The 57,671-nt window shown below is 51.3% G+C and carries 46 protein-coding genes, 3 pseudogenes and 4 CRISPR repeat arrays; of the genes and pseudogenes, 4 read left to right on the top strand and 45 right to left on the bottom strand.

Annotated elements, in window-relative coordinates; genetic code table 11:
- Nucleotides 1–67 precede the first annotated feature (67 nt).
- From B9L19_RS09070 to B9L19_RS09030, 9 genes and pseudogenes are all read right to left on the bottom strand, one after another.
- Nucleotides 68–1,102, bottom strand: coding sequence for a nitronate monooxygenase (locus B9L19_RS09070; RefSeq protein WP_089113924.1), 1,035 nt, complete (start codon nt 1,100–1,102; stop codon nt 68–70).
- Nucleotides 1,103–1,366: 264 nt separating this feature from the next.
- Nucleotides 1,367–1,534, bottom strand: coding sequence for a hypothetical protein (locus B9L19_RS19355; protein ID WP_223810916.1), 168 nt, complete (start codon nt 1,532–1,534; stop codon nt 1,367–1,369).
- A gap of 12 nt (nt 1,535–1,546) precedes the next feature.
- Nucleotides 1,547–1,669 carry a hypothetical protein gene (locus B9L19_RS19560; RefSeq protein ID WP_279627597.1) on the bottom strand — a complete coding sequence of 41 codons (123 nt, stop codon included), beginning with the start codon at nt 1,667–1,669 and terminating at the stop codon, nt 1,547–1,549.
- 115 nt (nt 1,670–1,784) lie between these two features.
- The gene (gene xylB / locus B9L19_RS09060; RefSeq protein ID WP_089113923.1) at nt 1,785–3,284 is read right to left on the bottom strand and encodes a xylulokinase; all 1,500 of its coding nucleotides are present in this window, start codon (nt 3,282–3,284) and stop codon (nt 1,785–1,787) included.
- A 13-nt stretch (nt 3,285–3,297) separates the two neighbouring features.
- Nucleotides 3,298–3,492 (bottom strand): annotated as a pseudogene (locus B9L19_RS09055) (xylose isomerase); the annotation flags it as partial.
- Between the two features lie 10 nt (nt 3,493–3,502).
- A complete protein-coding gene (locus tag B9L19_RS09050; protein WP_089113922.1) occupies nt 3,503–4,549 on the bottom strand; it encodes an aldose epimerase family protein in 1,047 nt (348 codons plus the stop codon).
- A gap of 70 nt (nt 4,550–4,619) precedes the next feature.
- A pseudogene (locus B9L19_RS19670) lies at nt 4,620–4,721 on the bottom strand (Gfo/Idh/MocA family protein); the annotation flags it as partial.
- A 247-nt stretch (nt 4,722–4,968) separates the two neighbouring features.
- Nucleotides 4,969–5,550, bottom strand: a pseudogene (locus B9L19_RS09040) (transposase); the annotation flags it as partial.
- A gap of 519 nt (nt 5,551–6,069) precedes the next feature.
- Nucleotides 6,070–6,834, bottom strand: coding sequence for an enoyl-CoA hydratase (locus B9L19_RS09030; RefSeq protein ID WP_089113920.1), 765 nt, complete (start codon nt 6,832–6,834; stop codon nt 6,070–6,072).
- A gap of 183 nt (nt 6,835–7,017) precedes the next feature.
- Between B9L19_RS09030 and B9L19_RS09025 the strand changes: the two genes are divergently transcribed.
- Nucleotides 7,018–8,475 (top strand): ArnT family glycosyltransferase, encoded by a 1,458-nt coding sequence (locus tag B9L19_RS09025; RefSeq protein ID WP_089113919.1) that lies wholly within the window; start codon nt 7,018–7,020, stop codon nt 8,473–8,475.
- Between the two features lie 96 nt (nt 8,476–8,571).
- Here B9L19_RS09025 and B9L19_RS09020 read toward each other — a convergent pair whose 3' ends face one another.
- Complete coding sequence (locus B9L19_RS09020) at nt 8,572–10,008, bottom strand: aldehyde dehydrogenase family protein (RefSeq protein WP_089113918.1); 1,437 nt, start codon at nt 10,006–10,008, stop codon at nt 8,572–8,574.
- A 419-nt stretch (nt 10,009–10,427) separates the two neighbouring features.
- On the opposite strand from B9L19_RS09020, the gene B9L19_RS09015 reads away from it, so the two are divergent.
- Nucleotides 10,428–11,078 (top strand): cyclase family protein, encoded by a 651-nt coding sequence (locus B9L19_RS09015; protein WP_025950879.1) that lies wholly within the window; start codon nt 10,428–10,430, stop codon nt 11,076–11,078.
- 60 nt (nt 11,079–11,138) lie between these two features.
- Here the strand turns inward: B9L19_RS09015 and B9L19_RS09010 are convergent, their stop codons facing one another.
- Nucleotides 11,139–11,696 carry a sugar O-acetyltransferase gene (locus B9L19_RS09010; RefSeq protein WP_025950878.1) on the bottom strand — a complete coding sequence of 186 codons (558 nt, stop codon included), beginning with the start codon at nt 11,694–11,696 and terminating at the stop codon, nt 11,139–11,141.
- Between the two features lie 51 nt (nt 11,697–11,747).
- Nucleotides 11,748–13,127, bottom strand: coding sequence for a D-serine ammonia-lyase (gene dsdA, locus B9L19_RS09005; protein ID WP_025950877.1), 1,380 nt, complete (start codon nt 13,125–13,127; stop codon nt 11,748–11,750).
- Between the two features lie 282 nt (nt 13,128–13,409).
- Between dsdA and B9L19_RS09000 the strand changes: the two genes are divergently transcribed.
- Entirely contained in the window at nt 13,410–14,579 is a 1,170-nt protein-coding gene (locus B9L19_RS09000) for an MFS transporter (protein ID WP_244182584.1), read from the top strand.
- A gap of 111 nt (nt 14,580–14,690) precedes the next feature.
- Nucleotides 14,691–15,170 carry a GNAT family N-acetyltransferase gene (locus B9L19_RS08995; RefSeq protein WP_025950875.1) on the top strand — a complete coding sequence of 160 codons (480 nt, stop codon included), beginning with the start codon at nt 14,691–14,693 and terminating at the stop codon, nt 15,168–15,170.
- A 114-nt stretch (nt 15,171–15,284) separates the two neighbouring features.
- On the opposite strand, the gene B9L19_RS08990 is transcribed toward B9L19_RS08995, so the two are convergent.
- From B9L19_RS08990 to B9L19_RS08820, 33 genes are all read right to left on the bottom strand, one after another.
- Entirely contained in the window at nt 15,285–15,908 is a 624-nt protein-coding gene (locus B9L19_RS08990) for an urease accessory protein UreH (RefSeq protein ID WP_089113917.1), read from the bottom strand.
- Nucleotides 15,909–15,925: 17 nt separating this feature from the next.
- Nucleotides 15,926–16,741: an urease accessory protein UreD gene (locus tag B9L19_RS08985; RefSeq protein WP_089113916.1), complete on the bottom strand. Its 816-nt coding sequence runs from the start codon at nt 16,739–16,741 to the stop codon at nt 15,926–15,928.
- Nucleotides 16,738–17,352, bottom strand: coding sequence for an urease accessory protein UreG (gene ureG, locus B9L19_RS08980; RefSeq protein ID WP_025950872.1), 615 nt, complete (start codon nt 17,350–17,352; stop codon nt 16,738–16,740). Before ureG ends, B9L19_RS08985 begins: the two co-directional genes overlap by 4 nt.
- 49 nt (nt 17,353–17,401) lie before the next feature.
- Entirely contained in the window at nt 17,402–18,079 is a 678-nt protein-coding gene (locus B9L19_RS08975) for an urease accessory protein UreF (protein ID WP_089113915.1), read from the bottom strand.
- A complete protein-coding gene (ureE, locus tag B9L19_RS08970; protein WP_053915410.1) occupies nt 18,072–18,518 on the bottom strand; it encodes an urease accessory protein UreE in 447 nt (148 codons plus the stop codon). Before ureE ends, B9L19_RS08975 begins: the two co-directional genes overlap by 8 nt.
- Nucleotides 18,519–18,528: 10 nt before the next feature.
- Complete coding sequence (gene ureC / locus B9L19_RS08965; protein ID WP_053915408.1) at nt 18,529–20,238, bottom strand: urease subunit alpha; 1,710 nt, start codon at nt 20,236–20,238, stop codon at nt 18,529–18,531.
- Complete coding sequence (locus B9L19_RS08960; protein WP_089113914.1) at nt 20,235–20,570, bottom strand: urease subunit beta; 336 nt, start codon at nt 20,568–20,570, stop codon at nt 20,235–20,237. Before B9L19_RS08960 ends, ureC begins: the two co-directional genes overlap by 4 nt.
- Before the next feature lie 75 nt (nt 20,571–20,645).
- Nucleotides 20,646–20,951: an urease subunit gamma gene (gene ureA / locus B9L19_RS08955; protein WP_025950867.1), complete on the bottom strand. Its 306-nt coding sequence runs from the start codon at nt 20,949–20,951 to the stop codon at nt 20,646–20,648.
- Between the two features lie 194 nt (nt 20,952–21,145).
- On the bottom strand, nt 21,146–21,847 hold the full coding sequence (gene urtE / locus B9L19_RS08950) for an urea ABC transporter ATP-binding subunit UrtE (protein ID WP_025950866.1): 702 nt from the start codon (nt 21,845–21,847) through the stop codon (nt 21,146–21,148).
- The gene (gene urtD, locus B9L19_RS08945) at nt 21,826–22,590 is read right to left on the bottom strand and encodes an urea ABC transporter ATP-binding protein UrtD (protein ID WP_047753034.1); all 765 of its coding nucleotides are present in this window, start codon (nt 22,588–22,590) and stop codon (nt 21,826–21,828) included. The genes urtE and urtD overlap by 22 nt, the downstream gene beginning before the upstream one ends.
- Nucleotides 22,565–23,623 carry an urea ABC transporter permease subunit UrtC gene (gene urtC / locus B9L19_RS08940; protein ID WP_047753045.1) on the bottom strand — a complete coding sequence of 353 codons (1,059 nt, stop codon included), beginning with the start codon at nt 23,621–23,623 and terminating at the stop codon, nt 22,565–22,567. Before urtC ends, urtD begins: the two co-directional genes overlap by 26 nt.
- Before the next feature lie 11 nt (nt 23,624–23,634).
- The gene (gene urtB, locus B9L19_RS08935) at nt 23,635–24,528 is read right to left on the bottom strand and encodes an urea ABC transporter permease subunit UrtB (RefSeq protein WP_047753033.1); all 894 of its coding nucleotides are present in this window, start codon (nt 24,526–24,528) and stop codon (nt 23,635–23,637) included.
- 60 nt (nt 24,529–24,588) lie between these two features.
- Complete coding sequence (urtA, locus tag B9L19_RS08930) at nt 24,589–25,845, bottom strand: urea ABC transporter substrate-binding protein (protein WP_047753044.1); 1,257 nt, start codon at nt 25,843–25,845, stop codon at nt 24,589–24,591.
- A gap of 289 nt (nt 25,846–26,134) precedes the next feature.
- Nucleotides 26,135–26,668, bottom strand: coding sequence for a PDC sensor domain-containing protein (locus B9L19_RS08925; protein ID WP_241771981.1), 534 nt, complete (start codon nt 26,666–26,668; stop codon nt 26,135–26,137).
- A gap of 136 nt (nt 26,669–26,804) precedes the next feature.
- Nucleotides 26,805–27,665 carry a methyl-accepting chemotaxis protein gene (locus tag B9L19_RS08920; protein WP_244182583.1) on the bottom strand — a complete coding sequence of 287 codons (861 nt, stop codon included), beginning with the start codon at nt 27,663–27,665 and terminating at the stop codon, nt 26,805–26,807.
- 117 nt (nt 27,666–27,782) lie between these two features.
- Nucleotides 27,783–29,132, bottom strand: coding sequence for a GntP family permease (locus B9L19_RS08915; RefSeq protein WP_025950860.1), 1,350 nt, complete (start codon nt 29,130–29,132; stop codon nt 27,783–27,785).
- A 134-nt stretch (nt 29,133–29,266) separates the two neighbouring features.
- A complete protein-coding gene (gntK, locus tag B9L19_RS08910) occupies nt 29,267–30,811 on the bottom strand; it encodes a gluconokinase (protein ID WP_047753032.1) in 1,545 nt (514 codons plus the stop codon).
- Between the two features lie 17 nt (nt 30,812–30,828).
- Nucleotides 30,829–31,845 (bottom strand): LacI family DNA-binding transcriptional regulator, encoded by a 1,017-nt coding sequence (locus B9L19_RS08905; protein ID WP_047753031.1) that lies wholly within the window; start codon nt 31,843–31,845, stop codon nt 30,829–30,831.
- A 1,450-nt stretch (nt 31,846–33,295) separates the two neighbouring features.
- Nucleotides 33,296–34,198 (bottom strand): Rpn family recombination-promoting nuclease/putative transposase, encoded by a 903-nt coding sequence (locus B9L19_RS08895; protein ID WP_047753029.1) that lies wholly within the window; start codon nt 34,196–34,198, stop codon nt 33,296–33,298.
- Nucleotides 34,199–34,371: 173 nt separating this feature from the next.
- Nucleotides 34,372–34,991: direct repeats of the CRISPR family, unit length 30 nt; unit sequence GTTTCAATCCCTCATAGGTACGATAAAAAC.
- Nucleotides 34,992–35,089: 98 nt separating this feature from the next.
- Nucleotides 35,090–36,584: a CRISPR direct-repeat array (repeat unit 30 nt; unit sequence GTTTCAATCCCTCATAGGTACGATAAAAAC).
- A gap of 183 nt (nt 36,585–36,767) precedes the next feature.
- Complete coding sequence (locus tag B9L19_RS08890) at nt 36,768–37,703, bottom strand: AEC family transporter (RefSeq protein ID WP_047753028.1); 936 nt, start codon at nt 37,701–37,703, stop codon at nt 36,768–36,770.
- A gap of 59 nt (nt 37,704–37,762) precedes the next feature.
- Nucleotides 37,763–38,449, bottom strand: a complete 687-nt coding sequence (locus B9L19_RS08885; RefSeq protein ID WP_025950855.1) for a response regulator — start codon at nt 38,447–38,449, stop codon at nt 37,763–37,765.
- Nucleotides 38,450–38,498: 49 nt separating this feature from the next.
- The gene (locus B9L19_RS08880) at nt 38,499–40,097 is read right to left on the bottom strand and encodes an ATP-binding protein (protein ID WP_025950854.1); all 1,599 of its coding nucleotides are present in this window, start codon (nt 40,095–40,097) and stop codon (nt 38,499–38,501) included.
- Nucleotides 40,098–40,176: 79 nt separating this feature from the next.
- Nucleotides 40,177–41,703 (bottom strand): tripartite tricarboxylate transporter permease, encoded by a 1,527-nt coding sequence (locus B9L19_RS08875; RefSeq protein ID WP_047753027.1) that lies wholly within the window; start codon nt 41,701–41,703, stop codon nt 40,177–40,179.
- A 13-nt stretch (nt 41,704–41,716) separates the two neighbouring features.
- The gene (locus B9L19_RS08870; protein WP_047753026.1) at nt 41,717–42,172 is read right to left on the bottom strand and encodes a tripartite tricarboxylate transporter TctB family protein; all 456 of its coding nucleotides are present in this window, start codon (nt 42,170–42,172) and stop codon (nt 41,717–41,719) included.
- Between the two features lie 52 nt (nt 42,173–42,224).
- Entirely contained in the window at nt 42,225–43,265 is a 1,041-nt protein-coding gene (locus tag B9L19_RS08865; RefSeq protein ID WP_047753025.1) for a Bug family tripartite tricarboxylate transporter substrate binding protein, read from the bottom strand.
- A gap of 380 nt (nt 43,266–43,645) precedes the next feature.
- The gene (locus B9L19_RS08860) at nt 43,646–44,485 is read right to left on the bottom strand and encodes an RpnC/YadD family protein (protein WP_089113913.1); all 840 of its coding nucleotides are present in this window, start codon (nt 44,483–44,485) and stop codon (nt 43,646–43,648) included.
- Between the two features lie 169 nt (nt 44,486–44,654).
- Nucleotides 44,655–45,752: direct repeats of the CRISPR family, unit length 30 nt; unit sequence GTTTCAATCCCTCATAGGTACGATAAAAAC.
- Nucleotides 45,753–45,854: 102 nt separating this feature from the next.
- A CRISPR array of direct repeats spans nt 45,855–48,194; the repeat unit is 30 nt; unit sequence GTTTCAATCCCTCATAGGTACGATAAAAAC.
- A 180-nt stretch (nt 48,195–48,374) separates the two neighbouring features.
- Complete coding sequence (locus tag B9L19_RS08855; protein WP_047753023.1) at nt 48,375–49,535, bottom strand: mannitol-1-phosphate 5-dehydrogenase; 1,161 nt, start codon at nt 49,533–49,535, stop codon at nt 48,375–48,377.
- Nucleotides 49,535–49,978, bottom strand: a complete 444-nt coding sequence (locus B9L19_RS08850; protein WP_047753022.1) for a PTS mannitol transporter subunit IIA — start codon at nt 49,976–49,978, stop codon at nt 49,535–49,537. Before B9L19_RS08850 ends, B9L19_RS08855 begins: the two co-directional genes overlap by 1 nt.
- 5 nt (nt 49,979–49,983) lie before the next feature.
- On the bottom strand, nt 49,984–52,074 hold the full coding sequence (locus B9L19_RS08845) for a BglG family transcription antiterminator (RefSeq protein WP_047753021.1): 2,091 nt from the start codon (nt 52,072–52,074) through the stop codon (nt 49,984–49,986).
- A 268-nt stretch (nt 52,075–52,342) separates the two neighbouring features.
- Nucleotides 52,343–53,794: a PTS mannitol transporter subunit IIBC gene (locus B9L19_RS08835; protein ID WP_089113912.1), complete on the bottom strand. Its 1,452-nt coding sequence runs from the start codon at nt 53,792–53,794 to the stop codon at nt 52,343–52,345.
- 141 nt (nt 53,795–53,935) lie between these two features.
- A complete protein-coding gene (locus tag B9L19_RS08830) occupies nt 53,936–54,439 on the bottom strand; it encodes a PIN domain-containing protein (protein ID WP_025950845.1) in 504 nt (167 codons plus the stop codon).
- 190 nt (nt 54,440–54,629) lie between these two features.
- The gene (locus tag B9L19_RS08825) at nt 54,630–56,093 is read right to left on the bottom strand and encodes a CoA-acylating methylmalonate-semialdehyde dehydrogenase (RefSeq protein WP_047753019.1); all 1,464 of its coding nucleotides are present in this window, start codon (nt 56,091–56,093) and stop codon (nt 54,630–54,632) included.
- Nucleotides 56,094–56,251: 158 nt separating this feature from the next.
- On the bottom strand, nt 56,252–57,442 hold the full coding sequence (locus tag B9L19_RS08820) for an iron-containing alcohol dehydrogenase (RefSeq protein WP_047753030.1): 1,191 nt from the start codon (nt 57,440–57,442) through the stop codon (nt 56,252–56,254).
- Nucleotides 57,443–57,671: the final 229 nt, after the last annotated feature.

Here is a 57,671-nt window from a genome sequence, read left to right as displayed (position 1 = left end):
CTCCCCCTTATTCAGCATTTTTTCGGAAGAATGAACGCGTTTTCTTTCCATCCGCATAACGAAACTCCTATGCTTGCCAAGCTTCCTCGAGCTCCCGCTTCAGCTCTTCGACAAGCTCCGCCGCCGGAAGCTCCCGCGCCAGCCGATATCCCGTCCCGGCCCAAAGCGACATTCCCTCCGGGTCGCCTGCCTTGGCGGATGCGGCGCGCAACGGCTTCGTCATATGGTGCGCATGCGGATACGCCGCCGGCGCCAGGGCGCGATACTCCGCCATAAACCGGTTCACAAGCCCGCGCGCCGGCCGGCCGGTAAACGCCCTCGTCACGGCCGTTTCGGCAAAACGCGGATCGGCAAGCGCCTGTTTATGAAGCGGGTGCGCCCCGCTTTCCGGGCAGCGCAAAAACGCCGTCCCAAGCTGCACCGCGCTCGCCCCGGCTTTAAGCGTCGCCGCAATGCCGCGCCCATCCATGATCCCGCCCGCCGCCGCGAGCGGAATCCGGACCGCCGCCTGCACTCGGGCCAGCAGAGGAAACAACTCAAGCGCCTCATCCTGTTCCGGATCGTTGCCAAACGACGCCCGATGCCCTCCCGCTTCCGCCCCTTGCACACAAAGCGCATTCGTCCCAGCTTCGGCGGCCATTTCGGCTTCCTCCACCGCCGTGACCGTCACGATCACAAACGATCCCGCCTTTTGCAAGGCAGCGATCACTTCTTTGTCCGGGCAACCGAACGTAAAGCTCACAACCGGCACTCGCTCCCGAAGAAGCACATCAAGCTTCGCCTCCCAGTCGTCGTCCTCCCATTTCGGCTCGCCGACTGACGCCCCAAACCGCTCCGCCTCCGCCGCCAGTGCTACACGGTACCGTTCGACCGCCTCCTCATCCACTGTTTTGTCCCCCGGCACAAACACATTCACCCCAAACGGCCGGTCCGTCAACGTCCGCAGCTCATGAATTTCCTTCTTCATGGCCTCCGCCGTCTTGTACCCGCCGGCCAAAAATCCAAGCCCTCCGGCGTTCGACACCGCCGCGGCCAGTTCAGGCGTCGACACCCCGCCTGCCATCGGCGCTTGAATGATAAGGATGGGAAGTGTAGAGAACATGCGTATCTCCCTTCTTTCGGCTAAAACCGTTTTGCCCCTCTCCTATTTTTTCGCGCTTCGTGCAGGGATTTCCTGCCCCTTGGCACACGAATCTTTGCGTCTGACGATGCCAGCAGCTACCCGGCCAGCATAGTCCGTTTCACACCTCAAATACTATACAGATGTTATCTATCTCCCGTTCGATCAATAGACGACACGAACCATGTCCAATCGCTGTTCCCCCGGCGTCCAACAAACGGGCTGCTTGTTTGTGCATTGGTCGCTTTATTCAACATCTTTTAACAAACGGCTGGCCACTTCGATAAACATTTTGCCATCCTCAAACGAAAAATAGCGCATGCTGTTTTCATGGACAAGTTCTTCGATTTTTGCCCATGTCTCCGTATCGCTGCGATGATGGATGCGTTCGAGTTTCTCTACTTCCAACTTCAAGGCACGAACCACTCATTTCGGCTCATCCGCTAGAAATTGCAACAGCTGTTCTTCCAATTCAGCATTATAAAACGTCTGATTGTAATACGAGTCAAAGAAATATTGAAGATGTTCAAATTCTTTTCGAATGTCCATGTTTCGCTTCCCCCTGTTCAGTTCTTCTTTCAACAAGCATGGCGTGTTATCCTGCCCCGTGGCCTGATCAAACAAAAAACTCCCCAAACCATCCACTGGTTTAGGGAGTTTGTCGTCACGGCCGAAACGCCTTTAACCGTTTCGTCAGCTCTTTTGTATGCAGATAAATCTCTCGATAAATGGAAAACAGCTCTTTGTACTTGGCGACCGCATCCGGCCGCGGTTCGACGACGGATTCGACTTGTTTGAACGCATCCGCGCATTGCTTGAGCGAATCGAACCAGCCGACGCCGCAGGCCGCGATCATCGCGGCGCCGAGCCCCGGCCCCTGTTCGTTTTTCAGCTTCTCAACCGGCAGGCCGAAAATATCAGCTTGGATTTGCAGCCACTCGACGCTTTTTGCTCCGCCGCCGATCGAGACGACCGAGTCGATCGTTTTGCCGCTCGCTTTGATGATCTCCACCGACTCGTTGAGCGAGAACGTAATCCCTTCCATGACCGCGCGGGCGAAATCCCATTTCGTCTGCCGCGAGTCGATGCCGATAAACGACCCGCGAATATCGGCGTCCGCATGCGGCGTCCGCTCGCCGACCAAATACGGCGTAAACAACAAGCCGTTCGCACCGATCGGCGACTCGGCAGCGCGCTTGACGATCTCGGCAAACGGCACGTCTTCCGCAAACGTCCGCTTCCACCAATCAAAGCTGTAGCCCGCCGCCAGCGTCACACCCATCATATAGTAGGCGTTCGGTTCAGCGTGGTTGAAGTAGTGCACACGTCCAGCGAAGTCTTTTTCCCCGCTTTGTTCATAGGCAAGCACAACACCCGATGTGCCGATGCTTGACATCATGCGGCCTTCTGCCAAAATGCCCGCGCCAACCGCGCCGCACGCATTGTCCGCCCCGCCGGCGAACACTTTCACCGATGACGGCAGCCCGGTCTGCTCGGCCACCTCCGGGCGCAGCGTCCCGACGAACGCCGTCGCTTCGACAAGCGGCGGACAAAGCGAAAGATCGACGCCGACCGCCCGGGCGATCGCCTCGCTCCACGTTTTCGTTTGGATATCCAACAGCAGCGTCCCCGCCGCATCCGATACATCCATCGCCATGTGCCCGGTCAAGCGGAAGCGGACGTAATCTTTCGGCAACAAAAACACCCGCGCCCGCTCGTACAGTTTGGGTTCATGATTTTTCACCCACAGCAGTTTCGGCAACGTAAACCCTTCGAGCGCCTCATTTTTGGCAATGGAAAGCAGCTGGTCGCGGCCGACCTTCTCTTCAATTTCCCGACACTCTTCCGTCGTTCGCGTATCATTCCACAAAATCGCGTTGCGCACGACATTCCCATCGCCATCAAGCAGCACAAGCCCGTGCATCTGTCCGGAAAAACTAATCCCCGCGATCGACTCGGGGGAAACGCCCGCCGTCTCCCACACGCGGCGGAGCGCGACGATCGTTTTTTCCACCCAATCGTCCGGGCGCTGCTCGCTATAACCGGAATGCGGCTGGTAAAGGGGATAGGACTCGGTCCATTCCCCTTTCACCACGCCGTGTCGGTCGACAAGCAGCACTTTGACGGCACTCGTTCCTAAATCGACGCCAATGACGTATTCCATCCTCATCCCTCTTTCACGAACGGGATGCGCTCGGCACGCTGACTTCCAACAAGTATTGATTCAACAGCGTTTTCAAGCGCTCAAGACGGCCGGACGTATTGCGAATGTCGCCAAGCTGCAAGGCGTACTCCTCAAGCTTTTTGAAGTCCGCCGTCCCTTCGACGATCTCGCGGCCGATGCCTTCCGTATAGCTTTTGTACCGCTCTTCAAAGGAAACATCATCCAATATCAAACCGATGCTTTGTCACCGATACTCGTTCTTTTCCTCCTGGCAATATCCAAGACGGAAACTGCGGATGATGGATCGCATCCGGCAACCCTTGCGTTTCAAGGCAAACACCGAGATATTTCCGCGACGGCACGCCGCCTAGATCCAACCCTTCCGGCAGCTGGTTCGATGTATACACCACCACGCCGACTTCGTCCGTCTCCACCGTCAGCACCCGCCCGCTCTCCGGGTCGGAAAGCACAATTTCCTTGTCATAATGCCGATCGAGCCAAAACGGATGGTCATAACCCCCGCCGACGAGTTCAATTTGCGGATGCCCGGATTCGACCGCCTCCCGTATCGCCTTTCCTTGCCGCAAGTCAAACGGCGTGCCGGCGACATCCAAGATGCGGCCCGTCGGAATCAGCTCCTCATTCAATTCCAGCACACGCGAGCTTTGGATCGTCAACGTGTGATCCAATATATCACGCTTGCCGTTGCCGCTTAGGTTAAAATACGTATGGTTCGTCAAATTGACGAGCGTCGTTTTGTCCGAACGAGCTCGGTGTGTGACGATCCATTCGTTGTCATTGTTCAGCCAATATTCCACTTGAACATGAACCGTTCCCGGGTACCCTTCCTCCCCGTCCGGGCTTGTGTACGAAAAGACGACGCCGACCACATCGTCGCGTTGAACGGGCTCGGCCTGCCAAAGCACACGATGGAATCCGTTCGGTCCGCCGTGCAAGTGGTTGTTGTGTTCGTTTTTCGCCAACCGGTACGTGACGCCCTCAAGCTCAAAGCTCGCCCCGCGAATGCGCCCCGCCACCCGGCCGATCACCGCGCCAAAGTAAGGGGCGTTGGTCAAATACGGTTCAAACCGGCCAAACCCGAGCACGACGTTTTCGATGTTGCCGTTCCGGTCGGGAACGCGGAGGTCCGTCACGATGCAGCCGTAATTTGTCGCGGATAGTTCCATACCGCGGTCGTTTGTCAAGGTGAATAAGAACACGTCGTTTCCATTTAATTCGGACCACTTTTCGTATGTAATGTTCATCTCGATTCTCCTTCCTTCATAACCGTACAACCGCCCCCGTTTTCATCGATGTGCGGCAAGCATCGAGCGCCCGCGCTTGTTGGATCATGCACCGGACATCCTCTTCACATAAGGCAGCCGGCTTTTCACAAAGCACGTGCTTTTTCTTCTTCGACGCTTTGATCGTCCATTCGTGCTGATGATGCCAAAGTAGTCAAGGATTTGATTCAGGACTTGTTCCAGCAGCTTCGCTAATCCCTCATCTCTAGTGAATAACCCGTGCAAAAGTTCAGCATTTAGGGTAATATGATATTGAGCCATGGTTGCATCCCTCCCTCTAGAAATGTTGATCTATCAAGGCTTTTCGGCCTCTCAGGGGTGTCCAAAAAATATTTTTCGACAAAATCTCTTACATCCTCCTTTGTCACCACCGTCATCTTCCCGAAATCCACCTGCGCCTCGCCTGGCGGGTGCTCAAGTCGTTCATAGCGCTGTTCTTTCTCGAGTTTGAGCTGCGGTCTTCGTTTTTGCACGTACGCGCAAACGGTGCGATACGAGCCTTGAAATCCATGGTCACGGATGCATGGATCCACCACATAGGTCATCAGCCGGTCAAAGATTCCATGTTGGCGCCAGCGTTTCCGTGTTTTGACGAGCGTCGTTCGATCCGGCAGTGTGGGGTGATGAGGATCCGGATGGAGCACGGATTCAAAGTCGAGACCGCAAAACCACAAGTATCCGGCATGCATCGGGAGGATCTCATACAACTCCCGCTCGGAGTGGTCGAACCAATACGAGAGCAGCATCAGGCGAAGCAGCCGTCTCGGATCAGCCGCTGGACAACCCGTTTTTTCCGTGTATAGTGGGGTCACCCAATCGTGAATAACGGAAACGTCAACCGCTTCGTTGATTTGGCGCAGGATATGATGCGGGGGAACCAGGTCCTCCATGTCGATGACTTGAAACAGCCGAGGCTGAGTCGAAGGGTTTTTGGGGGCTTTCATAATCCGCTCACGCTCCATTCCAACGGTTTTTCTTCCTTTTTCGACATAAGCCCCTAAATCCCTGCCTCAGGGTGTACTTTTTTCACTGGCCTTCTAGGCTCACCGCCAAAATGACTGGCGCTTCTTCCTCCCTAGGCCCCCAGCAAAATGAACTGAGTGAGTTCCAAGTTGTTGTTGATAGTGAACTACCCACCACCTACGCTTCGCTTAGAGGTGGGGGCTTCAAGCGACTTGTGTGTGTTCGCCGAACGGTAAGCCACACACAAGAACCCTTTACGCTTCCCTTCGTTCCGAAGGTGTCCGTTCTAGCCATATTCTATCATACTCGTTGGCTAACGCCAACCGACATTCATCTCCCCCTTTCACTTCGTTTCGAAGTGGGAGACTTCTTTCGGAAAGATGTTAAAGTGCCCATCCCATACCCGTTGCAGCATGTTTTTCACCGACACAAGATGCATTGTCAGCCCCCCTTTTTTTCTTTGAACATATGGAAAAACCGGCTCTATTCAGCCGGTTTGGACAACGCTTTTATCGCTTCTACCTCCCCCGAAACACCGGCTTCCGTTTTTCTAAAAAGGCGCGGACGCCTTCGCGGTGGTCTTCGGTTTGCCGCATGCGTTGTTGGGCGTCGGTTTCAAGTTCGAGCACGCGAAGCAGCTCCTCTTTTGTTTGTTCGACATACAGCATTTTCGTGGCGATCATGGCTTGGAGCGGTTTTTCCTGCAAGGAAGCAATGAATGGTTCGGCCTGCTCCTCGTTCTCGACAACGAAATCAACGAGCCCAAGCTGCTGCGCTTCGTCGGCGCTCATCGGTTTTCCTTCCCAGATGATGTGTTTCGCTTTCGCCGTGCCGACCCGCTGCGCCAGGAAGAAATGCCCGCCGCCGTCTGGGATGAGGCCGATGCCGATGAAATTCATCGCCAAGCGCGCTTCTTTCGTGGCGATAAGATAATCGCTTGCCAAGGCGAAGCTGAATCCAAGGCCTGCCGCAGGGCCATGGATGAGCGAAACGGTGATTTTCGGCATCGTATACAAGAGCATGATCATCTCCCGAATCGTATTCATCACCGTCTGAAACTGGCTTGGATCATCGACAGCGAGCATCGTCTTAATATCGCCCCCAGCCGAAAATCCTCTTCCTCTGCCGCGGATGACGACAACGGAAGCGTCACTTTCCTTGATTTTCCGCAGCGCGTCGACGAGCTCCTCAAGCATTTGCACATCCATGGCATTTAACGCCTGCGGACGGTTCAGTTCCAATATCGCTTTGTTTTGGTCAAATGTCAGCACAACCGTTTCCATGGTTCTCCTCCTCTGAATGATGATTCATTTCTTTTCATTCGCCATGAAGATTGTTTTTTCCTTGTTGGCGGCAAAACTATCATGTTCTTCAACTCATCCATGCTTGACATCTTCATCTTGTAATAGCTTCTATGTCGGTGTTGCTTTTTTGAAGCACAGCGTGCCGATAAAGGAGTGGATCGCATGAGAAATCCAAGTGTACGAAACATCTCGTTTTATCTAACGGCGGCGTTGATCTTCTCGATGATGGTCTACAACGTCTTTTATCATCTAGGGACATTCCCGATTTCAAGCTGGGACGAAGCGCGTCATGGCGTCAATGCATACGAAATGCTGAGGCATGGAAATTTGATCGTCAACACATACCTTGGGCATCCTGATTACTGGAATTTAAAGCCTCCTGTCAGCTACTGGGCGATCATGATTGGCTACAAGCTGATCGGGCTGAACGCGCTTGGTTTGCGGCTGATGTCTGGCATTTGCGCTATCCTCACGGCCGTTGCCATTGCGCTGTTTGTGAAAAAACGATTTGGAAGCATGGCCGCAATCGTCTCATTGCTTGCCTTGTCTACTAGCACCCAATATCTTCTCAACCATTGCGCTCGCACAGGAGATGCGGATTCGCTCTTTGTCTTCTTCTTTACGTTATCCATCCTTTCTTTGCTGGCTGCTAGACGGCAGACGCGATGGTTGTATGCAGCGGGCCTTGCCTGTTCACTCGCGTTTTTAACGAAAAGTTGGCATGCGGGGAACATTCTGTTGATCATGGTCTTATATTTTCTCATCACTAGGCAGTGGGAGTCAGGCCGCTGGCGTATATGGTGGAGGGCAGTCGTCAGTTTCGCGGTTCCTGTGCTCGCTTGGGCTTTTGCCCGCTATCACTATGATGGATTCCACTTTTTTAAACAAATGATCGAATATGACTTGCTGCTGCGCTCCACTCGGCCCATTGAGGGTCATATCGGTGATGAAGCCTATTACGGCGTCATTCTTGTTCATTTCTTCTTTTGGTGGCTGGCGCTCTTGGTCGGAATCATGGTCATCAGTTACATGCAAGGCGTTCGTCTTTTAGCGTTTGAAGGAGCAGACCATCGACGGAAAGAAGATGTGATCGGGATTTTGCTTTGGATTTGCGTCCCGCTTCTCATGTTTACCATAGCGAAGACGAAAATCAGATGGTACATCCTCCCTGTCTATCCGCCGCTTTGCCTATTGATTGGCATTTGTGCAAGTCAATTATGGAGAAAAGGAACGAGGGGGGCGCGCGGGCTGCTGCTTGCCGGTCTGTTGTTCGTCGCATCGTTTTATGAAACGAATATTCAACATGATCTCCATCATCCGAAGCCAAATTTCGAACTGGCATTGCTTCAGCAGACCGCCCAAAGGCCTGTTCATGGATACGAACTGTTTATGTACCATCCGTTGCACGAGAAAGGCCGCTGGCCGCAAAATGCGGTCTTGACAGCAGAACTTGCGAATGACCTCAAACCTCGGCGCGGAGGGTTGAAAACATTCTTGCATACAAGCCGAAGCTTGCTTCTCGTGAAAAAAGCCTGGTTCAGCAAGCAGCTCGTGCATGAGTACCACCTGTCTGTTCTTGCCTCAAACCGTTGGGGATATATTTTGGAAAAGCACACTTAAACATACAGCCTTGGAGTGCCACTCTCTCCAAGGCTGCGCAACCATTCTTCTAGAATTTTAGGAATAAACTTTACTCCAATCTCTTCTCATCCCGCTTTAACTTTCGTTAAAAATAATCAACTTCAGCTCCGTCATTTCCTCGATCGCATAGCGAACTCCTTCGCGGCCAAACCCGCTTTCTTTCACGCCGCCGTACGGCATATGGTCGACGCGGAACGTCGGGATGTCGTTGATCAGCACCCCGCCGACGTGCAGTTGTTTCGCCGCTTTCCACGCGGTATGGACGTTGTCGGTGTAGATGCCCGCCTGCAAGCCGTAGCGCGAGTCATTGACCAATTCAATGGCTTCATCGATCGAACGGACGCGGTTGATCAAGACGATCGGGGCGAACACTTCTTGGCACGACACTTTCATCGTCGGTTCGGCGTCGACAATGACGGTCGGAAGCAGGATGTTGCCGTCGCGCTCGCCGCCAAGAACAACGTTGGCGCCGCCTTGTTTCGCCTCTTCGATCCAAGAGAGCGCCCGGTCGACGTCATTTGGCGTAATTAAGGCCGACACATCGGTATTCGGATCGAGCGGGTCACCCGTCTTCAATTGTTTGGCCGCCGTGACAAATTTCTCAACGAATTCGTCATAACAATTCTCATGCACGTAAATGCGCTGGAGTGAAATGCACACCTGTCCTTGGAACGTGAACGCGCCGAACACGCAGCGCGGGATGATACGGTCCAGATCGACCTGCTCGTCGACGATCACGGCCGAGTTCGAGCCGAGCTCGAGCGTCACCCGCTTTAAGCCAGCTTTATTGCGGATCGCGATGCCGACTTCCGGGCTGCCGGTGAAGGTGATCATGCTGATGCGCGGGTCGGTGACGATTTTGTCGCCGACCGTGCGGCCGCTTCCCGTGACGACGTTGAGCGCCCCTTTCGGCAAACCGGCTTTCTCGAACAGTTCGGCAATAAAGTAGGCGGACAGCGGCGTTTGGCTGGCTGGTTTTAACACAACGGTGTTGCCCGAGGCGATGGCCGGGCCAAGTTTATGGGCCACCAAGTTCATCGGGAAGTTAAACGGCGTAATCGCCCCGATGACGCCGATCGGCTCGCGGACCGTCAAGGCGATGCGGTTTTCCCCGCCCGGCGCGGCGTCAAGCGGCAGCGTTTCCCCGTGAATGCGCTTCGCTTCTTCGGCGGCGAATTTGTACGTTTGAATCGTGCGGGCGACTTCCCCTTTCGCCGTGGTGATCGGTTTGGCTGCTTCCAGTGCGATCAACTTCGCCGCTTCTTCCTGCCGCGCTTTCAGCTGCTCGACAACCCGCTCTAAAATGGCGGCCCGCTCATGAGCAGGCATAGCAGCCATCGTTTGCCGCGCGGCGTACGCCGCCGCGATCGCTTCGTCGACTTCTTGTTCGGTGGCCACAGGGATTTCGGCGATCGTCTCGCGTGAATACGGTGATTTCAGTTCAGTGTAAGACTTCCCTTCCCGCCATTCGCCGTTGATGTATAACTTCTTTTTCTGCACCGCGGTTGGCATCTTTTCACCCTTCCCTTCTTTTAGGCACGCGGCCGAAATTTTCCTCTTCAGTATATGTCCCGCATGCCCTGTTTATTTGTTTCATTCGACATCGCGCGTGAAAATCCTTCCACTTGTCCTTTGTTTACGAAAGCCGTCCGTTGCCATGCAGCGCCATCATTCGCCTCTCTCGTTACGGTGACGTTCCCCTCTCTATGATAACACTCCGTCGCTCGGTTTGCCGCCAAACTGCTTGCCCCTGTTCGTGGAAAGACAAGCAACATAGCCCTTGGTCACCGGCCGCCCAACGTCGGCGCAACATTTCCCCAGCTAACCGTCCAGCTCCGCAAGGCATGATGATTGCTTTCTAACTCCTCCTTCTCCTATGTTTTTGTTGTATGATAAAAGCAGCCAAAAATAGTGTAGAGGGAGATTTAGAAATGAACATCAAAACACTCATCGACCTCACCATGCCGATCACGGCCCAAACTCCGGTGTACCCGGGGGATCCGAAGCCTAAAATCGAACCGGCGGCGACGTTCGCCCAAGACGGCTATCACGTCAGCCGCCTTGTGCTTGGGTCGCACAGCGGCACGCATGTGGATGCGCCGTTTCACTTTTGCGAACACGGTTGGCGGCTCGATGACGTGCCGCTCACCTATTTCCTCGGCCGCGGCATCGTGATCGATGCCACCGGGAAAGCGGAAGGCGAAGCGGTGACGATGGCCGATGCCGCTCCGTATATCCCGAAGCTGTCGCCGGGAACCATTGTGTTGTTTCATACCGGCTGGTCGCAATACGCCGGAACAAAGCGGTATTTTTCCCATCCGTACGTCGCACCGGAGGTGATTGAAGCGATGCTGGAGCGAGGCGTGCGGACGTTTTTCATCGACGCGCTCAACATCGACCCGCCGGACGGCTCTTCGTTCCGCGCCCACGAACTTATTCTTGGCGCCAACGGGGTGATCGGGGAAAATTTCGTGAACTTCGAGCGAATCGATTTTGATGACCCGTATATTATTGCCCTCCCTCTTTCCTTGCCTGGCTGCGACGGTTCGCCTGTTCGGGCGGTGGCGGTGCAGTGGGCGTAACAAAGAAGGATGATGCAACCAAACGCCCCGCACATGCTTTGCGCAGGGCGCGGCCTTGGGCTATTTGAGCCATTTGATCACTTTCGCCGGGTTTCCGCCAACGACCGCGTTGGCGGGGACATCTTTTGTCACGACCGCCCCTGAGGCGATGACAGCGTTGTCGCCGATCGTGACGCCCGGGTTGATGACGGCCCGCCCGCCGATCCAGACGTTATGGCCGATCACAACCGGCTTTCCGTACTCCAACCCGGAATTTCGTTCGTGCGGATCGAGCGGGTGAGTCGCCGTATAAATGTGCACACCAGGACCAATAAAACAATGGTCGCCGATTCGCACTTCACATACATCCAAAATCACGCCATCAAAGTTCATAAAAAAGTTTTCACCGACGTGAATGTTGTAGCCGTAGTCGCAGCGGAAGTTCGGCTCGATAAACAGCCGTTCTCCCGTTGAACCGAACAGCTCCTTCAGCAGAGCGGTTCGCTTTTCATATTCCATCTCCAACGTTTCGTTATACAAGCGAACGAGCCACCGCGCCCGCTCTCGTTCCTTGACGAGCTCCAAATCGGCGGGGTTGTACAAGTGTCCCGCCAACATCTTTTCCTTTTCGGTTTTCATCCAATCCCTCCAACATCTCGCGTCTTCGCTGCAACACTCCATGGAATGATCTTATCGTCCTTCAGAAAAACCGTTCTCTGTCATCGTTTCGATGCGCACGCCTTCCCGATAATAGGCCTCCATCACATCCTTTGGCACCATGCTTCCGCCTGTCGCCCAGCCAATATGGGTGGCGTTTTTCATGTTTTCTTTCAAACCGTTTGCCTCTACGTACGTTTGCCCCGCCAAATCACGAAACAGCCGAACAGGCCCCGCCACCCCTGCCAATGCGGATGGCTCTAAACGGATATTCTCTGTATCGACCATGGCCGCAAGCAAACGGTAAAGCGTCGAATCGTCCACCGTATAGACGCCGCTGATGACGTTCTCAAGCATGTTTCCCACCAACCTCGACGGCCGCCCCACCGCCAGCCCATCCGCTTCGGTCTTGTTGTCGAGGCCAAACTCTTGCACCGACACGCGGTCGTGCTGTCCGGTCATCAGCCCCAGCAGCATGCAAGGCGAATGCGTCGGCTCAGCGAAAAAGCAATGGACATGATCGCCGTACACGAGCTTCAGCCCAAACGTCACCCCGCCCGGACCGCCGCCGACGCCGCAAGGAAGGTAGACAAAGAGCGGATGGTCGCCATCAACGGTGATGTGCATATCATCCAACTGCTTTTTCAGCCGCAACGCTGCCACTGCATATCCCAAGAACAAATGGATCGAGTTCTCATCATCGATAAAATACGACGTTGGATCCTCGGCCGACTGTCTTCGCGCCTCTTCTACCACCTGGTTGTAATCGGTGAGATGTTCCATGACGGTGACCCCTTTGCTTCGCAATAAGTCTTTTTTCCATTGTTTCGCATCGGCTGACATATGAACGGTGACGCGGAACCCAAGCTGCGCCCCGATGATGCCGATGCTCAAGCCTAAATTTCCTGTCGAACCGACGACAAGCGAATAGCGGGAAAAGAACTGCCGGAATTCTTCGCTGGCCATGACCGCATAGTCCTCTCCTATGGCGATCATACCGTTTGCGAGCGCAAGATCTTCCGCGTGTTTCAACACTTCGTAAATGCCCCCACGCGCCTTGATCGACCCGGAAATCGGGAGATGGCTGTCGCATTTTAGCAACAGCTCCCCCTCGATGTTGGTCTGAAACATCTTTTCTAAACGCTGTTTCATGTTCGGAATCCGGACTAAAGGGGATTCGATGATGCCATGGGCCGGCCGCGTCTCGGGAAAAACTTTCGCGATGTAGGGGGCGAAGCGGTGCAATCGTTCTTCCGCCTCCTTGACATCGCCTTCGCGTAAAGGAATCGTTCGAATAGCTTGCGCAAACGTGTGATATTTTGGATTGCGCCAAAACACCTCTTCGGCCGCCATGATCGTTTTAAGCAGCGGGAATTCCTTTATCCGCTTTTGGATTTCGTTTTTGGTCATCATGCACCATTCTCTCCCATGCATGTTTGTCATTTCTCATCCTTGTCGGATGCCGGTCGAAGGCCCGCTTCATTGTTTGTCAAACCGTTTACTTTCAGTCTCGCGAAAACCGCTTCCATTGTCAATGGGGACGGAAGGGAATGATGGTCGGGCGCCATTTAAGAGTGCTTCTCCAACAAAGCTGCAGTTCCCCGCCGAGCTGTCAAGCGAGGCGCAATCCGCTTTGAAAAATGCCTGTCTTTCCATTATGATGAAAGAGGCAAACCTATCGTGGAGATGATGAACATGGGCAATCGCCGCGATTTATCGCTTTTGTTTCTTGTGATGTTTTTGGTCATGGCCGGGTTTGGCATCATTATCCCTGTCCTTCCATTTTACGCAGAAAAAATCGGCGCTTCCCCGACACAACTCGGCTGGTTGATGGCCGTATATTCTTTCATGCAATTTTTATTTGCGCCGATGTGGGGGAATTTATCGGACCGCTATGGACGAAAGCCGATGCTGCTTGTCGGCATTTTCGGTTTGGCTCTTTCGTTTTTCTTGCTCGCCGTCGCGACAAAGCTTTGGATGTTGTTTGCCGCTCGCATCATTGGCGGATGTCTATCGGCGGCCACGATGCCGGCCGCTATGGCGTACGTCGCAGATGTGACAACGGAAGAAGACCGGGGCAAAGGAATGGGGATGATCGGAGCGGCCGTTGGGCTTGGATTCATTTTCGGACCGGGGATCGGCGGCGTGTTCTCGAAAGCGAGCTTAACCGCTCCGTTTTGGATGGCAGGCAGCTTGGCGCTCTTGACCGCTCTATTCGTTTTCGTTTTCTTGCATGAGTCGCTTCCGAGAGAAAAACGAATGAATATACGAACAAAGCGGCCATCGCTTGCGGCCGCCCTCCAAGGGCCTGTAGCGCGCCTATACCTACTGCAGCTGATCACAACGTTTTCCCTCGCCGGACTTGAGGCGACGTTCGCCTACTTTGCCGCTGAACGAGCGGGGCTTTCGTCGACGGAGCTCGGCTACGCGTTCATGATCATGGGGCTTGCAGGAGCCGTCGTTCAAGGAGGGCTGCTTGGAAAACTGATCCGCTCATTCGGGGAAGGAGCTGTCATTCGTGTCGGGCTGTTCTTGTCAGCAGTGGGCTTTTTTCTCATTTTATTCGTTCACAGCTTTTGGACAGCCGCGCTCTATTTAACGATTTTCGGCATTGGAAACGGCGTTATTCGCCCATGCGTCTCCGCGTTGTTGACGAAATATACGGCGGATGGCCAAGGAAGCGCAACAGGCGTCTTATCATCGTTCGATTCGCTCGGCCGCATCGGCGGTCCGGCGATCGCCGGCTGGTTGTTCACCTTAAAGTCCAGTTTGCCATATGCAGCAGGAATTGCGCTCACATTCATTTCCTTTGCCGTTTTTCAATCGTTTCAACGAGCCATGATGCAAAAAGACTCCGCCCTTTGACACAAGAGGAGGACGGATGTGGACATCCCCTGTTACCTCACGCACGGAAGTGAACGTCTTATGCATTGGGGTGATCAAAAATCTTCATCTGCACAAAGGAGGAGGAGCGCCTTGAACATCGTTCCAACCAAACAGTTGGACCGCGCCATCGTCAACCAATTTTTCAACGACCATTGGGGAAGTCCGCAAATGGTTGTTTCAACCGGCATCTATAACTGCAGCGAGCTGGATGGATTTGCGGCTGTTGAGAACGGTCAGCGGATCATCGGACTGATTACATTCATCATCCGTGGCAGCGAATGCGAGATCATCTCGCTAGACAGCATAATGGAAAACCGCGGCATCGGCAGCGCCCTTTTGCATGAGGCAGAGGCATGGGCGAGACAACAAAGGTGCACGGCTGTTCAACTGATCACTACCAACGACAACTTGCATGCCCTTCGTTTCTATCAAAAGCGCGGCTATCAAATTGTGAACGTCTTTCCCAACGCTGTCGACAAGGCGCGGCAAATCAAGCCAAGCATTCCGAAAACAAGTTCTGACGGCATTCCTATTCGAGATGAGTTGTTGCTTGTAAAACCACTGGCGTGACACGAAGTGGCGATGACGCCGCATCGAAAAAGAAGCACCGGCCTTCTCCCAAGACCGGTGCTTCTTTCGATGTTTTGAACACTCCTTCACCTATGACGCCAGCCGCGAGGAGCGTCAAATTTCGGCGGCGATATGATACATGTAATAGATCCCATAGGCGATGCTGATGAGGGAAACGGTTTTCACGATCCATTGATTCATGACTTGCTGTCTCGCTTTCATCCAAACAAACGGAATCCCGAGAAACGTCGTGAACAGCATCATGCCGATGACCGTTCCTAGGCCAAAAATCAAAATAAAAGCAAGCGCCATCCAAGTTCCTTTGACCGTCGTCATCGTCAACAATACCATCCCAGCACTGCCGGCCAAACCATGGACGATGCCGATCAATGTCGATTTAACATGTAAATGATGAATCTCGCCATGGCGATGATGATCCAGACTCATTGTCGAACGGAAACTAGCCATTCCTAGAATAACGATCATGATGCCGACGCCCATTTCAAGATAAGAAGCAATCTGTTCAGGAATTTGCCGCTCAAAGGCGATCATCGCCATCCCGACGACAAGCAGCGTCAACGTATGGCCGATTCCCCAAAACATGCCGGCCAGTGATGAAAGGGACAGTTTTTTCGTCCGGCTGGCAATGGTCGAAACGGCAATGACATGATCCGGTTCCGTCGCATGCTTCATTCCTAGCAACAATCCAAACAAGAGCACAGGCCACATCGTTCCCATCGTCCTTTCTCCTTTTATCAATATTTCCTCCAGAAAACGGGTTCTCTCTCTCCATATAACGGGCGAATAAACTGATGAATACGTTGAAACAATGTTTCAATGGCCATCGTATCATGGGCCAGCACCCGCACTGAAAATCCGGGAGCTGCTGTTTCGGAAAAGCCGCAGTAAATCCCATCCGACATCTGGTCCATCAAGAAACCAAATGATTCAAGAACGCCTTTGGTGATAAATGGAGAGAGAACAACCATTGATCCGACGTGCGTATAATGTCCGAGTTGCAACATGTCAGTAAGATGGTGCGATGGATGTAAATACAAGTGGTCAAACAACACGAGCGTCCCTTCTCGATGCACTTTTAATTTTGTACGAATCCAATCATAGCGGAACAGCTCGCCGCTTTCCGACCAGCCGGGCGTAATGATTTCCCCGTACACAAACGTGGAGCTCGGCGTGATGTACACCGTCGTTTCTTGAACAAACCGCGCATGCTCATAGGCGATCGTCGGGTCGGGAAAATATTCGAGCACGCTTTGCTCCCCAAGTGACAATCGTGTATACTGCCTTACAGGTGTTGAAGGAGTTTTGTAGATTTTCGCCGCCGACTGGGTCGTCACCATCAACCGGGCGCTGGGCTCGAGGAAGATTTCCATATCATATGAATCTCCGTCGACATACCCGCCGCCGATGTGGACAAGATATAACGTCGGATGAGCCGAGTCGAGGTAAACAGAACGCATCAGTTTCAGCGCCCCTTCGCCATAGCTGTCCAAAATGACGGTGCGGCCGTTTTTGAAGGCCGCTGTACATTGCAAACGCCCTGTCCAGCTCATTCTTCCAGCCCTGCCAGCAGCACCTGTTTTTCGATCCAATCCACAACGTCAAAAAGCCCGATTTCTTCTTTTAAGTTGGTGAAAATGACGGGTTTTGCCCCGCGTGCCGCTTTGGCATCCCGTTCCATCACTTCCAGACTGGCGCCGACGTAAGGGGCAAGGTCGATTTTGTTGATCACGAGCAAATCCGACTTCATCATCCCTTGCCCGCCTTTGCGCGGTATTTTTTCCCCTTGGGCGACGTCGATGACGTAAATGGAGAAATCGACCAACTCCGGGCTGAAGGTCGCCGCCAAGTTATCTCCGCCGCTCTCGATAAAAATGAGCTCCACATCCGGATGGCGCCGTTTCAGTTCATCAATGGCCGCAAAATTCATTGATGCATCTTCGCGAATGGCCGTATGCGGGCACCCGCCCGTTTCGACACCGATAATCCGGTCTTCCGGCAAGACGCTATGTTTGATTAAAAATTGGGCATCTTCTTTTGTATAAATATCATTCGTAATGACCGCGATGCTAAAGCGGCGATGCATCGCCCGTGTCAGCTTCTCGACGAGCATCGTTTTGCCGGCGCCGACCGGGCCGCCGATGCCGATTCGTACCGGTTCCATTTTCGATTCTCCCTTCTCTGCCCTTCTTTCGTTCCACGTCAAACAAGATTTACGACATAAACAATCGAACAGGAAGACGTTCATGCTGCATTTGCGCGATTTCCAAGCCGACGGCTGCCGCCCCGAACTCCTCTTCGTCGAGCGTCTCGATGATGCTCGCGGCATGAATCAAATATGGCTGCGCCATGACGAGCAGCTTTTGCCCGTCCGTCTGGCCGAGGGGAATGCCGCGAACCGCGTTTTGCACCATCGTTTGCACGGCGGTAAACAAATATGTCAACACAGTCGTTCGTTTCGACGCTTCGATTTTGCGGCCAACCGCCGCAAACACAATGGTCGGATGAATGGACCGCGTCGTTTGCACGATCTCATCCAATTCATCGACTCCGTAAATGTCGCGGCACAGTTTCCATAAGCGCTCGCCCATCATTCGTGTTCCTTCTCGCGTTTCTTTTGCCAGACAGAGGGCGAACAGCGTGTCGTTCAGCCGCTTCAGTCCTTCCATACGGTCGGCTTCCAACTGCTCATAGGCGATCCGGCACGCCAATCCGTCCGTATACGTCAGCTGGGTTTGGATATACACGACGAGCGCGTCGCCAAACGTTTTGGCATCACGAATTTGTTCATGGTACATATAAGTTTCAAACCCAAAGGAATGGGAAAACGCTCCTGATGGAAAATTGGAATCGGAGAGCTGCAGCAGCCACAGCAGCTGTTGGTCAGTCATGGCGATGCCCGATATGGCGGAACGCTTGTTTCACTTTTCGCTTTTCCCTCTTGTACGGGATGGCGAGCTGCTGAAGCAGCTCTTCGACTAAATAGTCGTATTGGACGAGCATTTCCCCTTCCTCAAATTGGGCTGGCAAGTGGCGGTTGCCGAGCTGATGAGCGATCTCCCCCATTTGTTTCATGGAAACCGGCTGTATGACAAGCAAATCATCCGGAAGAACGGACACCACAATCGCATTGTTGTCATCCATCCATAACACATCTCCGTCTACCAATTCTTTTGCTTCTTTCAAGCGAATGCCAATTTCCCGCCCGTGGTCGGTCACGACCCGCTGGATGCGTTTCACTAAATCGTCGCTTGGCATGTACACCCGTTCGATGTGCGGCGGGAGAGAAGAAAGAGTTCGAATGTTGCCGACAATCGTTTCAATAATCACCATCATCACCTCAAAAAAGAAAATATCGCTGCGCCATGGCCACGACTTCAGCCGGTTCGCACGTAATGAGCCGCCCGTCGACCTTCACTTCATACGTCTGCGGATCGACATCGATTTGAGGCATGGCGTTGTTGAACACCATATCGTGTTTCGTCAACGAGCGAATGTTTCCAACCGGTTTGACGATTTTGTGCAATCGCAGTTTGTCAGGAACGCCGCGCTCGAACGCCGCTTTAGACAAAAACGTAATGGACGTTTTCGCGACGGCGGCGCCATAGCTGGCGAACATCGGGCGGTACAGTGCGGGCTGCGGCGTTGGAATGCTGGCGTTCGGGTCGCCCATCACGCTGTAGGCGATCATCCCGCCTTTGATGACGAGCTCAGGCTTGACCCCGAAAAAAGCGGGATGCCAAACGACCAAATCCGCGAATTTTCCGACTTCGACTGACCCGACATACTCCGCGATGCCATGAGTGATAGCCGGGTTGATCGTATATTTGGCTACATACCGTTTGACGCGGACATTATCGCCTCGCCCCGTTTCCTCCGGCAAGCGGCCAAACTGTTTTTTCGTTTTGTCGGCCGTTTGCCACGTGCGCAAAATGACTTCACCGACCCGTCCCATCGCTTGCGAGTCGGAACTGATCATGCTGAAGGCGCCGATGTCGTGCAAAATGTCTTCTGCCGCGATCGTTTCTTTGCGGATGCGCGAATCAGCAAAGGCAATGTCTTCTGGAACGGACGGATCTAAATGATGGCACACCATTAACATATCTAAATGCTCATCGAGCGTGTTTTTCGTATACGGCCGCGTCGGGTTCGTGGAAGAAGGCAAAATGTTCGGGAAGCTGGCGACTTTCATAATATCGGGTGCATGTCCGCCTCCCGCCCCTTCCGTATGGTATGTATGGATGACACGTCCGTTAATGGCCTTCAGTGTATGCTCGACAAACCCACCTTCATTCAACGTATCGGTATGAATGGCGACTTGCACATCGTACTCATCAGCCACTTGCAAGCACGCATCAATCGCTGCCGCCGTCGTTCCCCAGTCTTCATGAAGCTTGAGTCCAACCGCTCCGGCGCGCACTTGCTCCGCGATCGGCTCTTTCGCCGACGCGTTGCCTTTTCCTAAAAACCCAAGATTCATCGGGAACGCTTCGGCGGCTTCAAGCATCCGGTAAATGTTCCACTCTCCCGGCGTGCACGTCGTGGCATTCGTTCCGGTCGCCGGTCCGGTCCCGCCGCCAATCATCGTCGTAATGCCGGATGACAGGGCGGTTTCGATTTGCTGCGGGCAAATGAAATGGATATGGGCATCCACTCCTCCAGCTGTCACGATTTTCCCTTCGGCCGCGATCACTTCTGTGGAAGGACCGATGACGATGTTGACGCCGTCCATTAACAGCGGATTCCCGGCCTTGCCGATGGCGGCGATGTTTCCATCTTTAATCCCGATATCGGCTTTGTAAATGCCGGTGTAATCAACAATGACGGCATTCGTCAACACTAAATCGACCGCTTCAGAGCGGGTGGCAAGCGGATGCTGCCCCATCCCGTCGCGAATCACCTTCCCGCCGCCGAATTTCACTTCATCGCCGTAAACGGTATAGTCATGCTCAATTTCAATCCATAAGTCCGTGTCCGCCAACCGGATGCAGTCCCCGGTCGTCGGCCCAAACATATCCGCGTATTGCCGTCTTGACATGGAAAAACTCATTCTCTTACTCCCTCCTTCCCGTTGTCATCAAGCGGACCGTTGACCATATTGTTTAATCCGTACACCCGGCGCTCGCCGGAGAACGGGACGAGCTCCACTTGCTTCGCATCCCCGGGTTCAAAACGGACCGCTGTCCCTGCAGGGATGTTCAAATGTTTTCCGTACGCCGCCTGTCGGTCAAATTCGAGAAACGAATTGACTTCAAAAAAGTGAAAATGGGAACCGACTTGCACCGGGCGGTCGCCGCGATTGACCACCGTCAGCTTCGTAACCGGCTTTTGCCGGTTGCACACAATCGGTTCGTCGCGCAATCGGTATTCTCCGGGAATCATGTTGGCACCTCTTTCCTCGTTTTTGCACCTTGCTTATACGAACCGTCGCCACCGCGAGGCTGCTGATCCATCGTTTTATGACCGGATCGGCTGGTGGACCGTGACGAGTTTCGTGCCGTCCGGAAACGTCGCCTCGACTTGAATCTCGTCGATCATGTCAGCGACGCCTTCCATCACATCATCGCGCGTCAAAATCGTTGCGCCGTATTGCATCAACTCCGCCACCGTCCGCCCGTCGCGGGCTCCTTCCATCAGTTCATACGTAATGAACGCCACCGCTTCCGGATAATTTAGCTTCAAGCCCCGCTCTTTCCGGCGGCGCGCCAAATCGGCGGCAACGACAATCAACAACTTTTCCTGTTCACGCGGAGTCAGCTTCAATCGTTCCTCCCTCCTTCTACACCGAGTTGGACATTCTTCACTCATTACATTGCGGGCAAAACATGATAAACTTGCTCATACGAAAAATGGGCGGTTTTTACCATGTTCGCTCTTTTGAGAAAGACGCTTATAACCGTTCTTTTAGCGAAATATCTCATTTGCCAACGCGAAACTTCACCAAATCCTCCTGTTGCTTAAACCGCAAGAAACGATTGAATATGATCCAGATCAGCGCCATCGACATCCCCTTTCGCCACGACAGCGCCGCGGTCGAAAATATAGAAATGATCGGCACAAGCAAACGCCAGTTCCACGTTATGTTCGACCAATATGATGCCAACCTGCTTTTCTTCGGCGATTTTCATAATCGCATCATGAATCAACGCAACGATCGAGGGCTGAATGCCTTCCATCGGTTCATCAAGCAGCAGCAGTTTCGGCCGGCCGGCCAACGCACGGGCAATGGCCAGCTGTTGCTGCTGTCCGCCGCTTAAATCCCCTCCTTTTCGCTGGCGCATCTCTTTTAAAATCGGGAACAGCGCGTACATTTCATCAAGGGTCGGCTGGGGACGGACTTTTTCGGCCTGCGCTTCCAGCCCGAGAAGAATATTTTCCTCCACCGTCAACGCAGAAAAAATTTCCCTCCCTTGCGGCACATAGCCGATCCCCGCTCGCGCCCGCCGCTCCGGCGGCCAGCGCGTGATATCTTCCCCCTCCCATTCGATGACGCCTGACATCGGGCGAATCAACCCGATGATCGTCTTCATCAACGTCGTTTTTCCAACCCCGTTTCTGCCCAACACCGCCGTCACCCGACCAAGAGGAACATTCATGTCAACATGATCGAGCACCACACTCCCGTCATAGCCAGCCGTTACATCCCGGAGGCGCAGCACGCGTTTTTCCCCCTTCCAAGGTACACATCGATCACTCGTTCGTTTTGCTGCACTTCATCCATCGATCCTTCGCACAATACTTTTCCTTCATGCATGACGGTCACTTGTTTGGAATAGCGGCGGACAAAGTCCATATCATGCTCGACAATAATGACCGCACAATGTTCGGCCATTTCATGGAGCCATTCCCCCGTGCGCTCCCGCTCCGCCGCACTCATGCCGGCGATCGGCTCATCCAATAGGAGGAGCTGCGGACGCTGAATGAGCTGCATGCCGATTTCCAACCACTGCTTTTGGCCATGAGACAGCGAGCCCGCTAAGCGATGACGTTCATCGAGCAATCCAATTTTCTCTAGCTGTGCTGCCATCATTTCTTTCTCTTCTCCAGTCAGCTTCGCCCGCAAAACGGAACGCAGACGCCGATCTTGTCGCATGGCTAACTCCATATTTTCCCACACCGTCAAAAACGGAAAAATGGAAGGGCTTTGAAACTTCCGGGCGATCCCTATTTGCACGATCTCATATTCCGGCCGTTGCGTGATGTCATGGGAAAAAAACAGCACCCGCCCGTCCGTCGCTCTCGTCCGCCCGCAAATGACATCGAGCAGCGTCGTTTTTCCAGCTCCGTTCGGACCGATCAAAAATCGCACTTCATGGGGGTAAACCACGAGATCGACGCCTTGCAAAGCGCGAAATCCATCGAAGTCAACGACGACGTCACGACACATCAACACGGGCTTCACATTCATGCCCCCTTTTTTCTTTGATGCGAACGGCAGCGAGCGATTCATAAATGCCCGCCAATCCCTTCGGAACAAACAGCACAACAACGACAAACAAGGCGCCTAACAAAAGCAGCCATAGATCTGGATAATTTTCGCTTAAAAAGCTTTTCGCCGTGTTCATGACGATCGCGCCCATAATCGCGCCCATGAGCGAGTGGCGTCCGCCGACAGCAGCCCACAGCACCATTTCGATTGAAGGAATAATCCCCATCATCTCCGGGGAAATGAGCCCGACTTGCAGGACAAACAATGCGCCTGCCACTCCGGCAAAGGCGGCTGACAAACTATACACAAACACTTTATAGACGGTCGGATTAAACCCTAAAAAACGAACCCGATTTTCAGCGTCGCGAATGGCAATGAGCACTTTTCCTAGCCGACCAGTCGTTAGACGGCGCGTCATAACGAAAATGAGGGCAAGAACAGCTGCTGTCAGCCAATACAACACAATTTGCGTAAGCGGCGATGATAACGAAAAGCCGAACACGGTCGAAAAATTGGTCAAGCCGTTCGTTCCACCCGTCCATTCTTGCTTGCCGATAAACAGCGTAACAAACACGACAACAACCGCCTGGGAAAGGAGAGAAAAATAGACGCCTTGAATCCGATTTTTAAACGTGAAATAGCTTAATAGCGCAGCGAGCAATGTAGGAAGAGCGATCGCGGCGGCGATGGCCACCATCGGATGCGCAAACGGCTTCCAAAACCACGGCAGTTCGCGCACGCCGCTCCATTCCATAAAATCAGGCAAATGCCCTCGCGAAGCTTCGAGCTTCAAATACATCGCCATGCAATAAGCGCCCAATCCGAAATACACCCCATGGCCAAGGCTCAAAATGCCGGTATGTCCCCAAATGAGAGAAATGCCGACCGCCACGATGGCAAAGCAAAGAAATTTGCCGAGCAAAGACAAGCGAAACTCAGTTAAATAAAATGGCGCAAGAAACAAAGCGGCGAAAAACAGCCAGTATCCCCAACGTTTGTTCACGATGCTCCCTCCCCTCAATCGAGCGACCGCGTCCTCAAGCGAAGAAGACCGGACGGTTTCCATTGCAAGAACGCAATAATGAGAACGAACACAATGACTTTAGCGATGGTGGCGCTTGTGGAATATTCGACGAACGTCGAAATCAAACCAATGCCAAACGCTCCCACCATCGTCCCAGCCAGTTTTCCCACTCCCCCTAAAATGACGACCATAAAAGCATCGACAATATAGTATGTGCCGATCGTCGGCCCGATTGGCCCAAGCAAGGTCAACGCGCATCCCGCCACCCCTGCCAATCCTGAACCGATCGCAAACGAGTAAGCATCGACCTTTGGCGTGGCAATGCCGAGACAGGCCGCCATCGGCCGGTTCATGGTGACAGCCTGAATGCGTCGGCCAGCTCGTGTTTTCGTTAAATACATATAAAGAAAGAAAACGATCACCAACACAAGACAGAGAATAAACAACCGTTTATACGGAAACACCGCTCCAAATAAGTGGATTCCTCCATCCAGCCAGCTTGGCGGCACAACCGCCACGTTGGGCGCCCCAAAGATGAGACGGGCCGTCTGTTGCAAAATCAAACTGATCCCCCATGTCGCCAACAAACTGTCCAGCGGGCGGTGGTACAAATGGCGGATCAAGCTTTTTTCCAACCCCCATCCAAGCAAGGCAGCGATGAGAAACGACGACGGAATGGCAATGACAAAGTACATCCCCGCTGATTGCGGCGCATGATGGGCAAAGATTTGTTGAATGACGTAGGTTGTATACGCGCCGACCATCATCAGTTCACCATGCGCCATATTGATGACGCCCATCAATCCAAAGGTGATCGCCAACCCAATGGCGATCAAAAGCAAAATCGAACCGACGCTCAGCCCGTTGAATAATTGGTCAATAAGCATCGCCGTCCCCCTTTCATGTCCGCTGGGCGAGAAGGAAGGACACGCCTTCCTCCCATGCAACTATTCACTTAATCCTTTCCCCCATGGGTAGCTTTTTAAATACGGATCCGGCTTCACCGGCTGACCGGAATTCCATAACTCTTTGAATTGTCCGTCGGCTTGGATTTCGCCGATGCGCACCGTTTTCCATAGATGTTGCGTTTCCCCGTCAATTTTCACCGTTCCTTCCGGCGCCTTGTATTCAAGGCCGGCCGCCGCTTTTTTCACTTGATCCACATCAAAGGAGCCGGCTTTTTTCACTGCTTCGGCCCATAAATGAACGGCTGTATACGCCGCTTCAATCGGGTCATCGGTCACGCGGTCTTGCCCGTACTTTTCTTTATACTTTTGAACAAATGCCTTATTCTCCGGTGTATCGGTCGTCTGAAAATAGTTCCACACAGCCAAATGACCGGCCAATACATCCGGCCCGATCCCGCGGATTTCTTCTTCTGCGATGCTGACGGACATCACCGTCACGTCTTTCGGTGTGATGCCAGCGTCTTTCAACTGTTTGAAAAAGGCAACATTGCTATCGCCGTTGAGTGTATTGAAGACGACAGCCGGTTTCACTTGTTTGATTTTGCTGATAATGGTGCTATAATCGGTATGGCCGAGCGGCGTATATTCTTCCCCGACCACTTGCCCACCTTCGGCCTTCAACTGGGCCTTGATGATTTTGTTCGCTGTCCGCGGAAAGACGTAATCCGATCCAAGCAAGAAAAACGTTTTGCCGCGGTTTTTCAAGAGCCAGCTGACCGCCGGAACGATTTGTTGATTCGTCGTCGCCCCAGTGTAAAAGATGTTCGGAGACGACTCCATCCCTTCGTATTGCACCGGATACCAAAGCAGCCCGTTGTTTTGCTCCACAACCGGAAGCATCGCCTTGCGGCTCGCCGATGTCCAACCGCCGAAAATGGCGGCCACTTGATCTTTTTGCAGCAATTTTTTCGCCTTTTCGGCAAATGTCGGCCAGTCGGACGCTCCATCTTCCACAATCGGTTCAATCTTCTTGCCGAGCAGCCCGCCCGATGCATTGATTTCCTCAATGGCCATTAACTCGGCATCGCGCAACGATACTTCACTGATGGCCATCGTTCCGCTTAACGAGTGAAGGATTCCTACTTTGACCACATCCCCTTCTTTGCCAGCCGAAGATGAATCATTTTGATTCTCGTTTTTGGCTTGATCCACTGCTGATGACGCCGCACATCCCCCAAGAGCAAAAACACTGACGCATAAAAGCAGCCATAATTTCCACATGAATGTTGGTTTCATTTGCACACCCTTCCCCCTATTCATTTCGAAAATCGATGAATTCCTATACCTCATTCATCTAAAAGAGCACATCCCTCCCTTGTTCCTCAAAAGTGATGAGTATTCTCCGTTTTGAGGATTTGTTCTTGATTCGCAGTATAAGGCCCATGTTTCACGGATTCAACAAAATTGTCATATTTTATTACACAATTTTGTTATATTTATTATCAATCATCTTCCGATCAATCAGCCAGGTTGAAAAACAAAAAATGCCCCAAAAAGGCGCATGTGCGCCTTTTTGGGGCATCTTTCATTTCGAAAGCGCCAAATCCGCTCCGATGACTCCGACAATTTGACCGTTATGATCCGTAATAGGAGCGGACACCGTGACGCAAAGATGTTTTGTCAATGCCGATACATACGGATCGGAAACATACACTGTCCCTCTACAAGCTTCCTGAAACCACGACCGGACTTTGGCGTTGACCAAGCCCGCCGGCGGATTGGAATAGACAAACGCCCCATCAAGACGATTCGACCAGACAGCCTCAATCTCTCCATTCTCAGATAAAAATCGGTCCAGCACGCGTCGGTGCATGGCCTCATCCATCTGTTCCAACGGAGCTGACTGAAGCAAAGCGGATAGTTTCTGAATCATGTTTTTCACGACCGCATCATCGACAGAAATCGTTTCTCTCATCCAATCACGCCCGACCGTTTGTTGCAGCTCCTCCGCTGTCTTTTGCAGCGCTTCATTAATGCGTAAAATCTGTTCGACGCTTTCATGCTGTTCGTTCATATCCGCCGTCACGTGCTCGACAAACCGTTGATTTTCCCGGCTCAATTGCACGATTTCTTCTAGAAGGCCGGTGATTTACACTAGGAACAGCTTCTTGAAACCGCTCTCCAAGTAAAAAAACTTGTAGCATCAGTCCCTAATTTCACGCGTTCACCCATCGATCAAGGCAAACAGCGGTTTTTCACCGGCCTTCTAGGAGAACGGCGATTTCTTTCACGCTGTCCGACTGCCCAGACGCTGACCGGACAGAAGAGGAGACGAGGTCCGTCATATCATTCAGCCGCCGCTGCAGCGAATGAAGGAATGACATAATCGCTTCCATTTCTTTCTCTTCGACATCGATTTGCTTTGTTTCTTCGCGAACGATATCGGTTGTCGCTGCGATTTCGCGTTGAATCAGAGACAAAATATCCTGTGTTTGTTGGACAGCTTCCGACGTTTGGTTCGCCAACATGCCGATTTCCCGCGCCACAACCGCAAACCCGCGCCCATGTTCTCCCGCACGAGCCGCCTCAATATTGGCATTGAGCGACAAAATTTTCGTTTTCTGTGAAATATCGCCGATCGCTGATATAATTTCATTGATGCGTCGCGAATGATGAACGAGATGGTCCATTTGTTTCAACAACGTTTCATGATGGGAGCGCAGTGTTCGAATTTCTTTTTGCAACGTCTCCAATGAATTCCATGAATGCAGCCAATGTTCGGAAAACTGCTGGCTGCTCGCATACATATCACGCGAAGATGCAGCGATTTCTCTAGCCGCCTCCTCGATTGTCCGCATTTTGTTCGCCACTTTTTCCGTATACTCCACCGTTTTCTCGCTGTGATCCATCAGCTCTGCCGCACTGTTCCGGCTTGAATCGGAAATGTCATTCAGCGAAAGCGCTGCTATCTTCATCTGTTCCATCACCGCTTTGAGCTGATCGACAGCCACGACAATTTGCCTTGCAATTTGTTGCGATCCTCCCTCAGTGTCCTCACGTCGAGGCTGATCCAGTTCGCACTTTGTTTTTCGTTCCCCACGTCTCGCAAAAATCAACAGGCGTCACTCCTTATGTCATTTTTTATTACATAATTATAATATAAAATATGACAAAAGGACATATAAAAATAAGACGCCCGTTCTTCTAAAAACGAGCGTCTTGCCTAGAAAAGGCTAGAGAACCATATTCAATAACAAAATGAAGACAAACGCCACCACCGAAATAATCGTCTCCATCGCTGTCCATGTCATGAGTGTTTCTTTTACCGTCATGCCGAAATACTCCTTGATCATCCAGAAGCCAGAATCGTTGACGTGCGACAAGATCAATGAACCCGCGCCGGTCGCCAAGACGAGCAGTTCCATATTCGTTCCCGGCATGGTAGCCGCGATGGGGGCAACGATGCCGGCAGCGGTCATCATTGAGACAGTCGCTGACCCCGTCGCTACACGGATGAGCGCCGCAATGCCCCATCCTAACAGGAGCGGAGAGAAGTGCGAGTGTTTCGCCACTTCCGCGATTTGTTCGCCGATGCCGGAATCAAGCAACACTTTGTTGAATGCGCCGCCCGCCCCGATGACAAGCAGAATGTTCGCGACCGGTCCGAGGCAGTCATTGGCGAATTGAAGCACCTTGTCCCGGTTGAATCCGCGGGCGTAACCCAAGCTAAAGAACGAATAAACCGTCGCAATCAAAAGCGCAACAATCGGGTCGCCGATAAAGCGCAGCACTTTCGCTGCTTCCGATTTTTGATCCAGCGTTACATTCGCAACCGAGGCAACCAACATCAAAATGACCGGAAGCAAAATCGTGAACAGCGTATTGCCAAAGCCAGGAAGCTCACGTGCTTCTTTATGCTGCACAAGCTGTTCGGCAATCTCCGTCGGCACTTTTTTGTACAGGCGCGAACCGATCCATTTGCCGTACAGCGGACCGGCAATAATGGCAGTCGGCAAGCCGACGATGATCGAGTAAAGGATCGTTTTTCCGACATCCGCCTTAAAAATGCCGACTGCCGCCATCGCCGCCGGGTGCGGAGGGACAAGCCCATGCACGACGGACAAACCAGCGACAAGCGGAATACCGATCGTGACCAGTGAAATGCCCGTTTCCATCGCAATCGTAAAGACAAGCGGAATAAGCAAGACAAACCCGACTTGGAAAAAGACCGGAATCCCGACTAAAAAGGCGACGACCATCATCGCCCAATGGACGCGTTTTTGGCCGAAGCGGTCGATCAACGTTTTCGCAATGCGCTCAGCGCCGCCTGATTCGGCCATCATTTTGCCGAGCATTGTCCCAAGCGCCAAGACAATCGCTAAAAAGCCGAGCGTATTGCCAAGCCCCGCCTTGATCGAATCAATGATGCCCGGCGTTTCCGGAGACGGCGCGATAAGCGGCATGCCCATCGCCAGTCCGACGCCGACAGACACTAAAATGAGTGCGACAAACGGATGCATTTTCGCCATAGTAATGAGCAATAATAACACGATAATAGCAGCAACAACAATGGCGATTCCCATCACAAGCTCCTCCTTTATCTTTGAGATAAATCGATTTAGTGAACAAAGCAAACGTTTTCAGTTCTTTGAAGGCAAGAGCTAAATCGATTTAGCGCCCGATCATAGCTAGCTAAATCGATTTAGTTTTCCTCCCTTTACCCACTCCGCCGCTGAAACGCGGCGATGATGTCAAACTCCGCTTTCAGCCGCTCATACAAGCGGGCATACAAGTCAAACAGTTCAGCGTAAATGAGCGTATGTTCTTCCTTCGGTTCATGACGGGCTGTCGTGTCGATCCACGTTTTTACCGTTTCCAGCGATGGCAGCTCGCCTAATGCGTAAAGCGCCACCGCAGCCGCCCCCAACGCCGACGCCTCGTGCGTCTGCGGCACGATGAGCGGTTTGCCGAGCATATCAGAAAGCATTTGCCGCCAAAACGGCGATTTGGCGAATCCGCCCGAGACGCGGATTTCCGTCATCGGCCCGGTGACGTCGCGAATGGCTAAAGCGACCGAGAGAATGCTGAAGCAGACGCCTTCCATGACAGCGCGGATGAAATGCTCGCGCTTATGATGAAGGCCAAGGCCGAAAAACGTCCCGCGCGCGTTCGCATTCCAGTACGGCGCCCGCTCACCCGACAAAAACGGCAAAAACACAAGCCCTTCCGCCCCCGGCGGGACGCGTTCCGCGTATTTCGTCAACAAGTCATACGGATCCATGCCGAGCTTTTTCGCCACTTCCCGCTCGTGGGCGCCGAACTCGTCGCGCAGCCAGCGAAGCAAAATGCCGCCGTTGTTCGTCGGTCCGCCGACGACCCAATAGCCGGGCGTCAACGCATAACAAAACGTCCGCCCTTTTTCGTCCGTCGTCGGAGCCGCGGCAATCGTCCGCACCGCCCCGCTCGTTCCGATCGTGATGGCCGCTTCACCTGGGAGCACCGCCCCGACGCCGACATTGGCGAGCACGCCGTCGCTTGCTCCGACGACAACAGGCACATCTGAAGCGACTCCCATTTTTTCCGCCCATTCTCTTTTCATGCCAGTCATAATATGCGTGGCAGGAACGAGCCGCGGTAGCTGGTCGCGGCGAATGCCGACAAGCGCAAGCGCCTCCTCGTCCCAATCGAGCGTGTCCAACCGAAATAAGCCCGTCGCCGATGCCATGGAATGGTCGGCGACATAGTCGCCGTACAGACGGTGCAACACATAATCTTTTACTGACACAAACCGCCGTGCTTGCTGAAATACGTCCGTCTGCTCTTCCTTGAGCCAAAGCAATTTCGATAGCGGCGACATCGGATGGATGGGCGTCCCCGTCCGCCGGTAAATGGCAAGCCCGTTTTGCTCTTTCAACAGCCGCTCCGTTTGCGCAACGCTTCGGTTGTCCGCCCAAATGAGGAGACGGGTGAGCGGCCGGCCCGACTCGTCAAGCGCCATAATTGAGTGCATCGCCGCACTCAAACCCATCGCTTTCACCTGTTCTGGGCGGATGCCGTGGCGGATCGTCACCGCCCCGACCGCTTGAACGACCGCCGCGAACAGTTCATCGGGATCCTGCTCGGCAAACCCCGGATGCGGCTGGATGATCGGATAGTCGACGGCGTGAGAAGCCAGCACCTTCCCCTGTCCGTCAAACACAACCGCTTTCGTGCTTGTCGTTCCAATATCAATCCCAATGACGACGTCCTCATGAATCGCCATCGTTTCTCCTCCCTTCTTCATTCCTTCCCCCGCCTGATCGATGTCCGTTCCATCAATGTCGGGGAGAAACGAAATACGCGCGGACCGTCGGCTTTTTTCACTTTCATTTGTTCAAACACGCGCTCAGCTGCTTTTTTCCCCATCGCAAACGTCGGCTGGGCGATCGTTGTCAGCGCCGGCGTGTAAATATCGGCAAACGGCACATCATCGATGTTGATGATCGCCACCTCATCCGGCACACGAACCCCTGCGTCTTTCACAAACCGCAAAACCCCCATCAGCGTCAAGTCGTTGATCGCAAACAAGGCATTAGGCCGCCTCGGTTCGGCAAATCGCTGTTTCAACACTTCCGGCAGCGCGTCCGGATCAGCGGCGATGATGTTCCCATCTTCAACGTCCAGCCCTCTTTTGCGCATAGCCGCCCGAAACCCTTCCAACCGCTCCATCCGCGGCACGTTGTAAGAGACAAGCGGCGGGGTGACAATCGCAATCCGATCGCGTCCCTGGGAAGCGAAATACTGAACCGCCATTTCCGCTGCACCTGCATTATCAAGCAGCACGCTGTCTGCCTCCACTCCCGGCACCATCCGGTCGACAAACACAAGCGGAAACCGTTCCTCGACAAGACGGCGATAGACGTCCTCGTTCTTCCCTGTTGGAAACACGATCAACCCGTCCACTTGCTTCGCCAGCAGCGTATCAACATATGTTTTTTCCTTATCCGGATCATCGCCGGAATTGCAGACGATCACTTGAAACCCGCGCTTTTGGCATTCCTCTTCAATGGCGTGCAGCACTTGCGTTGTCATCATATGAAGCATATTAAAAACAATCACGCCAATGGTCGCTGTCGTCTTTTGCTTCAAACTGCGGGCGATGATGTTCGGCTGATACCCAAGCTCTTCAATCGCCTCGGCGATGCGTTTTCTCGTCTCCTCGCTCATATACTCATAGCGCTTATTTAAGTATTGCGACACGGTGCTTTTCGAAACGTTGGCCAATTTCGCAACATCGGCCATCGTTACTTTTTTCAAAAGGGATCCCTCTCTCGCACTAAATCGATTTAGTTCAAAAACGTTTTCATAAACCGGTTTAGCTTTATTATAAACCAAATGAAAGCGGTTTACAATAGTTTTTGATGAAAATCCTAAAAATCACTGAACGGTATGCGGCCGTGACAGCTTGCCAATCGAGTGATGCCATTCCGCCCGAATGGATCGCGCCAAACGGCTTCGTAGAATCAGCGATATAACCTTAAACAGTAGAGGATTTTTTAAGAGCTGGCAAGCCTTTTTTATGCCATGAAGCTCTGCACTTTTCGTTGCAGAACTCTGTACTTTCATTTTGCACTAAACAATAAATTGATTCATTTTTATGAACAAATACCTATTTTTGATATGGTAATAAAGTTCCTTTTTTTAATTTTAATTTCCAATAAAATTTTAATTGTAAATATATAGGTTCTTCACCAAAAGTTGCACTTGACTTTTTCTGAACATCCCCTATTTACACTTGTGCTGAAAAATCAGTAAATGGATGATTTTTGCACATCTTTGTACAGGAAACCGCATTGCTTGTCAAGTACATGTTGTGGTGATGAACCAATATATAGTTGGTTTACCATAACATGTTCTTGTTGAACGATTGAGAATGAAGGGGAATGAAAAAGCTGGTAAACTGGATTCTTTTTGAATTAAAGTGTTGGGTTTGATTTGACTTATCTTTATTAAAACGACAAGAACAAAAAATTTATAATGAAAATAGTGAGTACGTAGGGACTCTTGGTATTGAACCTGTGCTCTCGGCAGGATCAAATGACAAAATGATATCAGCTTTAGCTTCATATAAAATCGGTACAGGGAATAGTACTTGGAAGATTTATTGGTATTCTGGAACTGTCAATTATCATTTTTATGTGGATATTAATATTAGTAGTACTGGGTTAGCCACAATAACGCGAGCTTATAATGGGTGGTATTTTATAACTCCGCCTTACACTGTTAAAAAAGATTGGGTCTCTATTCTTAGAAAAACAGAAACATATACTTTACCGGCCGAAGCTAGATATCATCTAACCCTTAATAGCATTTGGGGTGGAGAATGGACGATTTATTTATATGCTCGTGTGAAGAATCACACATTGTATACCGGTACCAATTAGAGAAAAGGAGAATGGGACATGCTGACTACCATGACGTCTATTTTCGGCTACCTTTTTATAGGTATCGTTATTTTAGCTGTTTTTATGGTTGTGAAATTCATAAGAAAACGGTAAAAAATTAGAAGACTGATGATAAAAGAAAAACGCCGTTCATAAGTCGAAACCGTTCATAAGTCGAAAAAGTGCCCAAAACACGGCGTTTCCAAAAAACCTCCCCTGAGAACGAAACGTCCGAAGGCTTTAACGAGACGGCCGCCGCCCTTTATGAAGAATTTGACGCCATTGCGGGCGGCGACGTTCGCTCCAGTCAGAGAGCATCCAACTTACTTCTTCACCTTCTCAATCGTCTCGACCGGCAGCCCGGTCAGTTCGTGAATCGTGTCGACATCGTACCCTTTCGCCAGCATTCTCTTCACCACGTCGAGCTTCCCTTCCTCGATTCCTTGTTGGCGTCCTTGCTTCATCCCCTGTTCGATTCCTTGTTGGATTCCTTTTTCCAGCCCCCGCTGTTCGTATGAGACGATGAGCTCCATCACACGTTTTGCTTCCTTCGTTTCCATTTGGCTCACCTCGTGTCGCCGTTTTGCTTCCTCCTCTTCGGATAGCCGCAAATACGTCTCGAAAAAACCGAACAACAGCCGCTGTTTCGCTTCATCCAGCTCGAGACGGACGAGCATGCGCAAAAATTCCTTTTTCACGTCGACTTTCTCCTCTTCATTATACCCCATTTTGCTTAACAAGGCAGCGGCGACGGGATTGTCCTGGCGGATGTACGCGCGCCACGGCAGTTTGCATAGCTCCACCGTTAAAAAGCGGAAGTCGAGAACGGTCAAAAACGGAAACTGGATGACCAATGAGGAAGGTTCGTCGTATTGTTCATCATAGCTGAAAATGGCGATCGGGAGAATGCGGCGGCGGTATTTTTGAAACAAGCGGCTGAAGTAGAGGAACATTCGCTCGGGGAAGGTCCGCTGGGTGTAGCTTTGATGCTCGACATGGACAATGACGAGCCCGTCTTCCCCTTTCACCTTTGTTTCGACCAACAAGTCGACGCGATGCTTTTCCCCAGCCGTCACATCGGTGAACAATTCTTCGGAGAGGAAAGAGAGATGGTGAACATCGATGTGCTCGTACACGTGAGGAAAGAAAAGAAGCAAAAACTCTTCGAAAAACGTCGACAGCAGCTCTTTGAACAACCGGTCATGATCGACGCGCTGTTTGGCCACATTTTCCCTCCCTGCATTGTCGGATTCACCGTACTGTATTCGCTCTTCGCGTCCAAATTCCTCCTTATCCCTCCCACGTTTTTTGGGCATGCGCCATTTCGCATTTGCTCTTTTCCTATGTCGAGCGGTAAAACAAGCTGAACTCAGCGGCGGCTCAGCTGTGGCGGGAAATAGTTTCAGTTCCTCATAGGTACGATAAAAACTCGCAGAATATGAAAAGCGCGCCGTCATGAATGAAGGTTTCAATCCCTCATAGGTACGATAAAAACCAACGTCGCAAAAGAAGCCAAAAGTGGCTGTAAATTGTTTCAATCCCTCATAGGTACGATAAAAACTCATTGTCATGACTGAATATCACGATATCGTCATCTTTGTTTCAATCCCTCATAGGTACGATAAAAACGGGCAAGGTTGTCGATTTCTTGACGTTCAGATGGGTTTCAATCCCTCATAGGTACGATAAAAACGGAAATGCCGTACGAAAGCAAATAGAAAAAAGTAGTTTCAATCCCTCATAGGTACGATAAAAACCAAATTCCATTTGATCACACAGTTGGCACTGAAATTGTTTCAATCCCTCATAGGTACGATAAAAACGTTAGCAACATCTGCAATCAAAAGCGGAAAAGCTAAGTTTCAATCCCTCATAGGTACGATAAAAACTCGTTACCCTCGTCACATTGTCATGACTTTCGTTTGTTTCAATCCCTCATAGGTACGATAAAAACAAAGTTGGACACATGATGCTCCGGACGTCCCTTTAGTTTCAATCCCTCATAGGTACGATAAAAACGATTCCGAGCGAGCAAATTATCCCGTTCTGGAAAGAGTTTCAATCCCTCATACGATAAAAACAGTTCGAAGCGACCGGACTTTCTTTCCGGTCGTCTGGGTTTCAATCCCTCATAGGTACGATAAAAACCACCATCACCGAAAGACCAACGCTAGCCAACGAAGAAAGTTTCAATCCCTCATAGGTACGATAAAAACGCAAACGCAACCGAAAGGTGGCGTGGCGGTACGTTGTTTCAATCCCTCATAGGTACGATAAAAACCGGCGTTTTCGAGGTGCTGCATTACGCCGAATTTTTGTTTCAATCCCTCATAGGTACGATAAAAACTGATTCGTTATGTAGACAATGTGATGAAATTTGAAGTTTCAATCCCTCATAGGTACGATAAAAACGAATCCTAAAATTCAGCCGGTCCAAAATTACCACTTGAGTTTCAATCCCTCATAGGTACGATAAAAACTGTCGTGACGCGAAATTGCCGAATGTTTGTCGTTTCAGTTTCAATCCCTCATAGGTACGATAAAAACGACCTTGGTCTGGAACATGATTTTTTGCACGATGAAGTTTCAATCCCTCATAGGTACGATAAAAACTTGTCTGCAATTCGGAATGCCTTGACTTGCTCTTCTGTGTTTCAATCCCTCATAGGTACGATAAAAACCTGCCGAATGTCTTTATCAAGGAGCATTTAGACCGATTAGTTTCAATCCCTCATAGGTACGATAAAAACGAGATGAGCGAATTAATATTCGTTTGCGATCGGACGGTTTCAATCCCTCATAGGTACGATAAAAACTGTCTCGATTTCAAAGGCTTCCTCGAACCACACCCAGGTTTCAATCCCTCATAGGTACGATAAAAACTAGAAATTGTAACATTTTTCAAGTTGGCGTTCAAAGGTTTCAATCCCTCATAGGTACGATAAAAACAATAAAAATCTCCATATTTTAAGCTGTCTTTAGCGTGTTTCAATCCCTCATAGGTACGATAAAAACCAGCTGTGTTCCTTCATGGGCTCGAACCGTTTTTTGAGTTTCAATCCCTCATAGGTACGATAAAAACTCGTATTGGTCACTTGTCAACGCCTCTACGGTAAAAAGTTTCAATCCCTCATAGGTACGATAAAAACGGTGTATTTTGTCGCCGAAAAAGGAAAAAGAAAAACGAGTTTCAATCCCTCATAGGTACGATAAAAACCACAAGGCTTTTCATAATAGAATCCTCTCCTTTATGTTTCAATCCCTCATAGGTACGATAAAAACCTACAATTGATTCTGAACATAAAACTTAACGAAATTAGTTTCAATCCCTCATAGGTACGATAAAAACGACTGCGTCAAAATCGTGGACATCCAGTTTTACGTAGTTTCAATCCCTCATAGGTACGATAAAAACTTGTCGACGGATTTGGTTTCTCATTTGAGTAAAAGGGTTTCAATCCCTCATAGGTACGATAAAAACGACTGCGTCAAAATCGTGGACATCCAGTTTTACGTAGTTTCAATCCCTCATAGGTACGATAAAAACGAAAAAGCGAAAGAAGCATATGAGAAGCATAAGAGGTTTCAATCCCTCATAGGTACGATAAAAACCAAAACCATGCGCATAAAATCAAGCTTTTCCCCTTTTGGCTGTTTTCAGAATAGCACGTTTCAAAAATTCTGTCAATACGGTCTAGCTGCGTTGGCTGTAGGAGTTTGACGCGAAAAGACATTGTCGTCGATCCCCCGGGATTTTTGCACGATTGGGGGTCGACGACAGCTTGCCCCCTGTTTTCATCCGCCAATCGGAAACAGCAGGCGGGCCGCATATACTGTGCCTGTCACGGTAATGGCGCTCAACAAGGTCGACACCAGCACTGCCTGGGCGGCGTAATCGGGGTGGCAGTCATACTCGAGCGCGTACAGCGCCGTATTGCGTGAACATGGATACGAACTGGCAATCAGCAACGCTTGAGCCGTCACGCCATCCATTCCTAATAGAAAGATCAAAGACGCAGCCAACAGCGGCGACACCATCAGGCGCCCAAGCACACTCACATACACAAGCGGCGGCAAGGCAGTAAACCGGGCGTAGGCGATTTGCGCTCCCAACGTAAAGAGAGCGATGGCTAAAAACGCATCGGCGACCCGCTGAAGCGGCGCCCATAGAAATGATGGGATGGAGATGTGAAGCCATCGACAGACCACACCGAGCAACAGCGCGTGAAGGACGGGATTTTTCCATATCTCCGCAGTCCATTTCTCCCTTTTTCCATTCCCGGATACGAACTGATATACCCCATATGTATTCGTCAAGAAATTTTGAAAGATCGTCACCATAATTTGAATCGTCGCCCCGAGCGGATGTTGATGAAATACAAGCTGACTGACCGGGATGCCGAAATTACCTGAGTTGTTCAACACAATGGTGTTTTGAAATACGGCTGACAAACTCCGTTCTAATTTGAACAACTTGGCCATCATCATACTCAAAACGATCAGTCCGCTGTTTTGCAACAAGAGAAATTCTAAGATGGCCGCCAACACCTTTCCATTCAACTCACTGTCATACACGTTGATGAATGCGACTGCCGGCAACAGGACGTACATGTTCAATTTGGATAACGTATTGAGGTCAAGATGAAAGAAGCGGTGAAGCCCTGCCCCCAAGCCGACAATCAATAACATCGGAACCATCACTTGCAATAAAATGCCGCTAAAAACAGCCAAGACGCTCTCCTCTCTTTCTTTATCCATATAATGCATGTTTCATTTTTGAAAATCCATATCTACATTTTCTTCTTGTAAACTCGTTCCGGCCGCCCAACGGATCCATAGGCAATATCGGCCGTCACCTGGCCGACAGAGACGAGATACTCCAAGTAACGACGAGCCGTCGTGCGGCTCGTGCCGATTTGCCGCCCCACTTCTTCAGCGGTGATGCCTTCCGGGCACTGTCTCACAACCGCCAACACTTTTTCTAAGGTCAACGGCTGAATGCCTTTAGGCAACATGGGCTGTTCCTTAACGGACACTTCTCTTCCCATTAAGGCATCAACCTCTTCTTGGCCAATCCACTCTTTCTCTTTCACCCACCGTTGCATTTTGTCATAGTACTCTTTATATCGATGCAATGTGTCGACGAATCGGTCGAACATAATCGGCTTGATAATGTAATCAAACACTCCGCCATGCAGCGCTTGCTTCAGCGCCTCCACTTCCCGTGCTGCGGTGATCATAATAATATCGATATCGGAAAAACGCTCTCGCACCCATTTCAAAAACGAAAGGCCGTTCATATTGGGAAAATAGACGTCAAGTAACAACATGTCTGGCCGCAATACCTCCGTCAATTCCCTTGCCTCTTCAGCGTTCGTGGCGATGCCGACCACTTCATAACCACTCACTTTCTCGACAAAGCGCCGATTAATTTCCGCAATGCGGCGGTCGTCTTCAATAATGAGTACACGAATCATCCCTCTGCTTCCCTCCGAGATATTGTGATGCATAGACCCGCGCTTTCTTTCAGCATAGATGGGCGCGGTTCAGCCTTTTCGGAATCATGACGGTAAACACCGTCCCCTCTTCCTGTTTCGACTGGCAGGTGATTTGCCCGCCAAGCATCGCGAGCGCTCGGTTCACTAGATCAAGCCCATACCCCCGCCCTCCGGCAGCCTTCGTTGAAAAACCGCGCTCGTAGATCCGTTCCGCTACAGCTGGGTCAATGCCTAATCCGTTATCCTCAACCTCAATAATTAAATCATCGCCAAGATCAGTCAAAAAAACGGCCACCCGTTTCTCTTTCTTTCCGTTATGGAGAACGGCTTCCATGGCGTTATCTACTACATTTCCAATAATGGTTACTAGATGGTCCCGGTCCATCCATGGCGGCACATCACGGAAACTGCTTTCCCGATCAATCTCAAACACAATTTTCAGCTCGTTGGCGCGATTGAACTTGCCGATCAGCAGCCCGCCGATGATCGGATCGGGAATTTCCTTCATCACAAACCGAACGATGTTTTGTTGCAAGTCGGTCTCTTTTGCGATCAGTTCAAGCGCTTCCTCATATGATTCTAGTTGAATCAGGCCAGAGATCAAATACAGCTTGTTGGAAAATTCGTGCGTTTGCGCGCGCAAGGCATCGGCATAACTGCGAAGCTGCGATAACTCTTTGGTCAAGCGATACAATTCCGATTTGTTTCGAAACGTCGACACCGCTCCGATCACGCGGCCCGTTTTATCTTTAATCGGAATGCGATTTGCAATGACCGTTTCTTCACCTAACGCCATTTCATCGTCAAATTCCGCCTGCCCCGTCCGAATGACTTCAGGCAGTCTCGAGTGGGGAATAAGCTGCAAGATCGGCATTCCCAGCACATCGCGTTCGTTCTCATACCCAAGCAGCTTCAGTGCCGTTCGGTTGACCATTGTAATCGTTCCCTCTTGATTGATGGCCACAATTCCTTCGCGAATCGCCTCTAAAATCGCTTGCTTTTCTTGGTAGAGCAAACCGATTTCTTCCGGTTCAAGGCCATGAATCGATTTCTTCACCGCCTTGGCGATCGCCACGGCCCCCACCGCTCCGAGCAAAAGGGCAAGAACAGAGAAGAGAAAAATCTTCAGGCTATATGACCACACCGTTTGTCGAATATCCTCTAGCAAAAAACCGACCGAAACAATGCCGATCATATGTCCGTTTTCATCCAAAACCGGCGCTTTTCCGCGGATCGCTGGACCGAGTGAACCAACCGCCTCCGAAATAATGGCCTTGCCTTTGAGCACCTCGCCGTTGTCGCCCCCGACCATCGGCTTGCCGATCCGGTCCGGCAGCGGGTGAGCATAGCGGATTCCTTGGCGGTTGCCGATGACGACGTATTCCGCCCCTGTCTTTCGGCGAATATATTCGGCAAACGGCTGCAAGCGCACGGACGGATCGGGGTCGCGGAACGCCTCGCGCACAAGCGGCGTGGACGCGACGGTTTCCGCCACGTTCAGCGCCCGCATGCCGATTTGTTGTTTGAGCGTCTCAGCAAACATATGTTGGAATAAAAACGTAAGAAACACGATGACAAACAAAAGCAGCGAACAAATGATCATCATCAATCTTGTTTGCAATTTCATCGTGCTGTCCCCCAAACGAAAAAATGAAAAGAAAGACCATCCTCCAACTATTTAAGGAAGAAAGCCTTTCTTTCTATTATTACATATCTTCATTGACAATGACGGTTTTTCCTCGTAATTTCATGAAAAACGGCACGGCAATCCACAACAAGGCGATGACCAACAAGACGAGCGAAATCGGCTTTTCAACGAACACGAGATAGTCCCCGTTGGATGCCGTCAACGCCCGGCGCATGTTGTTTTCAATCATTGGCCCCAGCACAAGCCCCAATACAAGAGGCGCAAGCGGGTAGTCGTGTTCCGCCAGCCAATAGCCGAGCAGTCCAAACGCCAACAATAGAAACACGTCAAACGTCGTCACTTGCACCGCATACACACCGAATATAGAAATGGCGATAATCAGCGGCAACAAATACTTCGTCGGTGTTTGGATGATTTTCGCAAATAGTTTCACAAGCGGCATGTTGAGAATTAACAACATCACATTTCCGATAAACATGCTCGCAATCAATCCCCAGGCGACAGCCGGATGTTCATCAAACAATAGCGGACCTGGCTGGACGTTGTACATAATGAGCGCTCCCATCAAAATGGCCGTCGTCCCAGACCCTGGAATCCCGAGCGTCAACAGCGGAATCATGGCGCCTCCAGACGCGCCGTTGTTCGCTGACTCGGGCGCCGCGACGCCGGCGATCGTCCCTTGTCCAAATTTTTCTGGATGTTTGCTGATTTTCTTTTCAAGAATATAAGAGAAAAACGAGGCCAACGTCGCTCCGGCTCCCGGCAGCACGCCGATGAAAAACCCAAGCAGCGACCCACGGGCGATCGGGCCGGCGCTTTCTTTCAAGTCCGATTTGGTCGGCAAGATGCGCCCGATTTTGGCAATGTCCCCGTCGTTCATCTCATTATGGAGAATGGACTTGAATACTTCCCCTAACGCAAACAACCCGACCGCTACGGTTAAAAACTCCAGCCCCCCGTACAAATAGGAAATGTTGTACGTGAAGCGTGCGACGCCAGAGACATTGTCCAGCCCGATCGTGGAAAGAAGCAGGCCAAAGACGGTCATGATCCATGCTTTCGTCATCGACTTGCCGGCAAGGCCGCTCACCGCGGCAAGCCCCAGCAGCATGAGCGAAAAATACTCGGCCGGACCGAACTTCAAGGCGACATTGGACAGCGGCTCCGCTAATAATACAAGGCCGATGAGCGACACAATCCCGGCGACAAACGAGCCGATCGCCGCAATCGCCAGCGCCGCCCCAGCCCGGCCTTGACGCGCCATTTGATAGCCGTCCAGCGTCGTGACAACAGACGATGATTCCCCGGGCGTGTTTAACAAAATTGACGTCGTCGACCCGCCGTACATCGCTCCGTAATAGACGCCTGCCAACAAAATGATCGAACTGGCGGCCGCCTGCTCGGGACTCAAGCCCGCTGTCATCGACGCCGTCACCGGAATGAGCAGCGCCACCCCGCTCATCGGCCCAATCCCAGGAAGCACGCCGACCGCCGTGCCGATCAACACCCCGATAAACGCAAACAACAAGTTATGCGGCTGAAGCGCCGTTTGAAACCCCTCAAGCAAAAACGATAGTGTGTCCATGATGCCCCTCCTTTCATTGGAACCAAATCGGCCAGCTCGGCAATGTTCCTTGCAGCAGTTTCACATAAAGGCCATATACGCCGAGGGAAAAGCTAGCCGCAAGGGCGATCGATTTCCACAGCGCCCCTTTTTCCATCGTTTGAAACCCAATCACAAGAAACAGAAACGTCGTGATCACATATCCAACCATTTCAAGCAGCCCCGCATAGAAAATGGCGGCGATGAAAATAACAAGAAACTTTTTATATTGCCTAGCCTGTTTCTCGCTTGTTGCCTCTGAATAACGTCTCGTCTCCAACAACAGTTTGATGCTTAAGAAAACCAACACAAGTCCAAGCAAAAACGGAAACACATTCGGCCCGACAGCGCTGCCGTAGGCGCTTTTCGATATGCGCAAACTTTCCACCATAAACAAAGCGCCCAAAGCCAAAAACGCCACCGCCGCGATACGGTCAGCCGTTTTGTTCATCGCTTTCCCTCCCGCTTTTGGAAAAAGGGGAAGAATACTCTTCCCCCTCGAGTTATTTATGCATCCCAAGCGACTTCAGCAGGTCGCCGACTTGCTGCTCTTGCTCTTGTAAAAATTTCGTAAACTCTTCGGAATTGCGGTACTCTGCTTCCCAACCTTGTTTTTGCAGCTCTTCTTTCCATTTTTCATGCTCAGACAGTTTTTTCAATGTCTCTTCCCAAAACGCTTTTGCTTCCGAAGACATTTCCTTCGGCCCGAACACGCCGCGCCAAATCGTAAACTCGGCATCAACGCCAAGCTCTTTCATCGTCGGCATGTCTTTCAGCACTCCGCCGAGGCGTTCCGGAGCGGAAACCGCCAGCACCCGCACTTTGCCGGCTTTCAAATATTCGCCAACCGAAGACGCATCCGTCGCAATCACATCCGCATTGCCGCCAAGCAGCGCCGCCATCGCTTCTCCGCCGCCATCGTACGAAACGTACTTAACTGATTTTGGATCGATGCCGGATTTGTAAATCGGCAAAATCGCCACTAAGTGGTCCATCGACCCTGGCGCCGACCCTCCGGCAATGGTGACGGATTTCGGATTTTGCTTAATGGCGTTCAGCAAGTCGGTCAACGTTTGAAACTTCGAATCCGCTTTAACGACAATCGCGCCAAAGTCTTTTGTCAACTGGGCGAGTGGGGTTGTGTCTTTGTAGCCGAACGGGCTGTTCCCTTCTTTTTTCAGGTTGTTGATGATAATCGGCGGCGAGTTGACAAACAACTTATAATCGTTTTTGACATCCTGGGTGGCGTACTCAGCCATAAAAACCGCCCCACCGCCGCCCGGTTTGTTTTCGACCGTCATCGTTTGTTTGACGAGCCCCGTCTCATCGAGCACTTTCACAATGGCGCGGGCCGTTAAATCCCAACCGCCGCCCGCCCCAGACGGAGCAACAATCGTAATCGGCTTCGTCGGATAGTTTGAGGCCGATGAGCCAGAGTTCGAACCGGATGATTTCGACCCTGCCGATTCATTGCCCCCACAGGCCGCCAAAGCCAGTGTCATCATCCCTGCGGCGAGCAATCCCCACCATTTCGTTTTCTTCATTTCTCCCTTGCCCCCTTGTTTTTGATAACGTTTTCAATCACAACCTTACCATGCTGTGGGATGAGTGTGAAGTTTTTGAAAATAAAATGAATTTTGTGCATTTTGTTCATGGACATATAGCCGACATGATCTCATATGGCCAAGACGCCTAGCGGAACGCCGGAGCCCCATAACAAAAAAAGGCCGCCTGCCTTTCAAGGCCGACGGTGCATAAAACGTTGGCACGGTACATACTTTCTGATTTTTGTTCCTCCTCTTTCATGTGACCGGACGATCATCCGTTTTCTACAATCGATCACTTACGAATCAGTGATTTCATCTGCCTCTTTTGCCGCCGCCAACTGTCCTCGTTAAATGGCCGCCTTTTGTATTGGATTCCATTACTCTTCAAGCAATTCCCAAACATCTTCCTCTGGAAGATCCACCAACCGGGCAATGTCTTCCACCGTCATTCCTTTGCGCGCCATGTTGCGGATCAGTTGTTTCATTCCTTGTTTCATTCCTTGTTTCATTCCTTGCTTCATTCCTTGCTGGATTCCTTGTTGAATCCCGCGTTTTATTCCTTCTTCCAATCCCTCTTTCCTTCCCTTTTGCTCATAGGAAATGATCAGCTCCAACACTTTTTCTCTTTCTTTCGTTTCCATCGCCTTCACCTCTCTTTGCAGTTGTTGCTCTTCCTCCTCCGACAGCTTCACATATGTTTCAAAAAAGCCCAACAAGAGCCGCTGCCTCGCCTCATCCAGCTCCAATCGAACCAACATGCGCAAACACTCTTTTTTCAACTCGACTTTCTCACTTTCAGTATACCCCATTTTGCCAAGGAGGGCAGCCGCGATCGGATTGTCATGCCGGATGTAGTCTCTCCAATGTTTCTTGCGCAGCTCTACGGGGAAAAAGCGAAACTGCAGCACGTCGCCAAAGGGAAACGCGATTGAGAACACGGATGGTTCCTCGCGAAGGGCATCATGGCTGAAGACAGCGATCGGAACGTTCTCCACATGAACGATGATCAGCCCATTTTCCCCTTTCAGCTTCGTCTCGACCAATAGATCGACGCGGTATTTTTCACCTGCCGTGACATCAGTGAACAGTTCTTCGGACAGGAAGGACAAATGGCGGAAATCAATGTGTTCGTGCATGTCGGGGAAAAAGAGGAGAAGAAACTCTTCGAAGAACGTTTGAATCAGCTCTTTGAACAATCGGTCATGATCAATGGCCATTTGATCACCTCTCTTTGAACGTGTTCCAGTATATCCATTCGCAAGTACAGACGGAAACTCCTGCATCGGAGAGGGAAAATGTTGTACGGTACTGTAGTGTTTCAGTCCTCTACAGATACGATAAAAATGTATTCCTGTACCACGTGATTTAACTGTTGAACAGATGTGTGTTTCAATCCCTCATAGGTACGATAAAAACTAATGTTTTTCATTTTATTCGTTTGAATGAAAAATAGTTTCAATCCCTCATAGGTACGATAAAAACTCATACGTTACAAAGCTACTGTATTTATATGGGTTATACGGTTTCAATCCCTCATAGGTACGATAAAAACGTTGCGGCAACTAATGCTTTTTGCCACAGTTCCAAGAGTTTCAATCCCTTATAGGTACGATAAAAACTCGAAATACATGGGAGAGCGATATTACGGCGTAAACGTTTCAATCCCTCATAGGTACGATAAAAACACAACCCGCTCGTTGTTCGTTGTCTTGTCTTTTGGTGAAGTTTCAATCCCTCATAGGTACGATAAAAACCCTCTATCCCGCCGCCGCGTCGGGGATGACGCGGTTGTTTCAATCCCTCATAGGTACGATAAAAACGATTCGATTCGCTCTCTGGTTGAGAAATATGGAAACGTTTCAATCCCTCATAGGTACGATAAAAACCATAGCGCCTTTGTCATTTCTTTCTAACCATTCGATGGTTTCAATCCCTCATAGGTACGATAAAAACTGGCGAAATGTAATTACTGAATTACAACAAATTGCACAAGTTTCAATCCCTCATAGGTACGATAAAAACTAAGCTGAACGTTAATAGTTTATCGGCGATTAGCGCGTTTCAATCCCTCATAGGTACGATAAAAACAAACTCGGGAGGGATCGAGAAGACGGGAACAAAACTGTTTCAATCCCTCATAGGTACGATAAAAACTTAATATGAATGAAGTAAAAGCTCTTTATGAATAGTTTCAATCCCTCATAGGTACGATAAAAACCGATCACCATGACATCTACATATGCAAAAGTGTTATAGTTTCAATCCCTCATAGGTACGATAAAAACGAAAAGCGGTTATATTGAGACCGGCGATAGAAAAAGTTTCAATCCCTCATAGGTACGATAAAAACGACATGGGAGCAATACGCCGTGTTTTTGTTGGAATGTTTCAATCCCTCATAGGTACGATAAAAACGCAGCTATTTTGAGGAGCTATCCGATGTGCTTCACTTTTGTTTCAATCCCTCATAGGTACGATAAAAACCCAACATAATAGGCCAAGTCGCGATTTAGGCTGGGTTTCAATCCCTCATAGGATACGATAAAAACCGAGTCATATATTTTCAACGGCAACGTCAGTCAAGCGAGTTTCAATCCCTCATAGGTACGATAAAAACGGAATGCAACGTGTCAGAGAAAGCGTTCGAGCTGTGTTTCAATCCCTCATAGGTACGATAAAAACTGTTCCGCGCGTGATGAATCCGAGCGTGCGCTGGGAGTTTCAATCCCTCATAGGTACGATAAAAACGTCATAGCGGTTGACGGTGGGAAAGTGATCGTCAGTTTCAATCCCTCATAGGTACGATAAAAACAAGCCTATGTGTGGAATTGCAGGTATCTTATTTTAGTTTCAATCCCTCATAGGTACGATAAAAACGCATAAAGAATAATCAATATGCCGCCTCCGACCAACGGTTTCAATCCCTCATAGGTACGATAAAAACTAAGCTCGCGATTTCTTCGCTCAACTCGCAATTCTCGAGTTTCAATCCCTCATAGGTACGATAAAAACAAGTAATCTACAAAAAAATAACATTTGACGAAAAATGTTTCAATCCCTCATAGGTACGATAAAAACTAAACCGTTGAGCGAGCGCATGGGATCGACCATTCGTCAGTTTCAATCCCTCATAGGTACGATAAAAACAAGATTATTGACGACAAGAAGCGCGTCATCGCAACAGTGTTTCAATCCCTCATAGGTACGATAAAAACCTTGTGACACAGTATCAACAAGAACTTGCTGAAGGTTTCAATCCCTCATAGGTACGATAAAAACGGAATATCTTGTGTCATGCCTGTTCCCTCGGTGTGTGTTTCAATCCCTCATAGGTACGATAAAAACAGAAAGGACGCCAGCGAGTCCTTAAAGAGAGAAGGAGTTTCAATCCCTCATAGGTACGATAAAAACACCGTACCGAAATCGGAATCAACTTGCGACACGCGAGTTTCAATCCCTCATAGGTACGATAAAAACTTGTCGTAGCGGTGAAGGATTATCAAATCTTTTCGGGTTTCAATCCCTCATAGGTACGATAAAAACGCTGTCATTGAGCTCGACTTGGACAACCTGATCGGACTGTTTCAATCCCTCATAGGTACGATAAAAACGCGTGATGGCTTTGTTGAGCAGGAAATAGACGAGGGTTTCAATCCCTCATAGGTACGATAAAAACTCACAGCCCTAAAAACATAAGCACCATTAACAAAAGTTTCAATCCCTCATAGGTACGATAAAAACTCTATCGCTCTTATATGCACGAAACCATGACCCCAGTTTCAATCCCTCATAGGTACGATAAAAACAGTCTTAAACGCGTTATACCCCTCAAAAATAATATCGTTTCAATCCCTCATAGGTACGATAAAAACGGCCGTCGCGGCGGGAGTTTACCATTCCCTTGCGGGTTTCAATCCCTCATAGGTACGATAAAAACCCGAAGTCGCCAAAAAGATTCGGAACGAAAAAATGTTTCAATCCCTCATAGGTACGATAAAAACCAGTTTCATCGTGGCAGCAGAAGATTTTGAATATTAGTTTCAATCCCTCATAGGTACGATAAAAACTGGAGTAGATGAGGAGCAAATTGCTGGATGGATCTCTGTTTCAATCCCTCATAGGTACGATAAAAACCACTTCACTTCCGCCTGCCGAGAGTGTGCCTTTACGTTTCAATCCCTCATAGGTACGATAAAAACCACTTCACTTCCGCCTGCCGAGAGTGTGCCTTTACGTTTCAATCCCTCATAGGTACGATAAAAACACACACGGGAAGAAATCGAGGCGGAGGCGCAATTATGTTTCAATCCCTCATAGGTACGATAAAAACCAAAGCTATTGCGCCTTGGTGCTGGTATTGAACTTTGTTTCAATCCCTCATAGGTACGATAAAAACGCCAGCGGTTCAGCGCCGCTGTCTGATACTACAAGTTTCAATCCCTCATAGGTACGATAAAAACTAACAACGCAGAAAATAGCGAAATGGCTTGCATTGGTTTCAATCCCTCATAGGTACGATAAAAACACATGAAGCTAATTGGATATTCAGACGTGAAAAAATGTTTCAATCCCTCATAGGTACGATAAAAACCGGAAACGGTTGGCAGGTTGGGAATAATAAAATTAGTTTCAATCCCTCATAGGTACGATAAAAACTCAGGGCAATTGAAAAGCATATAGGGGGCATGTTTTACATGTTTCAATCCCTCATAGGTACGATAAAAACCTTTTCTTTTATTTCATGATTATTGTAATATATTTTTGGTTTCAATCCCTCATAGGTACGATAAAAACTATCAAGTAACGCTTTTTTGGTTTTCCCAGTTTGATGGTTTCAATCCCTCATAGGTACGATAAAAACGCGGAGTGATAGCTCCGCTTTTTTTACACAAAAAAGTTTCAATCCCTCATAGGTACGATAAAAACCCAAACCATACGCATCAAATCAAGCTTTTTCTCTCTGAGTTGTTTTCAGAATATCACGTTTCAAAAATTCTGTCAATACCGTTCAGCCGTGTTGTTTGTAGGATTTTGACGCAAAAAAACATTGTCGTCGATCCCCCGGGATTTTTGCACGATTGGAGGTCGACGACATTTGCAAGACGGTCAGCTTTTGTTTTTCTCCATTCTTCCGTACTCGTCCTTCACCGCCGCCACAAGCGGGTGCCCACTCTCAAGGCCTGCATATTGCCGAAGCGCGCCTTCGATCCCGTGCTGGGCGATTGTTTGTTGAAGGGCGGCGGCTTCCGCATCGCGGGCATCATCGAATCGCAGGAGGGCGGCGATTCCTTTAGCCAAGCCGTGTGGGACGTTGCCAAATAAGGCGCAATATTGCACGGCTGGCGCGACGAGGCGGTCGTTCGGTCCAAGTTTGCGGATCGGCGAGCGGGCGACGCGGATGATGTCGTCGGACAGCGCCGGATTCATGAATCGTCCAATCGTCGTCTCGATATACGTGCGGTGCGCATCTGCCTCCCAACCGTGCTTTTTCACCAACACCGCTCCGGATTCGCTGAGCGCCTGTTCGACGCCCGCCCGAATGGCGCTGTCTTTCATCGCCTCTTGCACGGTTTCGCATCCCTTTAGGTAGCCTAAGTAGGCGGCAAGGGCATGGCCGGTGTTGACGGTGAACAGCTTTCGTTCAATATACGGGCCTAAGTCGGCGACGAAGTGGGCCCCTTGAATGGATGGAACCGCGCCGATGACGTTGCGCGTTTCAACCGCCCATTCGAAAAACGGCTCGACCGTCACCGCCAGCGGATCATCGTTCGTTTGGTTCGGCACGATGCGGTCAACCGCGCAGTTGAGAAAGCCAACCGATTCGCCCGCCAGCTGTTGTTCCGCTTCAGAAAGATGGGCAAATATGTGTTGCTTCAACGTCTCCGTGCCGCCGATCATGTTTTCGCACGCGATGACATGAAGCGGAGTTTGCTGGACGCCCAGCCGCTGCTTGAGCCCATCGGCAACAAGGGGGGCGATGGCCGGCAAAATGTGCGGGCCGACGGCGGTCGTGACCAAATCAGCGGCGGCGATCGCCGCGATGACTTGCTCCCGCTCTGTTTGGCTGTTCAACGCCGAAACGTCGCGCACCCATTGCTCTTCTTGCCGCTCGCCGGCAACAATGACCCGATACTCCCCCCGCTCCTTGAGCAGGCGGACGATTTGTTCGTTGACATCGACAAAGACGACCTTATATCCCGACGCCGCCAGCAAGCTGCCGATAAAGCCGCGGCCGATGTTGCCAGCGCCAAAATGAACCGCCTGCATCAGCCGTTCACCTCATGGAGCAGCGCAAGAATATCGTCTTCTGTCTTCGCGTTCGCCATGGCGGCGACATTGTCCGCTTCCGCACAGACGAGCGCCAGTTTTGACAGAATATCCAAATGCTCCCCGTCTTTGCCAGCAATGCCGATCACAATCAGAGCCGTATTGCCGCCGCCAAAATCGACGCCTCCCGGGACTTGCACGATCGAAATGCCGGACCGTTTCACAAGCGCTTTGGCTGCTTCCGTTCCGTGCGGAATGGCGACGCTGTTGCCGATATACGTGGTTGTCAGTTCTTCCCGCTCAAGCATCGCATCCACATACGCCGGATCGACATACCCTTGCTTGACGAGCACTTCACCGGCAAGGCGGATCGCCTCTTCTTTCGTTTTTGGTTGGGCATTTAGCACAATGTTTTCTTTGTTTAAAATCGAATGAGCTGCCATCCTTTTCACTCCTTCGTTGATGTCCAGTAATGATCAAAAAATTGCTCCAAATGGGCGCTGACAAGTGAATACACTTCTTCCTCGCCGCCATGCGCCAAAACGGCAAGGATTTGCTCATCCTTCACGAGCAAGGAGCTGACCTCGCTTAACACAGCGAGCATCTCCTTATCGGCATCTGACGGCCCGAGCAGCAGCACAACCGTGTTGATCTCCATCGGCTCTCCGTCCATGCCGGGCACCGTTTGCGGCGCATCAAGCCGGTACATCGTAAGCGATGGGCGAAGAACCGCGAAGCTTCGGGCGTGGTACAGCGCCAATGTGGTGCCGGGGATGCCAAGCCCGCCAAGCGACTCACGGCGCCGCAGCTCCTCGATGACGACATCGGCATCGACGATGACGCCAATTCGTTCAAGGCGGCGGCACGCGTCCGCCAATAGTTCATGAACAGAGCGCCCCTTGACCACCTCGAGGGAAAAACCGTCCAACAGGTGGACGATCGTCTCGCTGATGCGCCGAACCGCCTTCATCGCCTCGAGCGCTGGCCTGTTTCTCTGTGCGGTTGACTCTTTCCTCATCCGCTTTTCAGCGGCCGATTTTCGCTCTAAAAATTCACGAATCGCCCACGCTTCCTCTTCCGTCAACATCGGGCTGACGGTAAAATACGAGCCGGCTTCATCGGCCAGCGGCACGGTCGAGACGACAAGATCATACGCGCTTGCATCTTTCTCTTTCCATTCAAACACGGACGCTTGTTCCAGCGAAACGATGTCCGGAATCTCTTTTTTCAGCCTTGTCGCCAAGATTTTCGCCGTGCCGAGCCCGCTCGAACAAATGACGAGCACCCGCCACCCTTTTCTCTCCCGCATAAGCGCGGCGGCAAAATGGAGCACCAAATAACCGATCTCCTCCTCAGGCATCGGAACGCTGCCAAACAGTTGCTTTGCCCCTTCTGCGACAATGGCGAACAGCTCCGCATAGTCCCGCTTAATTTGCGCAAGCAGCGGATTGGACACTCCCATCCCGTGCTCCAAACGGTACAGAGCCGGCTTCAAGTGGACGATCAAATCTTCGTACAGCGTGCGGTCGGCAGATAAATCGATGCCAAGTTCGCGGCTGACAAAGCGGATGAGTTGCTGCGCTTTCATGCCGACAGCTAAGCTCGTTTCCTCCATCATCGTCCCTTGGCGGCTGCGCCATTTCGCTCCCATCAAGTGCATCGTCATATAGCCGATCTCTTCGTTCGGGATGTCAACGCCAAAGACCTTTTCCAGCGATTCGGCGAGCGCACGGGCGATTTCGTATTCGTTCGTCGCTTGCAGCGCCTGTAAATCATGCGGGTCAAAATGGATCGCGTCTCCCCGTTGGATGCGCTCGATCGCAAGCGCCAGGTGAACGACAAAGGCGATGTACGAGCTATCGGCCATCGTAAACGGGAACGTTTCTTTCACTTGCTCGATTTGCCGCTCGATGATGGCGAGCTTTTTCCGGTCGACGAACCCGAGCAATTTTTCCGCCATCGTATCAAGCGGCTCGTCAGCGCGCCTTTGGATCGTCTCTTTCATCAATGCCAAAAATTCGTGTTCATTGACATGGCGGAACAACAAATCGCTGATCAGGCGCCGCTTCGCCGATTCCGAACCAGCCAGTTCCACCCCGTACCCGCGCTTGCGGATGAGCGAAAGCCCGTACGCTCCGACTGTTTGTTCCAATTTGTCCAAATCAAGGCTGACGGTCGCCACCGTCACGTTCAAGTCGTTCGCCAATGAGACAAGTTTCACCGGCTCGGCCGCTTCCAACAGCGCGATTAAAATCATGAGCTGCCGTTCTTCCGGTGTATATTCATGATGGGAAAGGCGGAGCAGCTCTGCGGCCAACGCCTGTTTGTTTTCTTCCTTCCCAACAAGGCGGATGCCGACACCCGCCTTTTTGACAAGCTCGAGCCCGTAACGGCGCAACACCGATTCGAGCCCTTGCAAATCGCGGTGGACCGTGCGGGCGCTGACGTTCAGCTCCTCGGCCAGCTCGCCGACGGTCAAATCACGGTCGCTCGCCAACAAACGCTCAAGCAACTTCCGCTCCCGTGCCGATACGTACATCGCCGTTCACCTCCCATCTTCGATCGTATTGTTGACAGTTTTACATTAACCAATCAGTTCCTCATCACTTATTGTAAGGGCTTTTTTCTTTGTTTGACAATGAATAGATGTTTCTTTTTCGTCATTGTTATTGTTGACAGATTTTAATTTCACATTCACAGTTCCTGTTTCGGCACCAAACGAAACCCGCTGGCTGCCCCACCGAAACAGCCGGATTCCGCAAAACAAAACGCAGGGGGAACGCCATTCCCCTGCGCTTCATGCCGATTTACGCATTCTTTTTCAATTGTTCAATCAACTCATCGTATTTCGGGCTGTTTAAGAAGTTTTCGACCGATACGTGGTAGGCGTTTGGCAATTTTGCTTTCGCTCGGTCGGTTAAGTTTTGGTGGGTGACGACGATGTCGGCATCAGCCGGCAGCTGGTTGATCGCCGTGTTCGTCACTTCGATATCGAGGCCGGCTTTTTGCACTTTGTTGCGCAAAATCGACGCCCCCATCGCGCTTGAGCCCATTCCGGCATCACACGCAAAGACAATTTTTTTCACCCGTACAGGGACGGCCTGTTCCGCCACCGCCGCTGCCACTTCCTCTTGTTGCTGCAACGCGGCCGCCACTTGGCTTTGTTTCCCTTTTAACTGTTGCATTTTTTCCGCCGCTTTCGCCAAGTCTTCTTCCTCTTCTTTTTGTTTCGCCGATTTCAAGAACACCGACGCGACGAGGAACGATACCGAAGCGGCGACGAACACGCCCGCCAACACGCCGAAGTAGTTCCCTTTTGGCGTCATCGCCAGCAAAGCGAAAATGCTTCCCGGCGACGGCACCGCCACCAGCCCGGCGTTGAGGATGGTAAACGTGAACACCCCGCTGACGCCGCCCGCCATCGCCGCCAAAATCAAAATCGGGCGCATGAGAATGTACGGGAAGTAAATTTCATGAATCCCGCCAAGGAAGTGGATGATGACCGCCCCCGGCGCCGATTGTTTCGCCATCCCCTTGCCAAACAACCAATACGCGAGCAAAATCCCCAGCCCTGGACCAGGGTTCGTTTCCAGCAAGAACAAAATCGATTTTCCCGTTTTCGCTGCCTGTTCGACGCCAAGCGGGCTTAAAATGCCGTGGTTGATGGCATTGTTCAAGAACAGCACTTTCCCTGGCTCGATGAACAAGTTCGCCAGCGGCAACAAATGCCAGTCAATGATTTTTTCCACTCCGGCCGCTAATGTTTTGCTGATGAGCGAGATGACCGGGCCGACTCCTTTAAAGGCAAGCAGCGTCAACACGCCGCCAACGATCCCGGCCGAGAAGTTGTTGACAAGCATCTCAAATCCTTGCTTGACTTTCCCTTGGAACAATCCATCCACTTTTTTGATCACATAACCGCCAAGCGGCCCCATGATCATCGCGCCTAAAAACATCGGGATGTCCGAACCGACGATGACCCCCATCGTCGCCGTCGCCCCGACGACGCCGCCGCGGACGTCATAAATCATTTTGCCGCCCGTATAGCCAATCAACAGCGGCAACAAATACGTAATCATCGGTCCGACAAGCTTCGCAAACGTCTCATTCGGCAGCCACCCGGTCGGGATAAACAGGGCGGTAATCAGCCCCCAGGCGATAAATGCGCCGATATTCGGCATAATCATGCCGCTCAAATAACTGCCAAACCGCTGAATCTTCACACGGAAGCCTGTTTCGTTTCCGGTTGTATGCGTCATAAAGCTGTTCCTCCTTTTCTGCTTGACTGTACCTTTATCTTAAAACGCTTACAACCGGCCTTCAATGAGAAGTAAACGCGATTTTGTCAAGGGGGTTGTTGACAGGGGTTAAAAAAGAAAAGCCCCGCGCGGCGGGCGGGGTTACGGCGTTTCTTCTGCCAACGACAACGCCTCTCGATAGAGACGTTGGAAGAGATAAAATCCATTGTCAAGCAGATTATCTAACAGCGGCTTGACTTCCGCTATTTTCCTGTTTTTCTTCCCCAGAATCAAAGCTCCAATTGTACCGATAGGCCTTAAAAAGAATTGTTTCGACAATGATCTAGCAGCATGCTCATCCATCACAACGGCTTGAGCGCCAAGTTCTTTCTCTCCAATAATAACTTCTAACTCCCCGGCATGGAATTTTCCATATAAACTTTCAACAAGGCTGCGATTTTTTACATGGTATAGTCGAAACACCTCCTCATTGACCAATCGTTTGAGCTCTTCTTTTCCATAATGGCGTGGGGCATGGTGATGAACAATTTCTTGATAGACAGCTTCCGGAACATATACTCCATCAAATAGGTCAGACAAAAGAGTCAATTGACCAACGATCGACAGACCTATAATCGGTGTAGAGTTGACCGTAACCCTACTCATTGTGATCCCTAATTTTCATTGCTCAATTGTTGCACCGTGTCCCAATTATCTTTGATGTGTTCCTCCGTATATTCCATCCAAGGAATCGCCTTCGAACGCAATACATCGATAAATTCCCCTAAGGATTTTCCTGCCAATTCAGGGCGATAAAAAAGCAACCCGAATCCAAGCGGGCTGCTTCATTGTTTATCTATTGATATCTCGCCGTCACCATTTTCTTTCTCGTATAAAACTCGACGCCGTCGCGGCCGTTGGCGTGAAGGTCGCCGTAAAACGAGTTTTTGTAGCCCGAGAACGGGAAGAACGCCATGGGCGCCGGGACGGCGACGTTGACACCGAGCATGCCGGCGTCGATTTCTTCGCGGAACTGGCGGATCGCTTTGGCGCTGTCCGTGTAGATGCAGGCGCCGTTGGCGAATTCCGACCGGTTGGCGATCTCAATCGCTTCGTCCAAATCGCGGGCGCGGACGACCGACAGAACCGGGGCGAAAATTTCATCCGTCCAGATCGTCATGCCTGGTTTGACATGGTCGAAAATTGTCGGGCCGATGAAGTACCCTTTTCCGCTTGTCGCCGAGTCGCGGCGGCCGTCGCGGACAAGGAGCGCCCCTTCTTTTTCGCCGATTTCAATATATTTGATCGTCCGTTCTTTATGCGCCTCGCGGATGACCGGGCCTAAAAAGACGCCTTGGTCAAGTCCGTTCCCGATTTGAATGCGGTCGGCAGCTTCTTTGAGCCGTTCGACCAACTCATCGGCGATATCACCAACGGCGACGACAACCGAACACGCCATGCACCGCTCACCTGCCGAACCGAACGCGGCGTTGATGATGTTCGTCACCGCCATGTCGAGGTCGGCGTCCGGCATGACGATCGAATGGTTTTTCGCGCCGGCGAGCGCCTGTACGCGCTTGCCGTGGGCGGCGGCTGTTTTGTACACATATTCGGCGACCGGTTGCGAGCCGACGAACGAGACGGCTTTAATGTCTTTATGCTCCAGGATGCCATTGACCACCTCGTGCGCTCCGTGCACGATATTGAGCACTCCCGGCGGCAGGCCGGCTTCGGTGAACAACTCCGCCAAGCGGTTGGCCAGCATGGGCGTCCGCTCGGACGGCTTCAGCACGAACGTATTGCCGCAGGCGATGGCAAGCGGGAACATCCAGCACGGCACCATCATCGGGAAGTTGAACGGCGTAATGCCCGCGACGACGCCGAGCGGGTAGCGGTACATGCCCGATTCAATGCCGGTCGCGATATCCGGCAGCTGCTGGCCCATCATAAGCGTCGGAATTCCCGCCGCAAATTCGACGCACTCAATGCCGCGCTGCACTTCGCCGTATGCGTCTTCGTACACTTTGCCGTTTTCCAATGTCACAAGGCGGGCAAGTTCTTCGCAATGCTCGACAAGCAGCTGCTGGCAGCGGAACAAAATTCGGGCGCGGCGCGGAACGGGCACTTTGCGCCATTCGCGGAACGCTTCTTTCGCAGCGGCCACCGCCGCATCAAGCTCCTCGCGCGAGGAAAGCGGCACTTTCGCCAATACTTCCCCAGTGGCCGGGTTCGGCACAATTTCCTCTTTTCCGGATGTTGACGCGACCCATTGGCCGCCAATAAAGTTTTTCAACGTTTTTGTTTCCGTGACAAAACTCATGAACGAAACCACCTTTCTAGAAAATCGAGTATAAGAGAGCGCCAAGGGCACGCCGGCGGGCGAATCGATGCAAACGCCCGCCGCATGCCTGATCGCCAACCGTGCACGTGTACTTCCCTACGCAGCGAATCGATTGCGCCAGCGGCTTGGGCGTTGCCTTATCCGTGGCTAATGGGATTTGTGTCGTACTGATAGTCGTAACAATAATGGTACAAGGCGACGATTTCCTCATGGGTCGGCACTTTCGGATTGTTGCTTGGACTGCCGCTCGCGAGCGCGTCGGTTGCCATTTTATCGACCGCCTTGTCAAACGCCGCTTTGTCAATGCCCCACGTTTTCATATTCGGGATGCGCAAATCGCGGCAAAGCTGCTTCACTTCCTCCACCAGCGCATCAGCCGCTTCCGCATCGGAAACATCTTTGAGAGACGGCTTGATGATGCGGGCGATAACCGCCAACCGCTCGATGGCGCTGTCTTTTGTAAACTCAAGCACCCCCGGCAGCAACATCGCGTTCGAGACGCCGTGCGGTACGTGGAAGAGCGCGCCGATCGGCCGCGACATGCCGTGCACGAGCGTCACGGAAGCGTTGGAGAACGCCATGCCGGCTTTCATGGCCGCAACTGCCATCTTCTCGCGCGCTTCGATGTCTTGGCCGTTTTCGTACGCCCGGCGCAAGTAACCGACGATCGCTTCGATGGCAGAGAGCGCCAACACATCGGTCACGGGATGGGCGCGCCGGGAAATGTACGCCTCGATCGCGTGGCAGAGCGCATCGACGCCCGTGGCCGCGGTGACGGACGGCGGGCACGAAACCGTGAGCAGCGGGTCGACGATCGCCACAGCGGGAAGGAGCGCCGGCTGGGAAATCATCATTTTGACGTCCGTCTTCGTATTGATAATGACCGTTACTTTCGTCACTTCCGAACCCGTTCCGGCCGTCGTCGGAATGGCGATGAGCGGCAGCGGCTTTTCGGCAAACCGTTTCTGATTGCCGACATAATCGCCAATCTCCCCTTCATTTGTCATCATGACGGCGACCGCCTTGGCAGCGTCGATGCTGCTGCCGCCGCCGATGGCGATGACGACATCGCACCGCTCGCTTCGGCAGACGTCAAGCGCCTCTTTCACATGAACATCCGTCGGCTCGCTGTCGACTCCTGTATACTTCGCAAACGGCAGCCCTGCTTCTTGCAAATATTGCGCGCAGCGGGCAACCACCCCGATGTTTTCCATCACCGGGTCGCTGACGATGAGCGCTTTTATCCCAAATGCCTTCGCCTGTTGGCCCACCTCCCCCAACGTTCCGCGTCCATACACCACCCGGCTTGGCATGAGCAACTCGTACACCTTTTCTCCCCCTCGTATAGTATGTTTAGAAAGATTTTTAAATCGAATTTCCAGTTGGATATGCTCCTTGACAATCGTATATGCTTGAGTGATTTGCCCACGGGGGGGAGGGGCGCGCCCCTCCCCCCCGTGGATCGCACCACATCGGGGTTGGACTTTTCGCGATGTTCCTGGATAATGATCTTGAGGATCATCGGGGCCACTCTTCTTCCCCCTGTAGCTTTGACTA

It is taken from the genome of Geobacillus thermocatenulatus, assembly GCF_002217655.1.
GTDB classification, from domain to species: domain Bacteria; phylum Bacillota; class Bacilli; order Bacillales; family Anoxybacillaceae; genus Geobacillus; species Geobacillus thermocatenulatus.
Note: the sequence above shows the minus strand (reverse complement) of the source record. Positions and strands in the feature narration are given on the sequence as shown.

Excerpts from the sequence above, each read along its gene's own strand:
- B9L19_RS09070 (WP_089113924.1), bottom strand. The coding sequence starts at position 1,102 with ATGTTCTCTACACTTCCCATCCTTATCATTCAAGCGCCGATGGCAGGC.
- B9L19_RS19560 (WP_279627597.1), bottom strand. The coding sequence starts at position 1,669 with ATGGACATTCGAAAAGAATTTGAACATCTTCAATATTTCTTTGACTCG.
- xylB (WP_089113923.1), bottom strand. The coding sequence starts at position 3,284 with ATGGAATACGTCATTGGCGTCGATTTAGGAACGAGTGCCGTCAAAGTG.
- B9L19_RS09050 (WP_089113922.1), bottom strand. The coding sequence starts at position 4,549 with ATGAACATTACATACGAAAAGTGGTCCGAATTAAATGGAAACGACGTG.
- B9L19_RS09030 (WP_089113920.1), bottom strand. The coding sequence starts at position 6,834 with ATGGAAACGGTTGTGCTGACATTTGACCAAAACAAAGCGATATTGGAA.
- B9L19_RS09025 (WP_089113919.1), top strand. The coding sequence starts at position 7,018 with ATGAGAAATCCAAGTGTACGAAACATCTCGTTTTATCTAACGGCGGCG.
- B9L19_RS09020 (WP_089113918.1), bottom strand. The coding sequence starts at position 10,008 with ATGCCAACCGCGGTGCAGAAAAAGAAGTTATACATCAACGGCGAATGG.
- B9L19_RS09015 (WP_025950879.1), top strand. The coding sequence starts at position 10,428 with ATGAACATCAAAACACTCATCGACCTCACCATGCCGATCACGGCCCAA.
- B9L19_RS09010 (WP_025950878.1), bottom strand. The coding sequence starts at position 11,696 with ATGAAAACCGAAAAGGAAAAGATGTTGGCGGGACACTTGTACAACCCC.
- dsdA (WP_025950877.1), bottom strand. The coding sequence starts at position 13,127 with ATGATGACCAAAAACGAAATCCAAAAGCGGATAAAGGAATTCCCGCTG.
- B9L19_RS09000 (WP_244182584.1), top strand. The coding sequence starts at position 13,410 with ATGGGCAATCGCCGCGATTTATCGCTTTTGTTTCTTGTGATGTTTTTG.
- B9L19_RS08990 (WP_089113917.1), bottom strand. The coding sequence starts at position 15,908 with ATGGGAACGATGTGGCCTGTGCTCTTGTTTGGATTGTTGCTAGGAATG.
- B9L19_RS08985 (WP_089113916.1), bottom strand. The coding sequence starts at position 16,741 with ATGAGCTGGACAGGGCGTTTGCAATGTACAGCGGCCTTCAAAAACGGC.
- ureG (WP_025950872.1), bottom strand. The coding sequence starts at position 17,352 with ATGGAACCGGTACGAATCGGCATCGGCGGCCCGGTCGGCGCCGGCAAA.
- B9L19_RS08975 (WP_089113915.1), bottom strand. The coding sequence starts at position 18,079 with ATGACTGACCAACAGCTGCTGTGGCTGCTGCAGCTCTCCGATTCCAAT.
- ureC (WP_053915408.1), bottom strand. The coding sequence starts at position 20,238 with ATGAGTTTTTCCATGTCAAGACGGCAATACGCGGATATGTTTGGGCCG.
- B9L19_RS08960 (WP_089113914.1), bottom strand. The coding sequence starts at position 20,570 with ATGATTCCCGGAGAATACCGATTGCGCGACGAACCGATTGTGTGCAAC.
- urtB (WP_047753033.1), bottom strand. The coding sequence starts at position 24,528 with ATGCTTATTGACCAATTATTCAACGGGCTGAGCGTCGGTTCGATTTTG.
- urtA (WP_047753044.1), bottom strand. The coding sequence starts at position 25,845 with ATGAAACCAACATTCATGTGGAAATTATGGCTGCTTTTATGCGTCAGT.
- B9L19_RS08915 (WP_025950860.1), bottom strand. The coding sequence starts at position 29,132 with ATGGGAATCGCCATTGTTGTTGCTGCTATTATCGTGTTATTATTGCTC.
- gntK (WP_047753032.1), bottom strand. The coding sequence starts at position 30,811 with ATGGCGATTCATGAGGACGTCGTCATTGGGATTGATATTGGAACGACA.
- B9L19_RS08885 (WP_025950855.1), bottom strand. The coding sequence starts at position 38,449 with ATGATTCGTGTACTCATTATTGAAGACGACCGCCGCATTGCGGAAATT.
- B9L19_RS08880 (WP_025950854.1), bottom strand. The coding sequence starts at position 40,097 with ATGAAATTGCAAACAAGATTGATGATGATCATTTGTTCGCTGCTTTTG.
- B9L19_RS08875 (WP_047753027.1), bottom strand. The coding sequence starts at position 41,703 with ATGGACACACTATCGTTTTTGCTTGAGGGGTTTCAAACGGCGCTTCAG.
- B9L19_RS08870 (WP_047753026.1), bottom strand. The coding sequence starts at position 42,172 with ATGAACAAAACGGCTGACCGTATCGCGGCGGTGGCGTTTTTGGCTTTG.
- B9L19_RS08865 (WP_047753025.1), bottom strand. The coding sequence starts at position 43,265 with ATGAAGAAAACGAAATGGTGGGGATTGCTCGCCGCAGGGATGATGACA.
- B9L19_RS08860 (WP_089113913.1), bottom strand. The coding sequence starts at position 44,485 with ATGGCCATTGATCATGACCGATTGTTCAAAGAGCTGATTCAAACGTTC.
- B9L19_RS08855 (WP_047753023.1), bottom strand. The coding sequence starts at position 49,535 with ATGCAGGCGGTTCATTTTGGCGCTGGCAACATCGGCCGCGGCTTTATC.
- B9L19_RS08850 (WP_047753022.1), bottom strand. The coding sequence starts at position 49,978 with ATGGCAGCTCATTCGATTTTAAACAAAGAAAACATTGTGCTAAATGCC.
- B9L19_RS08845 (WP_047753021.1), bottom strand. The coding sequence starts at position 52,074 with ATGTACGTATCGGCACGGGAGCGGAAGTTGCTTGAGCGTTTGTTGGCG.
- B9L19_RS08835 (WP_089113912.1), bottom strand. The coding sequence starts at position 53,794 with ATGACGCATACAACCGGAAACGAAACAGGCTTCCGTGTGAAGATTCAG.
- B9L19_RS08830 (WP_025950845.1), bottom strand. The coding sequence starts at position 54,439 with ATGAGTAGGGTTACGGTCAACTCTACACCGATTATAGGTCTGTCGATC.
- B9L19_RS08825 (WP_047753019.1), bottom strand. The coding sequence starts at position 56,093 with ATGAGTTTTGTCACGGAAACAAAAACGTTGAAAAACTTTATTGGCGGC.